51 protein-coding genes (2 of these 51 only partly in view) are annotated in these 57,671 nt (G+C 43.6%); 17 read left to right on the plus strand and 34 right to left on the minus strand.

Annotation, left to right across the window (positions count from 1 at the left end; all coding sequences use genetic code 11):
• Window positions 1–692: the 5' portion of an aromatic ring-hydroxylating oxygenase subunit alpha gene (locus tag AY607_RS01355; RefSeq protein ID WP_064096814.1), read on the minus strand. 364 nt of this gene lie to the left of the window's left edge; only the first 692 of its 1,056 coding nucleotides appear in the window; the start codon lies at window positions 690–692; its stop codon lies off the left edge, out of view.
• A 279-nt stretch (window positions 693–971) separates the two neighbouring features.
• Here AY607_RS01355 and AY607_RS01360 point away from each other — a divergent pair, with 279 nt between their 5' ends.
• Complete coding sequence (locus tag AY607_RS01360; protein ID WP_064101524.1) at window positions 972–1,895, plus strand: LysR family transcriptional regulator; 924 nt, start codon at window positions 972–974, stop codon at window positions 1,893–1,895.
• A gap of 76 nt (window positions 1,896–1,971) precedes the next feature.
• Here the strand turns inward: AY607_RS01360 and hpxO are convergent, their stop codons facing one another.
• Window positions 1,972–3,129, minus strand: a complete 1,158-nt coding sequence (hpxO, locus tag AY607_RS01365; RefSeq protein ID WP_064101525.1) for an FAD-dependent urate hydroxylase HpxO — start codon at window positions 3,127–3,129, stop codon at window positions 1,972–1,974.
• Between the two features lie 211 nt (window positions 3,130–3,340).
• Between hpxO and alc the strand changes: the two genes are divergently transcribed.
• Entirely contained in the window at window positions 3,341–4,345 is a 1,005-nt protein-coding gene (alc, locus tag AY607_RS01370) for an allantoicase (RefSeq protein WP_064101526.1), read from the plus strand.
• A gap of 12 nt (window positions 4,346–4,357) precedes the next feature.
• Window positions 4,358–4,855 carry an ureidoglycolate lyase gene (locus AY607_RS01375; protein ID WP_064101527.1) on the plus strand — a complete coding sequence of 166 codons (498 nt, stop codon included), beginning with the start codon at window positions 4,358–4,360 and terminating at the stop codon, window positions 4,853–4,855.
• 56 nt (window positions 4,856–4,911) lie between these two features.
• Here AY607_RS01375 and AY607_RS01380 read toward each other — a convergent pair whose 3' ends face one another.
• From AY607_RS01380 to puuE, 5 genes are all read right to left on the minus strand, one after another.
• Window positions 4,912–5,625, minus strand: a complete 714-nt coding sequence (locus tag AY607_RS01380) for an outer membrane protein OmpK (RefSeq protein WP_064101528.1) — start codon at window positions 5,623–5,625, stop codon at window positions 4,912–4,914.
• Window positions 5,626–5,751: 126 nt separating this feature from the next.
• Window positions 5,752–7,110 (minus strand): nucleobase:cation symporter-2 family protein, encoded by a 1,359-nt coding sequence (locus tag AY607_RS01385; protein WP_064101529.1) that lies wholly within the window; start codon window positions 7,108–7,110, stop codon window positions 5,752–5,754.
• 29 nt (window positions 7,111–7,139) lie between these two features.
• The gene (gene uraH, locus AY607_RS01390; protein ID WP_064101530.1) at window positions 7,140–7,460 is read right to left on the minus strand and encodes a hydroxyisourate hydrolase; all 321 of its coding nucleotides are present in this window, start codon (window positions 7,458–7,460) and stop codon (window positions 7,140–7,142) included.
• Complete coding sequence (uraD, locus tag AY607_RS01395; protein WP_064101531.1) at window positions 7,457–7,960, minus strand: 2-oxo-4-hydroxy-4-carboxy-5-ureidoimidazoline decarboxylase; 504 nt, start codon at window positions 7,958–7,960, stop codon at window positions 7,457–7,459. Before uraD ends, uraH begins: the two co-directional genes overlap by 4 nt.
• Before the next feature lie 142 nt (window positions 7,961–8,102).
• On the minus strand, window positions 8,103–9,065 hold the full coding sequence (puuE, locus tag AY607_RS01400; protein ID WP_064101532.1) for an allantoinase PuuE: 963 nt from the start codon (window positions 9,063–9,065) through the stop codon (window positions 8,103–8,105).
• Window positions 9,066–9,374: 309 nt separating this feature from the next.
• Between puuE and AY607_RS01405 the strand changes: the two genes are divergently transcribed.
• The 4 genes from AY607_RS01405 to AY607_RS01420 all read left to right on the plus strand — a co-directional run bounded on the left by AY607_RS01405 (window position 9,375) and on the right by AY607_RS01420 (window position 13,718).
• Complete coding sequence (locus AY607_RS01405) at window positions 9,375–10,424, plus strand: aromatic ring-hydroxylating oxygenase subunit alpha (RefSeq protein ID WP_064101533.1); 1,050 nt, start codon at window positions 9,375–9,377, stop codon at window positions 10,422–10,424.
• A 1,010-nt stretch (window positions 10,425–11,434) separates the two neighbouring features.
• Window positions 11,435–11,935: an Hsp20 family protein gene (locus tag AY607_RS01410; RefSeq protein ID WP_064101534.1), complete on the plus strand. Its 501-nt coding sequence runs from the start codon at window positions 11,435–11,437 to the stop codon at window positions 11,933–11,935.
• Window positions 11,936–12,606: 671 nt separating this feature from the next.
• Entirely contained in the window at window positions 12,607–12,993 is a 387-nt protein-coding gene (locus AY607_RS01415; RefSeq protein WP_064101535.1) for a diacylglycerol kinase, read from the plus strand.
• A 38-nt stretch (window positions 12,994–13,031) separates the two neighbouring features.
• Window positions 13,032–13,718, plus strand: coding sequence for a phosphatase PAP2 family protein (locus tag AY607_RS01420; RefSeq protein WP_064096802.1), 687 nt, complete (start codon window positions 13,032–13,034; stop codon window positions 13,716–13,718).
• A gap of 50 nt (window positions 13,719–13,768) precedes the next feature.
• On the opposite strand, the gene AY607_RS01425 is transcribed toward AY607_RS01420, so the two are convergent.
• The 5 genes from AY607_RS01425 to AY607_RS01445 all read right to left on the minus strand — a co-directional run bounded on the left by AY607_RS01425 (window position 13,769) and on the right by AY607_RS01445 (window position 19,836).
• Window positions 13,769–15,088 (minus strand): ATP-binding protein, encoded by a 1,320-nt coding sequence (locus AY607_RS01425; RefSeq protein WP_064101563.1) that lies wholly within the window; start codon window positions 15,086–15,088, stop codon window positions 13,769–13,771.
• A gap of 5 nt (window positions 15,089–15,093) precedes the next feature.
• Complete coding sequence (locus AY607_RS01430) at window positions 15,094–15,765, minus strand: response regulator transcription factor (protein ID WP_064096801.1); 672 nt, start codon at window positions 15,763–15,765, stop codon at window positions 15,094–15,096.
• A gap of 1 nt (window position 15,766) precedes the next feature.
• A complete protein-coding gene (locus AY607_RS01435) occupies window positions 15,767–17,452 on the minus strand; it encodes a phosphoethanolamine transferase (RefSeq protein WP_064096800.1) in 1,686 nt (561 codons plus the stop codon).
• Between the two features lie 267 nt (window positions 17,453–17,719).
• Complete coding sequence (locus AY607_RS01440; protein WP_064096799.1) at window positions 17,720–18,772, minus strand: NAD(P)-dependent alcohol dehydrogenase; 1,053 nt, start codon at window positions 18,770–18,772, stop codon at window positions 17,720–17,722.
• A gap of 290 nt (window positions 18,773–19,062) precedes the next feature.
• On the minus strand, window positions 19,063–19,836 hold the full coding sequence (locus AY607_RS01445; RefSeq protein ID WP_064096798.1) for a glucose 1-dehydrogenase: 774 nt from the start codon (window positions 19,834–19,836) through the stop codon (window positions 19,063–19,065).
• Window positions 19,837–20,497: 661 nt separating this feature from the next.
• Between AY607_RS01445 and AY607_RS01450 the strand changes: the two genes are divergently transcribed.
• Together AY607_RS01450 and AY607_RS15000 are read left to right on the plus strand one after the other, a co-directional pair.
• Window positions 20,498–21,367, plus strand: coding sequence for an SDR family oxidoreductase (locus AY607_RS01450; RefSeq protein ID WP_064101564.1), 870 nt, complete (start codon window positions 20,498–20,500; stop codon window positions 21,365–21,367).
• Window positions 21,368–21,535: 168 nt separating this feature from the next.
• Window positions 21,536–21,706, plus strand: a complete 171-nt coding sequence (locus AY607_RS15000; RefSeq protein ID WP_005251766.1) for a hypothetical protein — start codon at window positions 21,536–21,538, stop codon at window positions 21,704–21,706.
• Between the two features lie 85 nt (window positions 21,707–21,791).
• Here AY607_RS15000 and AY607_RS01455 read toward each other — a convergent pair whose 3' ends face one another.
• The 6 genes from AY607_RS01455 to AY607_RS01480 form a co-directional block, all read right to left on the minus strand.
• A complete protein-coding gene (locus AY607_RS01455; protein WP_064101536.1) occupies window positions 21,792–22,853 on the minus strand; it encodes an enoyl-CoA hydratase/isomerase family protein in 1,062 nt (353 codons plus the stop codon).
• 25 nt (window positions 22,854–22,878) lie between these two features.
• Window positions 22,879–23,652 (minus strand): enoyl-CoA hydratase, encoded by a 774-nt coding sequence (locus tag AY607_RS01460; RefSeq protein ID WP_064096796.1) that lies wholly within the window; start codon window positions 23,650–23,652, stop codon window positions 22,879–22,881.
• A gap of 19 nt (window positions 23,653–23,671) precedes the next feature.
• On the minus strand, window positions 23,672–24,799 hold the full coding sequence (locus AY607_RS01465; RefSeq protein ID WP_064096795.1) for an acyl-CoA dehydrogenase family protein: 1,128 nt from the start codon (window positions 24,797–24,799) through the stop codon (window positions 23,672–23,674).
• A 58-nt stretch (window positions 24,800–24,857) separates the two neighbouring features.
• The gene (locus tag AY607_RS01470; protein ID WP_064101537.1) at window positions 24,858–26,507 is read right to left on the minus strand and encodes an AMP-binding protein; all 1,650 of its coding nucleotides are present in this window, start codon (window positions 26,505–26,507) and stop codon (window positions 24,858–24,860) included.
• 88 nt (window positions 26,508–26,595) lie between these two features.
• Window positions 26,596–27,486: a 3-hydroxyisobutyrate dehydrogenase gene (gene mmsB, locus AY607_RS01475; RefSeq protein ID WP_064096793.1), complete on the minus strand. Its 891-nt coding sequence runs from the start codon at window positions 27,484–27,486 to the stop codon at window positions 26,596–26,598.
• A gap of 11 nt (window positions 27,487–27,497) precedes the next feature.
• Window positions 27,498–29,027 (minus strand): CoA-acylating methylmalonate-semialdehyde dehydrogenase, encoded by a 1,530-nt coding sequence (locus AY607_RS01480; protein WP_064101538.1) that lies wholly within the window; start codon window positions 29,025–29,027, stop codon window positions 27,498–27,500.
• Window positions 29,028–29,204: 177 nt separating this feature from the next.
• Here AY607_RS01480 and AY607_RS01485 point away from each other — a divergent pair, with 177 nt between their 5' ends.
• Entirely contained in the window at window positions 29,205–30,089 is an 885-nt protein-coding gene (locus AY607_RS01485; protein WP_064101539.1) for a LysR family transcriptional regulator, read from the plus strand.
• Between the two features lie 169 nt (window positions 30,090–30,258).
• Window positions 30,259–30,936, plus strand: coding sequence for a type 1 glutamine amidotransferase domain-containing protein (locus AY607_RS01490; RefSeq protein ID WP_064101540.1), 678 nt, complete (start codon window positions 30,259–30,261; stop codon window positions 30,934–30,936).
• 110 nt (window positions 30,937–31,046) lie between these two features.
• Here the strand turns inward: AY607_RS01490 and aliA are convergent, their stop codons facing one another.
• The 4 genes from aliA to badH form a co-directional block, all read right to left on the minus strand.
• Window positions 31,047–32,714, minus strand: a complete 1,668-nt coding sequence (gene aliA / locus AY607_RS01495) for a cyclohexanecarboxylate-CoA ligase (RefSeq protein ID WP_064101541.1) — start codon at window positions 32,712–32,714, stop codon at window positions 31,047–31,049.
• A gap of 48 nt (window positions 32,715–32,762) precedes the next feature.
• Complete coding sequence (aliB, locus tag AY607_RS01500; RefSeq protein ID WP_064101542.1) at window positions 32,763–33,920, minus strand: cyclohexanecarboxyl-CoA dehydrogenase; 1,158 nt, start codon at window positions 33,918–33,920, stop codon at window positions 32,763–32,765.
• Between the two features lie 12 nt (window positions 33,921–33,932).
• Window positions 33,933–34,715, minus strand: a complete 783-nt coding sequence (gene badI / locus AY607_RS01505) for a 2-ketocyclohexanecarboxyl-CoA hydrolase (RefSeq protein ID WP_064101543.1) — start codon at window positions 34,713–34,715, stop codon at window positions 33,933–33,935.
• Window positions 34,716–34,790: 75 nt separating this feature from the next.
• Window positions 34,791–35,555, minus strand: a complete 765-nt coding sequence (gene badH / locus AY607_RS01510) for a 2-hydroxycyclohexanecarboxyl-CoA dehydrogenase (RefSeq protein WP_064101544.1) — start codon at window positions 35,553–35,555, stop codon at window positions 34,791–34,793.
• A 503-nt stretch (window positions 35,556–36,058) separates the two neighbouring features.
• Between badH and AY607_RS01515 the strand changes: the two genes are divergently transcribed.
• Window positions 36,059–36,550 carry a MarR family winged helix-turn-helix transcriptional regulator gene (locus tag AY607_RS01515; RefSeq protein WP_064101545.1) on the plus strand — a complete coding sequence of 164 codons (492 nt, stop codon included), beginning with the start codon at window positions 36,059–36,061 and terminating at the stop codon, window positions 36,548–36,550.
• A 76-nt stretch (window positions 36,551–36,626) separates the two neighbouring features.
• Here AY607_RS01515 and AY607_RS01520 read toward each other — a convergent pair whose 3' ends face one another.
• The gene (locus tag AY607_RS01520; protein WP_064101546.1) at window positions 36,627–37,898 is read right to left on the minus strand and encodes an MFS transporter; all 1,272 of its coding nucleotides are present in this window, start codon (window positions 37,896–37,898) and stop codon (window positions 36,627–36,629) included.
• A 358-nt stretch (window positions 37,899–38,256) separates the two neighbouring features.
• Here AY607_RS01520 and AY607_RS01525 point away from each other — a divergent pair, with 358 nt between their 5' ends.
• Entirely contained in the window at window positions 38,257–39,480 is a 1,224-nt protein-coding gene (locus AY607_RS01525; RefSeq protein WP_064101547.1) for a CaiB/BaiF CoA transferase family protein, read from the plus strand.
• Window positions 39,481–39,550: 70 nt separating this feature from the next.
• Here the strand turns inward: AY607_RS01525 and AY607_RS01530 are convergent, their stop codons facing one another.
• From AY607_RS01530 to AY607_RS01565, 8 genes are all read right to left on the minus strand, one after another.
• The gene (locus tag AY607_RS01530) at window positions 39,551–41,233 is read right to left on the minus strand and encodes an AMP-binding protein (RefSeq protein WP_064101548.1); all 1,683 of its coding nucleotides are present in this window, start codon (window positions 41,231–41,233) and stop codon (window positions 39,551–39,553) included.
• A 76-nt stretch (window positions 41,234–41,309) separates the two neighbouring features.
• Entirely contained in the window at window positions 41,310–42,806 is a 1,497-nt protein-coding gene (locus AY607_RS01535; RefSeq protein ID WP_064101549.1) for a flavin-containing monooxygenase, read from the minus strand.
• A 12-nt stretch (window positions 42,807–42,818) separates the two neighbouring features.
• Window positions 42,819–43,658, minus strand: coding sequence for an alpha/beta fold hydrolase (locus AY607_RS01540; RefSeq protein WP_064101550.1), 840 nt, complete (start codon window positions 43,656–43,658; stop codon window positions 42,819–42,821).
• 129 nt (window positions 43,659–43,787) lie between these two features.
• Window positions 43,788–45,587: an acyl-CoA dehydrogenase C-terminal domain-containing protein gene (locus AY607_RS01545; protein ID WP_064101551.1), complete on the minus strand. Its 1,800-nt coding sequence runs from the start codon at window positions 45,585–45,587 to the stop codon at window positions 43,788–43,790.
• Between the two features lie 212 nt (window positions 45,588–45,799).
• Window positions 45,800–46,780, minus strand: coding sequence for an NAD(P)H-dependent flavin oxidoreductase (locus AY607_RS01550; protein WP_064096779.1), 981 nt, complete (start codon window positions 46,778–46,780; stop codon window positions 45,800–45,802).
• A gap of 11 nt (window positions 46,781–46,791) precedes the next feature.
• Complete coding sequence (locus tag AY607_RS01555) at window positions 46,792–47,580, minus strand: enoyl-CoA hydratase-related protein (RefSeq protein ID WP_081408782.1); 789 nt, start codon at window positions 47,578–47,580, stop codon at window positions 46,792–46,794.
• A 36-nt stretch (window positions 47,581–47,616) separates the two neighbouring features.
• On the minus strand, window positions 47,617–48,540 hold the full coding sequence (locus tag AY607_RS01560) for a 2-hydroxyacid dehydrogenase (RefSeq protein ID WP_064096777.1): 924 nt from the start codon (window positions 48,538–48,540) through the stop codon (window positions 47,617–47,619).
• A complete protein-coding gene (locus AY607_RS01565) occupies window positions 48,537–49,292 on the minus strand; it encodes a class II aldolase/adducin family protein (RefSeq protein ID WP_064101553.1) in 756 nt (251 codons plus the stop codon). Before AY607_RS01565 ends, AY607_RS01560 begins: the two co-directional genes overlap by 4 nt.
• 110 nt (window positions 49,293–49,402) lie before the next feature.
• Here AY607_RS01565 and AY607_RS01570 point away from each other — a divergent pair, with 110 nt between their 5' ends.
• On the plus strand, window positions 49,403–49,840 hold the full coding sequence (locus tag AY607_RS01570; RefSeq protein WP_064101554.1) for a PaaI family thioesterase: 438 nt from the start codon (window positions 49,403–49,405) through the stop codon (window positions 49,838–49,840).
• Window positions 49,841–49,954: 114 nt separating this feature from the next.
• On the opposite strand, the gene AY607_RS01575 is transcribed toward AY607_RS01570, so the two are convergent.
• The 3 genes from AY607_RS01575 to AY607_RS01585 are packed head-to-tail and all read right to left on the minus strand — an operon-like array spanning window position 49,955 to window position 53,494.
• Window positions 49,955–51,172 carry a 3-oxoadipyl-CoA thiolase gene (locus AY607_RS01575; RefSeq protein WP_064101555.1) on the minus strand — a complete coding sequence of 406 codons (1,218 nt, stop codon included), beginning with the start codon at window positions 51,170–51,172 and terminating at the stop codon, window positions 49,955–49,957.
• Window positions 51,173–51,197: 25 nt separating this feature from the next.
• Window positions 51,198–52,718, minus strand: a complete 1,521-nt coding sequence (locus AY607_RS01580) for a 3-hydroxyacyl-CoA dehydrogenase (protein WP_064101556.1) — start codon at window positions 52,716–52,718, stop codon at window positions 51,198–51,200.
• A gap of 2 nt (window positions 52,719–52,720) precedes the next feature.
• Window positions 52,721–53,494 (minus strand): enoyl-CoA hydratase, encoded by a 774-nt coding sequence (locus AY607_RS01585; protein ID WP_005096905.1) that lies wholly within the window; start codon window positions 53,492–53,494, stop codon window positions 52,721–52,723.
• Between the two features lie 454 nt (window positions 53,495–53,948).
• On the opposite strand from AY607_RS01585, the gene AY607_RS01590 reads away from it, so the two are divergent.
• The 3 genes from AY607_RS01590 to AY607_RS01600 form a co-directional block, all read left to right on the plus strand.
• A complete protein-coding gene (locus AY607_RS01590) occupies window positions 53,949–55,247 on the plus strand; it encodes an MFS transporter (protein ID WP_064096774.1) in 1,299 nt (432 codons plus the stop codon).
• 114 nt (window positions 55,248–55,361) lie between these two features.
• On the plus strand, window positions 55,362–56,627 hold the full coding sequence (locus AY607_RS01595; RefSeq protein WP_064096773.1) for a DcaP family trimeric outer membrane transporter: 1,266 nt from the start codon (window positions 55,362–55,364) through the stop codon (window positions 56,625–56,627).
• 17 nt (window positions 56,628–56,644) lie between these two features.
• Window positions 56,645–57,671: the 5' portion of an MFS transporter gene (locus AY607_RS01600; protein WP_064096772.1), read on the plus strand. It continues 173 nt past the right edge of the window; the window shows 1,027 of its 1,200 coding nt (coding positions 1–1,027); it begins with the start codon at window positions 56,645–56,647; its stop codon lies beyond the right edge, outside the window.

Here is a 57,671-nt window from a genome sequence, read left to right on the forward strand (position 1 = left end):
GCCAAATCTTGCATACCATGTGGGTAGTTGCTGACACTGCTGACATATTCGGTATGCAGGCCGTAATCTGTACGTTCTGTCGTGTATTTGGGTACAACCTGATTTTCAGGGTCTGCGAAAGAGCCCTGATGAACCCAGGCAAAATGTGCAACATCAATAAAGCCTTCCAGTTGACGGCCACTCGAACCGGCAATATCCACAAACGGCGGTAAAATTGCCTGATGATCTGGCATCTCCCAGGTATCTAAAACAGGAAAATTGGCTTTTGCTTCGTCACGGCCAAAAATACTGGTCCAGATCAAGCCATATTTTTGCACTACAGGAAATTTGGTCAGAGAAAAACGCTCAGAAATGTTGGTCAGCTCGGGTTGTGCAGGAATTTTGATACATTTACCCTGGCCATTGTAGTGTAGACCATGATAAGGACAGATCAGGTTTTCACCCGAAACCCAGCCTTTGGTTAAAGGTACACCCCGGTGTGGACAGAGATCACGAACCAGATGAATATCACCACTTTCTGTTTTGTACAATGCCAGTTTGACATCAAGCAGGGTCACTTGTTGCGGTTGGATAGAAACGTCCTGAATTCGTGCAACCGGATACCAGTGACGAGCCAGAATATCCCAGTCCTGATCATCAAACTGGCTATAGCAGGGTTTGTTGAATAAATTAATGACTGGAATTGCGTTCATATCAAACCTATATTCTTACTGTGGATGGTCTCTTTTTACAGGCCTTGAACATTGCATGCCTGTGTGATTTTGGCTTTGCTTATGATTGAAATTACTTAATTTATTGTCATTCTGTCTATTAGAATGATTCGTACTATTCATTCTTAAAATTAGAACACATCAACCATGTACAAATGTACTTGCCGATTAAAGCAGCCTTCTTTGGCATAAAACTCGCATAAACACGGTTATCTCAAATATTGATATAAATAAACGGTGGTTCTTCGCTTGACTAAATTAATGAATACGCCTTTTTCCCGATTTTCAGAATATTTTATCGCGGTGGCGAAAACGGGAAGTTTACGCAAGGCCGCAGATCAATTATTCATTTCCGTGTCTGCAGTACATCGGCAAATTGCCTTGGCTGAAGAAGAACTGGGAATTGTGTTATTTGAGCGCTTGCCCAATGGTTTAAAACTGACACTGGCGGGCGAATTGCTCTATGCCGATGTTATAAAATGGCAAAAAGAATTCCAGCAAACCCGGATTCGCTTTGATGAAATTCAGGGGCTTACGCGTGGGACCATCGAATTTGGTTTAATTTCTGCCTTAAATGATGGTTTTGTCATGCAGTCCGTGCAATATATGTATGAACATTATCCCTGGATTAATTTTAATATCCGGGTCGCAGACAGTGAAATTGTAGCCAAAAAAGTGATTGAGGCAGAACTGGATTTTGGCCTGATCCTGAATCCAAAATCCCATCAACATATTGAAGTCCTCCATTTTCTGGAGCTGCCTTTAGGTTTTGTAATGGGTAAATCACATCCTCTTGCTCAAGCAGAAAAGATTTATTTTTCCGATACCTTGAACGACAACCATTTTATTCCGGCCGACCCCCTGATTATTCATGATTATGTACAGGCATTATATAAACATCATCAATTTATACCTGCACGTAAAACGGAATCGAATGATATCCACCTGATGAATACTCTTATTCAGGCGAATTCCGGGATTGGAATTTTTAGTTATCTCGATGTTTTACCCTATGTAGAGCGAGATGAAGTGGTCTTTAAACCTATTTCTGAAAAAGGGCTGCATCCGCTGACCATTGCCCTCTGTGTGGCGCCTAAACGCCAGATTTCACGCGTTTCCCAGTTGATGATCAAACATATTATTGAACAAATGGAAGCTTTAAAAAGCAAGGTGCAGCAACTGTAGTATTTTCATACTTAAATAACGAAAACCGCGATGGCTAAAATCGCGGTTTCTCAATATGTGATGCTATTAATGAGGCTTAATCCAATGGATTGCCCACAATATTGCTAATAATGCCTTTCATAATATGTGGGCCTTGCTCTTTCCGTAGGTCTGCATACCAGTCTTTGGTAATTTGTTCATCTTTCATATGCGTGACATCACAACGCTTACGTGCACGTAGCAGCAATTCATTGGCGCGTTCATTGCGTTTATTCTGATAACGTTTCAGGGCATCTTCCAGACCTAGCGTATTAATTTGTAAGGCACGTGCGAGATAGACTGCATCTTCCATTGCCTGGCAACCTCCCTGCCCGATATCCGGTGTGGTGCTATGTGCCGCATCCCCTAAGATTACCACACGGCCCTTATAAAACTGGGTAAAAGGCTCAATATCATGGATTTCGACGCGATTGGTTTTCTGCTCATCAATACTGTCAATCAGGCATTGAACCTGTGGGCACCAGCCAGAAAAATACTGTTTTAATAGGGTCTTATATTCCGAACGCTGATTTTCCAGACCTGCGGGCAATGGCACATCAAAGAAGAAATAAAAGCGCTGCTCTGCCACAGGCATCAGTGAAGCACGTTTGCCTTCACCGACAAAAGTGGTCCACTGCTGTGCGGGCGCTAAATCTTCAGAGATCTCAACCAGTCCGTTCCAGTTCACATAGCCGGCATAACGGCGTTCAACCTGTTTGCCCAATACATACTGACGCGTCATGGAATGGGTACCATCTGCGCCAATTAAGAGTTCTGCAGAAGCAGTGCTGCCATCCTGAAAACCGATTTCGACGTGTTGCCCCTTATCCTCAATAGACACCATTTTTTTACCGAGCTGAATATCCTGCCGGCCAAACGCATCCATTAACATATTTTGTAATTCAGCACGCGATACCGGATATGGACGTTGACCGACTTCTTCAATTAACGGCGCCAGACTAAACTGCGTCATGACCTCACCATTCAAACCATCGATATAGGCTAAGTCATTCATCTGGCCACCTAACTTTGCCACCTGCTCAGTTAGACCTAAATAATTCAAACACTTCACCCCGTTTGACCACAAGGAAATTGCAGCACCGACAGGTAAAATCTGTTCTGCCTGCTCATAGATGGTGACCCGATGTCCGAACTTTTTTAGTGCAATTCCTGTGGTTAATCCGCCCATGCCTGCCCCAATAATTGCAATTTCCATCTATTTCTCCTGGCTATTTCACCTTCATTGCCAGCTAAAATGCTAAAAACGTGCCATCCTTGAAAAAAATGCACTAAAAAAATTGCGAAAGTTGGCATACGCTGTGCTTTTAAATTCCTTCAATGTCCTGTTTTTATAAATACAGAATCAAATCTGAGTTTATAAAAGTGCATATTCATGTGACGTATAACAATGATGATGGAAATTTAAGATGGCGACCTTATTAGCTCCAATTTTTGATCTGCCTGCTCCAGTACAGCAGTTAACTAACCTTGCAGATGCGCGAATTGGCGCAGAAATTCTTGAATGTTCAGATGAGTTTTTTGCTGAAGCGAAACGCATGTTGCAGTTTGAGGCACCGGTCTTTATCGAAGACAAGTTTGATGAGCATGGCAAATGGATGGATGGCTGGGAAACCCGTCGCAAGCGCCACGCGGGCTATGATTGGGCCATCATTAAACTTGCTGTTACAGGTCAAATCCAGGCACTGGATATTGATACGACTTTTTTTAGCGGCAATTATCCGGCCTCTGCTGCTGTGCAAGCATGTTATGCGCCAGATGGAAATCTTGATCAGGCAGAATGGATCAGCATTCTGGAAAATAATGTCCTGGGACCCAGTCAACATCATATTTTTCAGATTTCAGCTAAACAGATATTTACCCATGTCCGTTTGAATATTTATCCTGACGGTGGGATTGCACGTTTTAAGGTCTATGGCCAGGTAAAAATCGATCTGCAAGATCGTGATCAAGTGCTGGATGTCTTGGCACTCGAACATGGTGGCCGTGTCGTTGCCTATAGCGATGCGCATTTTGGACATCCACGCAATCTGATTAATCCGGGGCGTGGCATTAACATGGGCGATGGCTGGGAAACCAAACGGCGTCGTGCCCCAGGTTTTGACTGGTGCATTTTGGCTTTAGGATCGAGTGCCCGAATCGAGAAAATTGAAATTGATACCGCCCATTTTAAAGGTAACTTCCCTGCCGAGGTTTCTATTCAAGCCATCTATGTTGAGGATGCAACCGATGAGCAACTCATTCCACAAAGCATGTTCTGGCCTTTTTTGTTAGAAGCCCAGTCCATGCAAATGGATCATATTCATCATTACATCAATAAAATTTTACAGCACGAAAAAATTTCCCATATTCGTGTCAACATGATTCCGGACGGTGGCATCAGTCGGATTCGACTCTGGGGTAAATTGGCTTGAAGGATGAATGATATGTCTATGCAAAGTATAAAAATACAGTCTTTAAGCACTGAAAGTTTTCTGCCTTTTGGAGAAGTCATTGCCTGTCAGGGTAATCATTATTTTCATATCAATGAGCAGCAGACTGAGCGTTATCATGCTTTGGCTGAAGTAGAAAGTGATACCAAGGTCGGAATGAGTATTTTTAGAAATATACAAGCCACGACAATTCCTTTTCATATCTCAATGCTGGAAAGGCATCCTTTAGGATCACAGGCTTTTATTCCAATGCATGGCCAGCAATTTTTAATCGTTGTAGCGCCTGAACTTGATCATACACAGCCCGATATTAGTCAGATTCAGGCATTTATCAGTGATGGTTCGCAAGGCGTGAATTATCGTGCCGGAACCTGGCATCATCCTTTATTGACGCTTGAAGCCCCCAGTGAGTTTGTGGTGGTGGAGCGTATAGGTAGCGGATCAAACTGTGATGTTCATCCTTTCCCTAAAAGCATCCAGATCGTATTTTAAGTATATTAAAAAAGCCCTTTTTATCAGGGCTTTTACTTATTTCTTCATCACTTTGTCTAGAAGTGATATTTCACCAAAGCACTGACATTATTTTCATCAGCATTCGGGATTCCGAATTTATTGTTCCAGACAGAATGTTCAACCCCCAGATACAGGTTAGTTTCTGGCGAAATGTGTTTGCCGACATTCCATTTCCATTGTGTCGTCCAGTTCATTTCGCTTTTATGATCATCTTCTGCTGTTGACCAATCCAGGAAGCCATCCACCAGGAATTCTTCAGTACCCAGTTTGAATGGCACGGCATAGGTGAGTGTCAACTGGTAATCATCCTCAATACTCTCATTATTAGCTCGATAAAGATGAATGCCAGCATAACGGAAATATGGAATATCCAGATCGAAACCTACCCCATACAGGAAATTATCAAAACCCTCTCCACCTTCCCAGGTTGTTGCAATCAATACGTCTTTAACCGGACCAAAGGCAAGCTTCTGGCCTGATACTTCACCCAAACTTAATCGTGGTGAAAACTCAAAATAACTGGATTTAACATCATCTGTACCATGCATGCGGTCAATGAAGAAAAATACATCTGCATATTTTACTTTTGCCACATACTCAAAGGTGGCAGTCGCCTGTTTTTCATCGACCACCTCATAGTTTTCCCCATAAAGTCCGGTGACACTGAAGTCTTGCCAGACCGGTTTTGCCTGTGCGGATGCCGCACCTAATACAAGTAATGTTGCAGCAGTAAGTTGAGTGAATTTCATAAATAAGGGTCCCCAGTGGAATGAAAAAATCACGTTCTGAATTAAGCAAGAACAAAGCCAACTTTTTTAATTTTTGATAAAAAAACAGCCCATTTTCCTGGCTGCTTTCACTCTGGTTTAAATTTTCTAATGTGGAAGCTTTGCCACAATTTCTGTAGTCGCTGTACTTTTATTTTTAAATAGGTTCAGATGATTGAACAAAAGGTTGAGTAAAATGGCCATTAAGCAGGTTGAACTGATCCCCGAATGAAATAAGGTTTGCACCCATTTTGGAAAGTTGGCATAAAAGGAATGATCAATAATTGGAATCATGCCTGCTGCAATAGCCGTCGCGACAATAATGAGATTTTTTTGCTCGTTATAATCAATTTTAGCCAAGGTACGAATTCCGCTCGCAGCAACGGTTCCAAAAAGCACCAGACCCGCACCGCCCAGTACAGGTACAGGAATGGCAGCAATCAAACGCCCCATAATTGGCAGTAAACCCAGTACGACTAAAATCATGCCACCCGCAGCGACCACAAAGCGGCTTTTAATTCCGGTAATAGCCACCAAGCCGACATTTTGCGCAAAAGCACTTTGCATGAAGGAACCAAAAACCGGTGCCACCGCACTCGATAACATATCGGCACGCAAGCCATTCGAGATACGATCCGCATCCACTTGGGTACCTACAATCTCACCCACTGCAATGATATCTGCTGTGGTTTCGGTCATAATCACGAGAGTAACGATGAGCATGGAAATAATGGCAGTGAGCTCAAAAGTCGGTAGCCCAAAGGCGAAGAAGCTGGGTACCTGAATCCATGTTCCATTCGCAACTTTAGAGAAATCACCAAAACCAAATAAATAGGCCACTACTGAACCAAAAACAATTGCCAGAAGAATAGACAAGCGACGAATCGCAGCATGTCGGCTCAGATTCAGGCAGATGACAAAAGCCAATGTCATCAGTGCCAGACCAATATTTTCGACACTTCCCCATTCTGGTGCCTTGGGATTGCCGCCCATCATCCATCGGACTGCTACAGGTAATAAAGACAAACCAATGATAGTAATGACGCAGCCGGTCACTACAGGAGGAAAGAAACGGATAATTTTGGAAAAATAAGGTGCCAGAAAAAAACCGATCAATGAGGCGACAATGACTGCACCGTAGACGGCTTGCAAACCACCGCCTGTAGTCACAATCGCCACCATCGTCGCAACCCCGGCAAAAGAAACTCCCTGCACCAAAGGTAATTTCGCGCCAATATATTTCACCCCAACGGTTTGCAAAATTGTAGCTAAACCACCCACAAATAGCGCCGCTGCAATCAATAATCCAATTTGATAGGCTTCTAGGCCGGCTGCCGTTCCCACGATTAAAGGTGGTGCAATAATTCCACCATACATGGTCAGTACGTGTTGCAAACCATAAGCTGCACTTTTTCCCGCACCTAAATATTCATGTTCAGGTGATATTGTTTTACTTTGTTCTGTCATTTTTCTCACCTCAAAGTCAAAATATAAAATCAGCTTCCGCGATATGTGGAGTACGCGAATGGGCTGATCAGTAAAGGAATATGAAAATGCTGGGATGCATCTTTTATATAAAAATGAATGACTGCTTTAGGAAAAAAAGTTTCTAATCCCAAACCTTCAAAATAGGCAGATGTAAAAAACTCAAGACTATAGATACCTGTGTTTAAATCGACCATGCCAAAATCACTGACGCGGCCGTCTGTATTGGTTTTTGCTTCCCTGATCAGGCGACCGTCTTCTGAAAATAGTCGAACGACCACGTCTGTTGCAGGTTTTCCCAGATGCGTATCCAGAATATGTGTGCTAATCATGCATGAAGCTCCTGAGCCAGTCGTGACAAGGCAATTTCTGCCAGTTGTTGATGCACAATACATTTCTCAATCTCTGGATCATTCAGCAAGCGAGATGTCAGGGCGTGAAGAACGTCTTCACTGCTCAATCCAGCGGCTTTGATCAGAAAGATAAACCCATATTTTTTTTCATAGGCAAGATTGCCTTTAAGCAGTGCAAGCCGGGTATCATCATCTGCGGCAATGCCGGATTGTTCATGATGGGAAAAGTCTTTTTCTATTTCACTTAATTCAGCTTGTGCTTTTTTCTCGCCTATACGGGGATGATTATCCAGCGCAGCTTTAATCTCATCCCAGTTCCAGGTCGCTGCTTGTTGTTGCGCTGCACTCAAAACCTCCTCAAGCGATGCATAAGGACGCTTTGCGACAAGCTCGGTTGACCAACTGGGTATTTGCACGCAGTGCTTTAAAAAGATCATCGCCTCTTCTGTTGATGCTTGATTAAATTCAAAGAGTTGCACTATTCAATCGCCTGATTATCTGGAATGATTATTTAAGGCAAGTTTTGCAATAATAGTGCCAAAGCTGAGTTTTCATGATTTTCATAAAGTACATGACTCAAAAAAGAGCATTTAAACTGATATTTCCAAACATATTTTATGATTATGGCGCATGATGGTTATACCAGTGCTCGGCAATATCCCCACGGCGGCAAATCCAGACCTTGTCATGATTTTGAATGTAGTCCAAGAACCTTTGTAGTGCTTTAAAACGTCCCGGCCGTCCTAAAATACGGCAGTGCATGCCAATCGACAGCATTTTTGGCGCAGTTTCACCTTCGGCATAGAGCACATCAAAAGCATCTTTGAGATATTGATAAAACTGTTTCCCGCTATTAAAACCGCCAGGTGAACTGAATTTCATGTCATTGCTATCCAGGCTATAAGGAATAATCAAATGCGGACGTGTTTCCCCTGCCTGATTGGTCAAGGTGCTCCAAAATGGCAAGTCATCTCCATAATAATCAGCGTCATATTTGATTTGAGGAAATTCAGCCAGGAGTTGACGGGTATTCGGACTGTCCCGACCGGTATACCAGCCGATCGGTGCTTCACCAAACAGGTTTTCCAAGACACTGATTGCCTGATCCATATACTGACGTTCGAGTTCAATTGGCATGTCCTGATAATGTAGCCAGCGCTGCCCATGTGAAACGACATCATAATGAGCGGCTTTAATCGCCTCGACTACATAAGGATTACGTATTAAGGCCATACCGACTCCAAAGATGGTCATCGGCAAACCACGTTTCTGGAACTCCTGATGAATGCGCCAGAAACCTGCACGTGAACCATATTCGTACATCGAATCCATCGACATATGTTTATCTGGAAAGCTGGCAGCACCAATGATTTCAGATAAAAACTGTTCTGACCCTGTATCGCCATGTTCAATGTGGTTTTCACCACCTTCTTCATAATTCAGTACAAACTGTACCGCGACACGCGCGCCGTTTGGCCATTGCACTTTTGGTGGTTCGCCATGATAACCAATCAGGTCACGCGAATAAGGTGCACTGCGAATGCTGTCAATAAGTTCTTGTCCGCGTAAGTAGCTAGTCGTCACATCAATTCCTTGTCGATTCTAGTAAATGATCAATGGTCTATACGCGTGATAAGCAATTTATGCGCCAAAGTAGAGCATTGAAACTGAGAGCACGCTTTTTAAAAAAATATTTTCAGCGAGATTTAAGCTTAGAAATATCCCACCTCAATATTTGCGTGGTTGAATATAAAAAAACTGGAAAGATGTTTATTTGTTTTCAATCGCCGGTCAGTGTTCTGATTTACGCAATCCTATGTCCTGTTAATTGAAATTTCATAGAACACATTGCTGTTTTATAGTCCAGCTAAAGGTCACGAAACAGAATCCATTATGAATACAAATATCGCCACGTTTAGTCCCGACTTACCAGTCCATATGACATTCGAGGAACATGACTGGCACCTCTTGGCTCAGTACTGGTATCCGATTGCACTTGCGCGTGATATTACAGATCAGCCAACAAGTAGCATGCTGCTTGATATGCCGCTGGTGATTTATAAAATGAACGATGAACTGGTGGTGGCGAAAGATGCATGTCCGCATCGCGGTGTACCTTTAAGCTTGGGGAAAAATGACGGCCAGGGCGTGGTGTGTCGTTATCACGGTTTACGTTTTGGCAGTGCAGGTAAATGCAACCGTATTCCTGCACATCCTCAGCATAAAATATCGGAGCGTTTCCATCTGAAAACTTATGCTGCGGTAGAAAAATATGGTCTGATCTGGTGTTCGTTAAGCGCTACAAAAGATGCAGAACCTCATATTCCTCATATGCCTTTTTGGGATGATGCTGAGTATCAGCAACTGGTCTGCCCTCAGATAGACATTCAATGTTTTGCAGGAAGACAGCTCGAAGGTTTTATTGATGTAGCACATTTTGCCTGGGTGCATCCCGATACTTTTGGCGATCCGGACGATGTAGAAGTTCCTGAGTATAGTACGACAGAAACGGAGGTCGGTTTTAACGCAGATTACGTCAGCAGTGTAGGACGTTATCCGATCGGAATCGAGCAACGCGGTCAGGAAGATTTTAAATGGTTACGCCATTTCGAAGTGAGCCTACCCTTTACTGCAACCCTTACGATTCATTTTCCGAATGATGCCAAGCAGGTCATCATGAATTCGGCTTCACCGATGACTGCACGTTCAACACGACTTTTTGCACCTATTTGCCGCAATTATGATAAAGATTTGCCGATTGAAGATGTCTATGCATTCAATATGAAAATCTTTGAAGAAGATCGTATCATTGTGGAAAACCAGAAACCTGAATATTTACCTTTGGACTTATCTTTAGAAGCGCATTTTCCGGCAGATCGGAGTTCAAGCATGTATCGAAAACTGTTACGCAAACAGGGATTTAGTCCTTTATTTGCAATGTAGAAACTTAAGTACAAGAGAAGCGACTTGAGACAGATTTCTTAATATGTCTCTTTTTCCTCTATAACCCTCCACAGTACTTTTCCGGGATTGGCCTGTGTCATAAGTGCCTTATCTGACTTTAGCGGATTGAATTGTTTCCGAGCATAATATGTGTTCCGAACTAAAAAAACTATGAGCGTTGCTTGCTGAACAGACAGTAACTGAGTTTCCAACCACTCCTTGTTAAGTGAGCCAGTAATTGCTGTATTAATATAGCCACGTTCACTTCACTCTTATGAGCTAGACCAATTTCACCAACTTCCCCATCATTTTTGGATTAAGTCGTTCCGATTCGTATGTATAAAAAGATATTGCAAAAAAATGAGGATATTTTTCCTCCCTCATCAGTGCTTTGGTTTACTCGCTAAGAATGCAGATTTAAAAGAAAAGTATTGCTTTAATTACATCTTATAGTATGTAGAGTAATATAAATTATAAAATAAAAACCAAGAAACTCAAGTTGTGATTTTTTAAATATAAAAAATTAATTTAATAATAATTATAACGATAAAAAATTTGTTTATTTTAAAATTAATATTATTTATTAATTAAAATTTTAGATAAAAATTCTGATTTATTTTTAGATGTTAATATTTTAAAATTCATAATCCTTTTTTTAAAACAAATAAATACGAGTGTATTAGAAAAGATTGTTTCTTATAAAAATGAAATAATATTTTTAAGTTATTGATAATATTAGGAGAATAGAATTCTTTAGTATTTTTATAAAATATTTATTTAAGATTAAAGCTATTGATTTAAATGAATAAAATTAACAAAATTTTTTTAAATAAGATTTATTACAAAATTATGTTTTATTAAACATTAAAATTATTGAGTATAAATATTATTACCCTATATTAATTAAAGGCAATCTAATATTTTTAGATGTTGCTTTCTATCTGTATTTATTAAATCTATGAATATCAGTATAAAAATACTGGTTCTAATATTTTTTTGGAGAACTTTTAATGAGCAATTCAAATCTTTCACCACTATTACGCAGAAGCATGGGTTTTGATCGTTTCAATGATTTATTCGACTATGCCCTGCAAACAGTTACGCCTAATTATCCCTATTATAATGTTGAAAAGGTAGGAGAAAATGATTATCGCATTTCTGTTGCTACGGCAGGATTCAATGAAGATCAGCTTCAAATTAATGTAGAAAATCAATTATTGGTTATAACTGGGAATGTTGAAGAAGAAAGCTCAGAATCTACGGTTGAATTTTTACATAAAGGAATCTCTAAGCGGTCATTCAAACTATCGCTGCGTTTAGATGATAATATGGAAGTACAACAGGCCAATTATGAAAATGGTTTACTAACCATAGACTTGAAACGCAACATTGATGAAGAAAATATGTCACGTCAAATTCCAATTGGGCGTAAGTCTAATGAACAAAAGATGTTAGATGACTCTAAAGCAGACTCTAACTCGGAATCTCAATCACAGTCTAAAGCGGAATAACTTAAAATTTTCGGTTCCTGGTATAGCCTCGGACTCATCTGTCAAGAAAAGCATAACTCTCTAATTCTTTATTTTAATTCTTTTTATGTTCAAGAATTAGAGAGTTAAATCTTCCCTACCTCTGATTTTTTATAATTATTTATTGTTATTATGAGACTGATTAGATCACTTTTTAACAAGATAATCACCCCTAAATTTCATAAATCCGATCACTGACTTATAAGAAAGTGTGATTAATATCACTCAATTGATCACAACAACAAGTCGTTCAATTTGGCTGTCAATTCTTAAACTCTAGCTCCCACTGGTCTAGACTTCATGGCACATTGATTTATTCAAGTTTACGGTGTCCGCACGTAAAACTGTTTTGAGCAGGCTAGGCCGGGCTTTATGCTAGCTGTTTATTGCCAATTTTTTTACTCTTAATTTATTTAAGCTAAAAAAAAGCAGGTGCCTAAAAGAATTGGCGACCTGCTACTCTAGGGGAACTATATCAACACGACATCTCACTTCAGTCTTAATATAAAAGTCCAAGCTTAAAAATCGCTTAATTTCGCGAAAAAAATGTAAACACCATGTATAAAAATTCTATAAGGCCTTGGATTTTTTAAGAGAGTTTTAAGCTTAGAAATTTATGCTTTACTTCATCTCTGATTGACCGAATCTGTTCTATGTCTTCCTACCGATCACCTTATAAAGGCACCTCGGGAATCCTGCGTATTTTGAATGCAGCACGTTATTCCCTGGCTGGTTTTAAAACAGCCTTTCAAAATGAGGCTGCCTTCCGGCAAATCCTGCTCATCAACCTTATTTTGATTCCATTAAGCTTTTGGATTTCGGTTAGTCCAGCTGAGCAAGCGCTCATGGTGGTTGTTTGTCTATTGGCGCTGATCATTGAACTGATTAACTCAGCCATAGAGGCTGTGGTAGACCGTATTTCCATGGAACGGCATGAGCTGTCTAAAAATGCCAAGGACATGGGCAGTGCGGCCCAGTTTGTAGCACTCAGTCTAATTACAGTGACTTGGGGCATCATTTTGGCTGGTCATTCGATTTGACCACTGCGCCTGCTACTGCCTGAAATGGACCATTAAAAATGATCACTGATCGTTCCCGGTTCTTATTGACCCAAACCTTACTTTTGATATTCAGTTTTTTGGTTCTTTTAAACTTCTTTGATATTGGAGGAGTGCTTGATTTACAGCTTATCTATCCCTTTATCGATGATCAGGGGCACTTCCCCCTTCGACAACACTGGGCATTGGCAGAACTTAATCACCGTTATGTTAAAGACATGCTAATTCTGGTATATATCCTATTATTTCTGGGCTGGCAGGTATCACTAAAATGGCAGAACTGGCATACACGCCGCTGGGAATTTGGCTATTTCTTTAGCATGGTGGCAGTGACCACAGCCTCGATCGGAATTTTAAAATCCCAGTCGGCCCATGCCTGTCCCTGGAATATGGTTATTCCCACTTATGATGGTATTTTATGGGATTTTAGTGCTACTGCTGGCCACTGTTTTCCTGGGGGGCATGCCTCTAGCGGTTTTGCCTTGGTGGCTGGCTATTTTGTTTATCGTATGTCTAATCCCAAGCGGGCTTATTTCTTTCTGATCGCTGCAGTAATTTTAGGATTAGCCATGGGCTGGGCACAAATGATGCGTGGAGCGCATTTCCTGAGTCATAACCTTTGGACTGGCTGGATTATCTGGTGCCTGAATGTTATCGGCTATGCGCTGTTTAGCCACAAATTAGAGATAGAAGAAACTGTTCTTTAGCATGTTAAATCAAACAGCCTCAACGCCAAAATAATCCGAAGCCTATCTCATTAGGCTTCGGCTAAAGGAAAATTGACCTGTACACAAAGGCCACCCAGATTGAGACTTCGGGAAAATTCGAGCGTTCCACCCAGGCGTTCGGTGGCTTTATCTACAATAGACAAACCCAAACCACTGCCAATTTCTGCATGATTATGTATCCGGTAGAAGCGTTGCCGAATCTGATTGAATTGAGCCGTATCAATCCCGGTTCCGCTATCTTCGATCTGTAAAACTGCCTGCTGGCCTTGCTGGAAAATCGATACGTTAATTACGCCATCCTTCGGACTATATTTAATCGCATTATCGATCAGGTTATAAATAATTGAATGCAAGGCCGAAGCTTGGCCTTGAATCAACAGTTCCTGCTGCTGCTCCACCCCTAAATCTATCTCTTTCTGCAGTGCCAACTGAATCAGTTCTTCGATACAAGTGACAGTCATCTGATTCAGTGACAGCAATTGAACCGGCTCACTTAAACCTTCGCTTACATCCTGTTTGGCGAGACTTAATAACTGGTTAACCAGATGCTGCATGCGCAAAATGCCTTGGCTCAAGTTATGGATAGACTTACTTTGCGGAAATTGCTGTAGCAAAATTTGTAGCTGTAAATTCAAGGCCGTGAGTGGCGTACGTAACTCATGTGCGGAGTCCGCCACAAATTGACGTTGTTCCTGTTGGGCCAGGGAAATTCGACCGAACAGGTGGTTCATTTCCTGAATGGTCGGTTCCAGCTCCAGAGGATAATCTTTCATTGCAATCGGCTTTAAGTCTTGTGCCTTGCGGCTGGCCAATTCAGTTTTAAAATCATTAAGAGGCTGAAAATTTTTCCGGATCATCCAGCCTAAACCGAATAATGCAAAAGGTAAAAAAAGCACATAGGGAAGAAACATATTGGCTGCCAGTTCCAGCGCCAGTTCCTGCCGGACATTTTGCTGCTGGCTCACCTGAATCTGTAGTTGTTTACCAGGAATAATATAAGTTAACCAAGTTCCATACGGCGTTTGATGCTTGTAGAAACCTGCTTTCCTGACCGGTGCAACCAGAACATTGTGCGGATGCAAGGAAGTGGCTGTATCTGTATAGGACCAGATATCTACAAATAAATCTTCTTCACCGTACTGTTTTGCCAGATCGATTTGACTCTGCAGGGGCTGCGGATGATTTTCTGCAATGCGCTCTGCCAGACTTTGCATCTGTTTATCCAGTACTTCATTAATTTCTTCGAGTGCAATCCGGTATGCTGCAAAGATCAGCACACAGCCTAATACCAGGCTAAATAATGAAATATAAATAACCAGACGTTTTTGCAAGGAATAACGTTTTTGCATGGCGCTCATCCTAAGCGATACCCTAGCCCACGTATGGTGCGGATGAAGTCTTTTCCTAGCTTTGCCCGCAGATGATGAATATAGACCTCTACCGTATTACTGCTGACATCACTATCAAAATCATAAAGCTTGTCTTCTAAATCGTTTTTAGAAAAAATTTTGCTAGGATGCATGAGGAGTGCAGTGAGAATAGACCATTCTCGATTAGACAACTCGATCGGTTCACCATTAAAGCATGCGATGTGCTGTTCCAGGTCCAGTTCCAGCCCACTGTGTGATAATTTCTTATTTATATCTGTCACAGTATTTTTGAAGCCAGTACGTCGCATTAAGGCATGAATACGGGCCAGCAGTTCGTCAAACTCATAGGGTTTAATCAAGTAATCATCTGCTCCCTGATTCAGCCCATCTACCCGGTTTTGTAATTGATCCCGAGCCGAGATAATCAGTACCGGTAAATTTGGAAACTTCTGCCGGATATTCTTTAGCACCAGCATGCCATCCATCATCGGCAAGCCTAAATCGAGCAGGACAATATCATAGACCTGCTGCTGTAACTGTTTTAAACCCTCAATCCCATTATTGACCCAGTACACCTCAAACTGATGCAGTTTAAGCAATGTTTCAGTCGACTCGGCAATCATAAAGTCATCTTCAATAATCAGTATTTTATGCATTTCAAGCTCTGTTTTTTAATGATGATGAGCATTGTGCAAGCATATCATTTTTAGCTTCAATCACTTGCGTTTTTATATCCAGCATACTTAATAAGCTGGGGAAAAGATGGTCGTGACTGCGTGCCTGTCCGGTCTGTGTTTTTAAACAGCTTAGCTGCCGGGCATTGTACTGTTGCCAGGTATCGGAAAACCACATCAGCATTGGGATATGGGTTTGCTGAGTGGGCGCCATGCTATAAGGAGCACCATGCAGGTATAAACCATGCTCTCCGGTGGATTCTCCATGATCAGACAGGTACCAGAAACCGGTCTGATATTGAGTCTGCTGCTTTAAAGTTTCAATGATCTGGGCAAGAACATGGTCTGTATATACAATCGAATTATCATAGCTATTCTTTAATTCTTCTGTACTACAGCCCTGAATAGCATTGGTATTACAGGTCGGTTGAAATGGCTGATATGGCGCTTTGGAACGCTTGTAATATGCGGGGCCATGACTACCCATCTGATGCAGTACAATTAATTGTGGGGTCGGGTTGTTTTTATCCAGATGTGCCAGATAATCTTTCAGGCTATCCACTAGGATTTCATCAAAACATTCACCACCGGCATCACACCACTTCTGTTTCAGTTGTGCCGGAATCTGGTATTTTTGTACCCGGTCACAGGCACCTTTACAGCCCGAATTATTATCAATCCAGGTCACCTGATAACCGGCCCGCTGCGCAATATCCAGCAGACCTTCTCGGTGGCTGGCTAGCTGTTCATCATAGGTTTTACGTGACATGCCCGAAAACATACAAGGGACTGAAACGGCTGTTGCAGTTCCACAGGAGCTGACCTGATTGAAATTAATTACCGATAACTTGCTCAGTTCAGGATTGGTATTGCGCGCATAGCCATTTAAAGCGAAACTCTCAGCACGTGCAGTTTCTCCCACAACTAGCACCATCAATTTAGGATGATCCTGCATTTGGGCCTGCTGTAACAGATGTGCATCTTCGCCGAAAACCACCAAAGGCAAATTTGCTTTAGGTGCTTTCTTTTTATAATAAGACAAAGTAGACGCAATGCTGTTTTGTGGCGAAAGCATGCCTTTCAGATCGCGATGTTCTCGGAAGATCGCTGCATAATCGACATAAAAACAGTATAACAATCCCAGAATCAAGCCAGCTGAGAGCACACTGCTCAGGCTCTTATGTACTAGCTGATGTCCAAGCGATGCAGGCTTAATTTTCAGCATCCACACAACGCAGAGGGGAAAAATCACAAACACCAATGTCCAGATGACTAATCGCATTGACCAGAGATCTCGAACTTCACGGGCATCGGTTTGCAGCATATTCTGGATCTGGTCAGGCGTGATAACGACCCCTAGACTATTGACAAAATAAGCACTAAAACCACCTAAAATAATCAGGACACTGGCCAGTATTTTGGCATTCCATTTCCAGTTCAGCCACTGTAATATCAGATTGTAAAACGCAATAATGATCAGTGCCGTGGCAGCCAGTAACAGACCTGCTTTTAGATTGGTATAAGGCGTAAATTCATGGATTTTCTGATAGAAAGCAAAGTTTAGGATCAATCCCAACCAAATAGCCAGCAACACGTTAAAACCTAAAAGACTGATCGACTTTTTCGGTTGTTGACTAAAAAAAGAAGAATGGGAAAATAGCTTCAGCATAATCCATGGCTCAAAGACTTTAAGATGTTTCAGCTTATAATTTGAATCTTAAAAATGGCTTAAAGAGATGTATATAGACAATATATTTTTTGATTGCTTAATAGTCCGTCACTATTAATCTACCTGTTTTATATGCTTCAGGAATAAAAAGAGCATCCAATTATTTTTGGATGTCTTTTCAAACTATCCTATATACACGTAAGGATTACAAGTCAAACCTTGATAAGGTTGTTCGCACATAAGAGGATATAGAGCAGAAAACCAGAATTAATTTTCGACTAAAGTTTTTATATCGATCACAAAACGGTATTTCACATCACTCTTTAACATGCGTTCAAAAGCTTCATTGATATTGCGCATTTCAATCATTTCCACATCAGCAACAATATTATGCTCCCCACAGAAATCCAGTAACTCCTGAGTTTCCTTAATGCCACCAATTACTGAACCGGCAATTGATCTTCTTCCCATAATCAGTGGAACTGAATTTGCACTAATCTCTCCTAGATATCCCACCAGAACAATGGTTCCATCTAAGGTTAATGTTGGAATATATGACTCCAAGTCATGGTTGTAAGGTACCGTATCTATAATTAAATCAAACTGATTCGCGACGGAATTCATTTGAGCTTCATCTGTTGATAGCACTACCTGATGGGCACCTAATTTTTTTGCATCCCCCTCTTTATTGACTGAACGGGTAAATAAGGTCACATCTGCGCCCAAGGCATTGGCCAGCTTAATTGCCATATGTCCCAAACCACCTAAGCCCACAACCGCTACTTTACTGCCCTTGCCAATATTCCAGTGACGTAAAGGTGACCAGGTGGTAATGCCTGCACACAGAAGTGGAGGCACAGCTTTAGTATCCAGATTTTCAGGTACTTTCAATACAAAATCTTCACTACAAACAATTATTTGTGAGTAACCGCCATAAGTAGGCTGCTGGTCATAACGATCCAGGCTGCCATAGGTCTGAATATTTCCTTGTTCACAATACTGTTCTAATCCTGAATGACAGGCTGAACAGGTACGACATGAATCGACCATACAGCCAATTCCTACCAGATCACCCTCTTTATATTTTTTAGCTCCAGAACCCGTCGATATGATGCGTCCTACTATTTCATGACCTGGAACTATGGGATAAAAACTAAATCCCCAGTCATTTCTAACCTGATGTAAATCGGAATGACAGACACCACAATATTCAATTTTGATCACCACATCATCTTCACGTGGCGTTCGGCGTTCAAACTTAAAAGGTACTAAAGGGCTTTGTGATGAATGTGCGGCATATCCCAATACTTCGGTGTTCATATTTTTTTCTCGTATATTGTGGTCAGGATAAAATCTGATAAATAAATATTTATCCTGAAGTATTAATTTTGAATAGTCGCTAAAATTTCAATAAAAAATCAAGGACTGGTATTATTAAAATAGTATAAAAATCAAAAAGTTTATGTCTGATCTGATGGCTTTGAAATATAGACTGAATTTTCATTAAAAATGATCAATCAGTCCGTTTATCTTAAGCCTGAAAATAACATCTCAGCCAATCTTTATAAAATAAATCATTAAAATACTATAATAATTTTATATTTTAAAAATTAGTCAAGAGTTTGCTCTCCCCCACCATTTACAAACAATGTTTGCCCAGAAACCCAGGAAGACATTGGAGAAGCAAAAAATAATACTGCGTTTGCAATATCTTCAGCTTCACCCAGTCGTTGTAAAGGAGTATGAGCTAACATTTTTTTTTCAATTTCCGGCGTAAGTACTTTTGCTAATGCAGCAGTACGTACTGCTCCTGGCCCAACGGCATTAATTCTGACGATAGGCCCAAAATCATGGGCCAAGTTAGCGCCCATATGATTAAGGGCAGCTTTTGAAGAGGCATAGCCACTCATGGCTGGGCTTTTATTAATGGAACTCATTGAGGTAATATTGACGATTGAGCCATATCCGGCTTCATTCATATAAGGAACAACCAGTTGGCAAAGTCGCCAGGCTGCAAATACATTTAATTTGAAGTCTCTGATAAAGTCGTCAACTGTAATTTTTGAAGGTGATTCCCGGCCACCACCTCCACCGCCCGCATTATTTACTAATATATGGATAGCTCCAAAAGTATTTCGGGTGGTTTCTACGGCGTTTACGAGGTCATCATCTTCCAGAATATTACAGGCTACACACTGGACTTCACCTCCTGTTTTTTCATGGATTTCTTGAGCAGCCTGTTTAGCCTTCTCCTGATTTAAATCCGCAATCATGACTTTAGCTCCCGCCTGAGCAAGAGTAAGAGCACAGGCATGGCCAATCCCTGCCGCCCCTCCCGTAACCAAAGCCACTTTTCCTGTTAAATCTATTAGAGAGTTTTGCATGAGATACCTCGTATTAATACATTGTCATATAACTTTATGAGGTTAAGATTTTTCCCTATCATAAATTTTCAGCACTCTAAAAGTAATATATTTACTTTAGAATTTATTTTTAATTGTAATAGTAGGTGTAATTGTAATTTTTACTTATAAATATCAATTTTATTCATAAAAATAATATCAATTTAATACACGACTATTATTTATTTTTAAGATTATTATTCTTTAGGATTCTTCTATTTTAAAATATTCCATCTTATTAAAATAATTAGTATAACTTTCATTTAAATATCAAAGAAAATTATTATGGAAAATGTATTTTATTCAGTCTGGTTTCAATAAAGACTTTTATTTTTGCACTTTTTATTATCTATGCAACGCATAAGAGATAAGCTACAGAGGATTACCCATAAGAAGTCGATCATGATTTGCCTGAAGTTGTACGGGCAATGGATCGACATCAAATAAAACGTATCTCCTCTCATAATATTTATATATCTTTATTTAATGTAATTAAGTTATTAGACCAATGATAATCTGGATGAATAATTGATAAATCTCGAATACATTCTGTTATGAAATGTTGAATACAATCTTATTTTTTCCAAAAGCCACTAATATATTTTGTTCTCATATGGCTAAAATCATTGGAATTGGAAAAGATATGAATCATTATCCTGAAAGCCCAGCTTCAAGTGAAAAACAAGACCATCAGCCGGGTGCACAAAATGAAATGAATCCTGCACCGGAAGTGATAAAACCGCAATATAAAGGCAGCGAAAAACTAAAAGGCAAGGTTGCCTTGATTACCGGTGGTGATAGCGGGATTGGCCGCTCTGTATCGGTCCTATTTGCCCGTGAAGGTGCTGATATCGCTATTTGTTATCTGGATGAAGATCGCGATGCGCTGGACACTAAAACAATGGTGGAAAATGAAGGGCGACGATGCCTGCTAATTAAATGTGACTTACAGGATCAAGAAGAAATCAGAAAAATGGTTGAACAGGCCCTACAGGAATTTAAAACCATTAATATTCTGGTCAATAATGCAGGGGTTCAGTATCCGCAAGAAAGTATTACCGATATTTCACCTGAACAATTATTTAAAACTTTCAACGTGAATATTCTATCCATGTTTTATCTGACTCAGGCAGTGATTCCGCATATGCAAGCCGGTGATAGCATCATCAATACAACCAGTATCACCAGTTATCATGGACATGACCAGTTAATTGACTATGCAAGTACGAAAGGTGCTATTACATCCTTTACCCGTAGCTTATCTACCAATTTGTTGAAAAATAAAACAGGAATTCGGGTTAATGGTGTAGCACCTGGCCCAATCTGGACACCGTTAATTCCAAGCAGCTTTGACGAAGAGCAACTTGAGGATTTCGGTAAACAGACCCCAATGGGCCGTATGGGACAGCCAAGTGAAGTAGCACCGGCGTATTTATTCCTGGCCAGTGAAGAAGCCAGTTATATTTCAGGTCAGGTGATTCATGTGAATGGCGGCAGTATTATTAACGGCTAATCAGGCAAAGAAGATAGCGGTTCTAGCTGACCGTTATCTTCATCTCCTTGATTTCAGGCCCATCTATTCTTACGAAATCTTTTATAAAATAAGTCAAACGAATACTTACCTTTATAGAAACCAGCCCTTGTTATAGTAATTTCAGTCAAACCTGAGGAGGATATCGAGATGCCTAGAGGTGACAAATCAGCCTATACCGATAAGCAGAAACGGCAGGCTGAACATATTGAAGAAAGCGAAAAAGAGCGCGGGCGTTCTGAAGAAGAAGCCGAACGTATCGCTTGGTCGACGGTCAATAAACAAGACGGCGGCGGCAAGAAAAAGAAAACGTCTCATTAAGCAAAATTCATATTCATAACGCTGTAATGGGACACATCTAAAGACTCTCTATAATTAAATTATAGAGAGTCTTTTAGCATCAGCTTTAAGTAATGTTTTCAATATGCTGCTGAGTCCATGCTGGCCAGAGCTTTTCCAGTGTTTGCTCAAATTCTGCATTCTCAGTTCGCCACTGCGGATTTTTGTCCTTATCAATAATCAGCGCACGAACCCCTTCAATAAAGTCGCCCTGCTCTAACCAGACATCTTGCAAGTCGCGTTCTAACTGCATGCATTTTTCTAGCGACAAATTCTGTCCGGCTTGCTGTAACTTCAAGCTGGTTTGCTTGGCCATGACCGGACGCTGCTGCAAAATTTCCAGCATTTTACTAGCCCATTCCTGATCGGTTGAATTACTTGTATGAGCAAGACTCTGTTCAATCTCCTCGAGGTATTGATAGCCAAAATGCTGATTAATATGCTCTATACTTTTTTGTAGCTCGCTTTCTACAGGATGCGTAATATAGGAACTAATGATCTTTTGAATCTCAATCGGGTTTAATACCGGCGCTGCAATCAATGCCGCTTCCAATTCAGCAAAACGCTCACTCGGCACATGATAATCCACCAGATCCAGATACAGCGCATCACTGCTACTGATCTGTTCCCCGGTCAATGCCATATAGACACCGACTTCATCTAGTCGGGACAGAAAATGGGTTGCACCGACATCAGGGAAAAAACCAATCGCCGTTTCTGGCATGGCAAAACGTGATTTTTCACTGGCGACCTTGATATGACAGGCCTCAGCCAGTCCAAAGCCGCCTCCCAGTACATAGCCATCCATCATCACGATCACGGCCTTTGGGAAATTACGCAAGGTGCTCAGCATCTTATATTCAGTGGCAAAAAAATCCTGATACCGGGTATTGCCGGCCTGATAGCTGTCATACAGATAACGGATGTCTCCTCCGGCACAGAACGCCTTGGGACTGTTGGAATTGATCAGGATGGCTTGCACTTCTGGCTCATGGCGCCACTGATTGAGTTGCGCCTGAATGCCCTGGATCATTGGCAAGGTTAAGGCATTTAAATGGCTGGTGCGGTCCAGGCTGATGATGCCCAGACCTCCTGCGACCCGAATCGCTAAATTATTTTCATCACTCATTATTTTTGTTCCTGGTATGAATTTCTTATTGATGGGTAAATTTGGCTGGCCGTTTTTCCACAAAGGCTTGCATGCCTTCCTTTTGATCGGAACCTGCAAAAATGGAATGGAATACCCGGCGTTCAAAGCGCAGGCCTTCAGCCAGGCTCACTTCAAAGGCCCGATTAATTGATTCTTTAATCATCATCACGGCAGTAAGCGACTTTTCAGCAATTTTTTCGGCAGCTTGCAGGGTTTGTTCCAGCAATTCTTCCTTGGCAAATACCCGAGCCACCAAACCACTTTGTTCCGCTTCCTGCGCCCCCATCTGCCGTGCCGTCAGGCACATTTCCATGGCTTTGGCCTTACCAATCGCCAAGGTTAAACGCTGGGTACCGCCAATGCCCGGCAACACGCCTAAGGTGACTTCAGGCAAACCAAATTTTGCATTGTCGGCGCAGTAAATAAAGTCGCACATCAATGCCAGCTCACAACCACCACCCAAGGCATAGCCACTCACTGCGGCAATTAAAGGTTTACGGCGCTGGGCAATTCGATCGGCCAGACTGAAAAAATCATCCAGATAAATTTGTGGAAAATTCAGATCTGCCATTTCCTTAATATCGGCACCGGCAGCAAAAGCTTTTTCCGAACCGGCAATCACAATACAGCCAATTGCCGGATCTTTTTCCAGTTGATCCAGTGCCTGATTCATTTCAAAAATCAGCTGGTTATTCAGTGCATTTAATGCTTGCGGACGGTTTAAAGTAATCAGCCCGACACCATTACGTTGTTCTAATAAAATCGTTTGCCACTGCATGAAATAAGTCCTTTTAAAATTAGAGGCTGCGTGCAATCACCAGGCGCTGAATATCGCTGGTGCCTTCATAAATCTGACAAATCCGCGCATCGCGATAAATCCGCTCAATCGGAAAATCTTTAAGATAACCGTAGCCGCCAAAAATCTGCAGCGCTCTGGAACAGACCCGTTCTGCCATTTCTGAAGCAAATAGCTTGGCCATGGAGGCTTCGGTTAAACAGGCTTCACCGGCTTCTTTTTTGCGTGCTGCAAAATGCACCAGTTGCCGTGCCGCTTCAATTTCAGTCGCCATACTGGCCAGCCTGAAGGAAATCGCCTGCTGTTCAAAAATCGGTTTGCCAAAAGCCACGCGGTCATGCGCATAGGCCGTTGCTTCTTCCAATGCGGCACGCGCCAAACCCACAGCCTGTGCCGCAATGCCGATCCGTCCACCTTCCAGATTGGCCAAGGCAATTTTTAAACCTTCACCTTCGGCACCGAGTCTTAAACTTTCATGAATGCGGACATCGGTTAAGGCAATCTGACAGGTATCCGAAGCATGCAGGCCCAGTTTTTCTTCGACCCGGATCACTTCATAGCCAAGTGTGTCTCGCGGCACTAAAAATGCACTCATGCCTTTTTTGCCCGCAGCTGGATCAGTCACAGCAAACACAATAATCATCCCGGCATTGTGGCCTGAGGTAATGAACTGTTTGGCGCCATTCAGAATGTAATGATCGCCCTCCTTGACCGCTCGGGTTTTAATCGCGGCAGCATCCGATCCTGTATGCGGTTCGGTCAGCGCAAAGGCCCCAATCATTTCACCTTGAGCCAAAGGCTTTAAAAATTGCTGCTTTTGCTCTTCTGTGCCGAACTTGAAAATCGGCACACAACCCACCGAGTTATGTACGCTCATAATCGCGGATGTTGCACCATCGGCCGCAGCGACTTCTTCTAAGGCCAGAACATAAGCCAGTGTACCTGTACCCGAGCCGCCCCATTCCTCGGGAATCAGCATACCTAAAAAACCCAGCTCTCCCATTTGGGCCAATGCATCTTTGGGAAAGATACCTTTTTGATCCCACTCGCCGGCAAAGGGTTTAATCTGTTCCTGGGCGAAGCTTTTGGCCATATCCTGAATCAGTTGTTGCTCTTCCGTTAGTTGCATCGATGCTTCCTTCAATCTCTTTATTTAATCTTCTTATTCAATCTGTTGGCTTTGGCTGTTATGCAGTCTTGGCTTGCTGCTTGTTGATTTCCTGATTGCGCAGTAAAAAGCGTTGAATTTTACCGCTTGGGGTTTTTGGCAATTCGGTCACAAATTCAATCAAGCGCGGATAGGCATGCGCAGACAAACGCTTTTTCACAAATTGACCCAGCTCTTCTTCCAGATGGGTCGAAGCTGAAAAATTATTCGCCAGAATCACAAAGGCTTTAATCACTTCGGTACGCTCGGGATCAGGCACACCAATGACTGCTGCTTCAATCACGGCATCATGTTCTAGCAAGGCACTTTCCACATCAAATGGGCCGACCCTATAACCTGACGTTGTAATGACATCATCACTACGCCCGACAAAGCTCATACTGCCATCAGCATGAATCTCTGCGGTATCCCCAGTTAAATAATACTGTCCGACAAATGGAGATTTACGGCTTTCTTCATAACCAGAGAACCACATCATCGGCGATTGGCTGATATCCACTGCCAGGATGCCCGGGACGTCAGCTGCTAATTCATGCCCCTGTTCATCGACAACGGTAATCCGGTAACCCGGGCTGGCAAAGCCTGCCGAACCTGAACGGACCGGATGTTCCAGGGCATGATGATTACACACCACCATCCCGACTTCAGTCTGGCCATAATGGTCATAAATCGGCACATCCAGTACCTCTTTAAACCAGCGGATCACTTCCGGATTTAACGGTTCACCGGCACTGCTGACGACCCGTAACTGGCCGCGCAGTTTTGCCATTTGAGCAGGATCGGCTGCCATCATCATGCGGTAAGCGGTCGGTGCACCAGCCAGATTGGTAATGCCATATTCCTTAACAATGTCGCAGACACTTTCCGCATTAAAACCACCTTCATAAAACAAGGTCGAGTGTCCAAGTATTAAGGGGCCAGTAATCGCGTAATACAACCCGTAGGCCCAGCCGGGATCGGCAATATTCCAGAAAGCATCTTCAGGAGTTAGACCAATGGCATTTTGCATATAGCTTGCAAAAGCAATCAGCGCTTTTAACGGGACTTTAAGAGGTTTCGCTGGTCCAGTAGTACCGGAGGTAAACATCAATAAAAAAGGATCATTAACATTCAGGATTTCCAGCTCACAAGCTTCAGCCTGACGGTTTAATACCGTCCAGAAGCTTAGGTCGTGTGGATAGCGTTCTGCCTCGGTTTCGGCATGCACCGTCACAATCGGTGGACAGTTGCTGATCTCGGATAATTTGTCCCGATTCGCCAGATCAGTCACCACCAGCTTACTTTGCGCCAGCTGAATGCGATGCTCAATGGCTTTGGGACCAAAGGCAGTAAATAACGGTTGATAGACCGCACCAATCCGCCAGGTCGCTAAAATGATAATGATCAGCTCCGGGGTACGCGGTAATAATCCGGAAACACGATCACCTTTACCAATGCCTTGAGACTTAAGAAAATTGGCAAACTGGCTGGAATATTTTTTGAGTTCGGCAAAGCTATATTGTTCTTTTCTGCCATCTTTACCATGCCAGTACAAGGCAATGGCATCGGAATTGGCATGACGGTCGCAACACTCATAACAGGCATTCACTGCCTGCATTGAACCGGAGAGAAACTGGCTTGCAACCGTATTTAAATCAAAGTCTTGAACCGTTGTTTGATAATCTAACATGTTAAACCTCAGCCTGAATTTATCGTTATTAATGACAAGGTGTGTAGTTATTGAAGCGAATCCTTGCTCCATCTGAATATTTTAGGTTTTAAGCAGGTGGCATGGTGTATTGATGCATGATGCTGGAGAAGTCCAGATGGGCATCACCTTCCTGACACAGTTGTTGATAGAGTTTCTGTACCATGCTGCCCAGAACCACCGGTTGATCCACCTGTTGCGCTGCATCGACCGCCAAACCTAAATCTTTGAGCATCAATTGTGCGGCAAAACCGTCGGTATAACCCCGCGATGACGGTGCATTGGCACAGATATCTGGCCATGGATTATAAATTTCAGAACTCCAGCAACGTCCAGTGGAACTGTTAATCACGCCAGCCAAGGCCTGTGGATCAATACCCAGTTTGGCTCCGAGCGCCATTCCTTCTGCAACAGCAGTCATGGAAATGCCCAGAATCAGGTTATTACAGATTTTTGCTACCTGTCCTGTTCCCACCGCCCCACAATGCACCAGATTTTTACCCATACAACCGAGAACCGGTTTGACGGCCTCAAAGGTGGCATCATCTGCACCGACCATAAAGGTTAAAGTGCCATCTTTGGCACCTAAAGTGCCGCCGGATACCGGCGCATCACAGACGCGAATCTGTTTGGACTGAGCTGCTGCAGCAATGTCCTGAATGGTTTGCGGGTCAATGGTGCTGCTGTCGATACACAAACTGCCCGATTGAAGTACCTCTAAAATACCATTTTCACCTAAATAGACTTCACGCACATGCTTGGCTGCGGGCAACATACTGACCACGATCTCCGCCTGCTTCGCGGCAGCTTGTGGACTGTCGCAGACTACACCGCCCGCTTCTGAAAAATGCTGTAAAGCCACTGCACTTAAGTCATAACCAAAAACCTGATGACCCGCCTTGAGCAGATTCTGCGCCATCGGACCACCCATGTTGCCTAAACCGATAAATGCAATCTTCATACTGATGCTCCTTAACGCAGACTGATTGTGGTATTCACACCACTATTTTCCTGATCATCTTCAAACCAGCGGCTGGTGATGGTTTTGGTCTGGGTATAGAACTGCACCGCCTGTTTGCCATAAGGACCTAGATCCCCCAGTTTTGAACCGCGTGAACCGGTAAAACTGAAGAAAGGCACAGGTACAGGAATTGGAATGTTAATGCCCACCTGACCGATATCAATCTGGTTCTGGAAGGTACGTGCCGTATTGCCATTTTGGGTAAACAGTCCAACGCCATTACCAAACGGATTGGCATTAATCAGTGCAATCGCCTGTTCCAAAGTATCGACATGCATGATCGCCAGTACCGGACCAAATACTTCTTCTTTATAAATGCGCATATCGGTCGTGACCTGATTAAAAATCGTTGGTCCGACAAAATTACCCTGTTCATAGCCTGGAACCTGCACATCACGGCCATCCAGCAGCATTTCAGCACCCTGTTCAACACCACTGTTAATTAAATCGATGACACGCGATTTGGCACGGGTTGAAATCACTGGTCCAACATCGGTATTCGGTTCATGCCCGGCATTTACCTTTAAGGTTTTGGTTTTATTGACCAGTTCATCGACCCAGTGCTTGGTCTCACCGACCATTACCGCCACGGAAAGTGCCATACAACGTTGACCTGCTGCGCCAAAAGCTGCACCGACCAAGGCATTTAAGGTTTGTTCTTTATTCGCATCTGGCATCACCACCACATGGTTTTTGGCGCCCATCATCGACTGCACACGTTTTCCGTGCTGGCCCGCGAGGTTATAGACATGCGTGCCGACTGCGGTCGAACCGACAAAAGAAATCGCTTTGATATCGCGATGGGTACACAATTGATCGACCACTTCTTTGCCGCCATGCACCACATTGAGCACACCCGCCGGTACACCTGCCTGAATCGCCAGTTCAACCAGCATCATGGTCGACAATGGATCCTGTTCAGAAGGCTTTAAGACAAAGGTATTGCCGCAGACAATCGCCATTGGGAACATCCAGAGTGGAATCATCGCCGGGAAGTTAAACGGCGTAATCCCTGCACAGACACCCAGTGGTTGCTGCAAGGTATAGGTATCGACACCGCGTGCCACGCCCTCAATATACTCACCCATCTGTAATGAACCGATTGAACAGGCATGCTCGACCACTTCCAGACCGCGCTGGATATCGCCTTCAGCATCGGCCAGGGTTTTGCCCTGTTCTGCAGTTAAGACCTGGGCAATACTTTTTAAATTGGTTCGAATCAGATCCTGCAGCTTCAGCATAATCCGCATACGTGCCTGAATCGGGGTTTGGCGCCAGCTAGCAAAGGCATTTTGTGCGGCAGCAATCGCAGCATTGACTTCTTCAGCAGTAGCAAAAGGCACCTGGCCCAAGACTTCCTGCGTCGCTGGATTGACAATATCTTTCCAATGACTGGTTTTTGATTCGACAAATTCACCATTAATCAGGAGTTTTGCGGTGGTGAATCCGGTGCTTTGCTGGGGATGAGAAATAGCGTTCATGATCGCTCCGTGCTGGTTTGTTATTGTCGTTGTGTGAGCCTTTAATGGCTTTTATTTAACGTATAATTTTTGCGCTGTTTTAGCAGACTAACAAAGAACACTTTGACCACCAATAGAAATTGATGCACGATGGTTGTGCAAATATGCACAGGGATTTAACAGGATGTTAAATAGAAAATGAAAGTAGATTGGGATCATTTACGCTTTTTTCTGGTTTTGGCACGTGCTAAAACGCTCACCAATGCCGCACGCTTGATCGGAGTGGAACACAGTACCGTAGCAAGGCGGATTCAAGCCCTCGAAAATACCCTAGGTACGCAACTATTCAAGCGTGAAGCGACAGGTTATGAACTGACTGCGGAAGGGCTGGCACTGGTGCCACGGGTCGAACAGATGGAACAGTCCTTTATCCAGATTGACAAGCGCCATAATCCCTTGCAGGGACGGGTCAGAATTGGTGCACCAGAAGGTTTTGGTACAGCATTTTTAGCTCGTCTTTTGGCAGAATTCTCCCAACATTATCCTTTGCTGACCATTGACCTGATTCCGGTGCCGAAGGCGATTAAACTTTCACATCGAGAAGCCGATATTGTGATTGCGATTGACCGGCCCAAATCTGGACCTTATATCATTACCCGACTGACCAATTACTGCCTGAAACTGTATGGCAGTCAGCATTATTTACAGCAAAATCCGGAAATTAAAAAACTGGAAGACCTCCAGCAGCACCGTTTTGTCGATTATATTGATGATCTGGTCTATAGCACTGCACTCTATTCGCTAGAGCGTCTTCCACTGCAAGTCAGTGCCTGTTTTCGCAGTAACAGCATTCTGGCGCAGGAAATTGCCGTGCGTGCAGGCGCTGGACTGGCCATTTTGCCGAAATTTCTGGTCAATGATAAAAGTGAACTGAAAGAGGTGCTGGGTCATCAGCTCAGTTTTACCCACACTTTCTGGATGCTAACGCTGGTCGATCTGCAACATGAACCAAAAATAAAACTGGTCTGGGATTTCCTGCGCAAGCAGGCTGATCTTCAGCAAGACCTGTTAATGGGCAGATGAATATTAAATACAACTGTGCTGTATATAGAGTCACCTCTTTAAGTTAAATCAACTGAATTAACAACGTATCGATACAGCAAATGAACGTATCACAACACTCCTGACCTTTGTGACTTGTTAAATTAACAGTCGATTATTCACGATGTTTAACGAGATACAGGAAAATAATATGAAAATCTTGATGGTACTGACTTCACATGACCAGCTGGGTGATACTGGCAAAAAAACCGGCTTCTGGCTGGAAGAACTGGCTGCACCCTATTACACCTTTGTTGATGCAGGCGCAGAGGTAGTTTTGGCATCTCCTGCAGGTGGTCAGCCACCACTAGATCCGAAAAGTAATGAGCCGGATGCGCAAACCGAAACCACCAAACGCTTTGAAGCAGATGAAGTGGCCATGCAGGCTCTTGCCAATACACATAAGTTGAGTGAAGTCTTAAATCAGGATTTTGATGCCGTGTTCTATCCGGGTGGTCATGGACCACTATGGGATCTGGCCAAAGACCAGAATTCCATTTCTTTAATTGAGCAAACCTTGCAGGCAGATAAACCTGTTGCGCTGGTCTGTCATGCACCAGGTGTACTGCGTGATGTGAAAGATGCCGAAGGCCGTTCGATTGTAGAAGGCAAGACAGTCACCGGTTTTAGTAATACCGAAGAAGACGGCGTGGGTTTGACAGACATTGTTCCGTTTTTAGTTGAAGACATGCTGAAAGAAAAAGGTGGGAAATATTCTAAAACTGAGGACTGGCAGGTATACGTGCAACAAGATGGTCTGCTCATTACTGGACAAAACCCCGCCTCTTCTGCTGCAACGGCTGAAGCTTTATTAAAATTATTAAAGTAGACATGATTCTAAAGTTTGTATTAAACCTTTAGAATCATTTTCTTTGAACAAGAAAAACCCTGAATAAGGCAATATTATTCAGGGTTTAATTTATCTATTTATTCCCAGATTTAGTTCGCTTCAACTGCCGTTGAGGCAATATGCTGAGCCAGTAATTCTCTGAGTTTAAATTTCTGGATTTTCCCGGATGGCGTCATCGGAATTTCAGCCCAGATCTCCAAACGTTCTGGAAGATATTGCATAGTCAGATTATGGGTTTTCAGGAACTCTACCAGTTCATTGAAGCTCAAAGGTTGAGCCGGATCTTTCAGCTTGATGATTGCACAGGCACGCTCGCCCATTCGCTCATCTGCATAAGCCACTAAAGCCACTGTTGCAATATTCGGATGTTTATACAGCAATGATTCAATTTCTGCGACCGGAATATTTTCCCCGCCCCGAATAATCACATCTTTCTTACGTCCACAAATCCGGATATAGCCCTGCTCGTCCTGATAGGCAATATCGCCAGTATCGAACCAACCTTCGGCATCTGTATCATTTAAATGGGGGCGTTTTAGATATCCGCCAAAATTTGAACAGGTACGGATCATCAAACGACCGGATTCATTCAGGGCTTTGCTCTGACCTTTTTTATCCACGATCTTGATTTCTACACCTGGTAAAGCGATGCCATCAGTATTGAAAGAGCGCTCATCTTCATCTTTAGGTCGGGTTAGCGTCACCGCACCACATTCAGTCATACCCCAGGCTGATATGACTTTAACACCCAGAATTTCCCGGGCTTTTTGCACCAATGGACCTGGAATGGGTGCGCCGGCACACAGGAAAATTTTCAGTGAATCAACCTTGTCATGCTGTTCCGCCACGGTATTGGACAGGTCATTCAAGAATGGGGTCGAGGCCATGGTGAAATTCACCTGATGCTGATGAATCAAATCTACGGCTTTGGCTACGTCCCAGACATCCTGTAACACCACTTTGGTATTCAGCTGAATTGGCATCATCAGGCCATACATAAAACCGGTCTGGTGCGCCATAGGTGACGCCATTAACACCACATCATTTTCAGTTAAATGTAGCCGCTTCGCATAAGGCACAATATTGGAAAATAAAGTATTGGCGGTATGCATCACCCCTTTCGGTTCACCGGTCGTGCCTGAGGTAAAGATCAGTTGGGTAATGTCATCCGGGCCAGATTCCAGTCCATCCAGCGCAGCAACTGCTGAAGCATCTTGTTCCAGTCCATGATTGAGCAACAGGCGATCAAAATTATTTTCGCCTTCACCATTGACCACCACTACATGCTTCAAGCTTTCCAGTTTGTTTTGCAGCTGATTGGCCAGCTGTTCATGATTAAAATTGCGGAACATTTTCGGTACAACAAAAACTTTGGATTCACCATGTTTGAGCATGAATTCCAGTTCACGTTCACGGAAGATCGGCATAAGCGGATTGAGCACGGCACCGATATGGCTACAAGCCAGGTAAAGCAAGGTAAGTTCCCACCAGTTCGGTAGCTGGCAAGACACCACGTCATTTTTTGCTACACCCAGCTGTTTCAGACCCAGCGCAATGTTATTGGTCATGTCCCAAAGCTGCTGATAGCTGAAAGTCTGTTCAGTTTGATTCTCAACCTTAACGCTTACCAACGCTATTTTGTCCGGATTCTTTTCTACGGCACTGCGTAAAAAATCGAGTATTGTCTGGTTTAACCAGTGTCCCTGTTTAAGCATAGCCTCTTTTCTGGCCGGGATCAGAACCGCATCGAAATCCATTCGCTTACTCCTCATTATAATTTTAGTTCAGGCCTGTGCTTATTTTCCTTAAGCTGGTACAGCCTTACGTCCTGCCTTATGCCGCGCAATAATCGTTTTCATGATTTGTGCTGTTCCATCACCGATCTGGAAACCGAGTACATCCCGCATCCGCTGTTCCATCACACCGCGATCGTAACCGGCATGACCAAAAGTCAACAGACATTGATGAATTACATCATAGGCCAGTTTTGGCCCCCACCATTTACACATGCCTGCTTCAGAGGTATGGGGCAGATGATTGTCTTTCAGCCATAAGGTTTGCAGGCAAAGTAAGCGTGCAGCTTCAACCTGAGTTTCGTATTCAGCGAGTGGATGCGAAACTCCCTGAAAAGCAGTCAATGGCTGACCAAAAGCTTCGCGTTGCGCGGCATATTCCCAGGCTTCATCCAGACTCACCCGGGCAACGGCCAAAACCTGTAAACCGATCAGAGCACGAGAAAAATCAAAGCCCTGCATCACCTGCACAAAACCTTTGTTTTCATCCCCTAGACGGTGATTGACTGGCACACGAACATTGTCAAAAAAGATTGAACCGCGACCGATCGCGCGCTGACCATGACAGTCAAAACGTGTGGTACAGATGCCCGGTAAATTCATCGGAACCAAGAGCGCTGTCACGCCATGCGCACCATCTTCATTGGCGCCAGTGCGGCCAAAAACCACCGAAGCATCTGCCTGATCGGCCGCAGAAATCGAAGTTTTTTCACCATTAATGACATATTCATCGCCATCACGTTCAATCTTTAAACGTAAATTCGCTGCATCTGAACCACCACGCGGCTCGGTCAAAGCTATTGAAAAGATAGCCTCGCCTGCAGTGAGTTTTTTCAGCCAAGGCTCAACTACTTCAGGCTGACCATGTTCGGCCAGAATCTGCCCATTTAGGGAAGCAAGCAGGTTGATATAGGAGAAACTTAAATCTGCCTTGGCAATCGCTTCATGGATAATTCCGGCAGCCAGTCTGCCCATGCCCTGACCGCCGTACTGTTCCGGAAGTTCAGGTGCAATAAAGCCCATTTCGCCCATCTTTTTGACCAGATCACGGTCAAAGACTCGGCTTTGATCACGTTCCAGAAAACCGGGAGCAATATATTTCTGGGCAAATTTTTCTGCCGTTTCTGCCAGAAACTCGAGTTCTTCAGTGATATAAGGATTCTTTTTCATGGATCAGTCTCCTTATTTGGCATATTTACGGAATTCAGGCTGACGTTTTTCTTTCAGTGCATTGACTCCCTCACGAGACTCTTCAGTATCATAATAAAGTTTCAGCGCATACATCCCCATGCCCGCAATACCTGCCTGATGCGCGGTATCCATATTGAAACTGCGTTTGGCAATTGCAATGGCAGTCGGACTACGCTGACAGATTTCTTCAGCCCAGGCCTGCACTTCGGCATCCAGTTGATCGGCCGGTACGCATTTATTCGCCAAACCCATTTCCACAGCTTCCTGACCAGAATAACGGCGGCACATATACCAGATTTCACGGGCTTTCTTTTCACCGACGACGCGTGCTAAAAACGCCGTGCCATAGCCCGGATCAACCGATCCCATTTTCGGACCAACCTGGCCAAAAATCGCTTTATCTGAACAGATGGTCAGGTCACAAATAGTTGCCAGCACATTGCCACCACCAATGGCATAGCCTTGTACGCGTGCAATTACCGGTTTAGGTACATCACGGATGGCGGTATGCAATTCTTCCATCGGCAAGCCAATCATTCCACGGCCATCATAATTGCCATCATGCGCGGACTGGTCACCACCTGTACAGAAAGCTTTCTCACCCGCGCCTGCCAGTACAATTGCGCCTACGTTACGGTCATAACCTGCTTTATTCAATGCCTTGATCAGTTCGTCACAGGTGGTACCACGGAAAGCATTCATTTTTTCTGGACGGTTAATTGTGATCCAGGCAACACCGTTTTTAACTTCATATAAGATATCTTCAAAATTCATTTTCTTTACATCCTGTACTGTTTTTATCTATCTGGTTGAACTGTGATTGTTATGAGATTTAATGATGATGTCCGTTTAACCGTTCATGGTTAAACCGCCAGAGACACTGAGTACCTGCCCGGTAATAAAGCTAGCATCATCACTCAAGAAAAAGGCAATGGCAGAAGCCAAATCATCCGGTTGACCCAAGCGACCCAGTGGAATGGCACGAATAAAGGCTTCACGTAATTTTTCCGGATTTGATGCGCCTTCAGTCACGCCTGCAAGCAAAGCCGTATCGGTGGGTCCCGGGCAAATCACATTAATTTTGATGTTATGACGTGAATGCTCACGTGCCAGCGTTTTAGAGAAAGATAACAAGCCGCCTTTACAGGCCGCATAGACTGCTTCACCTGAAGAACCGACCCGGGCTGCGTCAGAAGCAATATTGACAATGCTGCCGGAATTGCGTTCCACCATGCCTTTCAGCACTGCAAAATGCATATTCAGCATACCGACCAGATTAATCTGGATCAGTTTTTCCCATTCCTGCGGATTGGTTTTAACAAAAGGTTTAAAAATATCCCAGCCGGCATTGTTGACCAGTCCATCAATTGGACCGAGTTCAGTTTCAGTTTTTTGAACCGCCTGCTCAACCACATCACTTTGGGTAATATCACACTGAATTGCCAGTGCCTGACCGTATTGATTGATTTTATTCGCCAGCTTTTCAGCCGCTTCCAGATTCATATCAAAAATGGCGACTTTGGCGCCTTCCTCTGCCAGACGTCGGCAGGTGGCTGAACCAATTCCGCCTGCTCCGCCTGTCACAATCACAACCTTGTCTTTTAATCCTTTCATTGCTCATCCTTACGCTATTTTGTTGTCGAATTTAATCGGCTGTTGTTTTAATTCAGTGTGTTTTATCTAAAATAGAAAGAGATTGAATTTATGTCAACATATTTACATAAAATAATATTTATAAATTATTATTTATATATTTATCATTAACTTAATATTTTTATTTATTCAATGTATTGACCTATATTGGTTTTTGGCTTTAGATTAATTTGAATCCGACTTCACTCTAGGGCCAAATTATGTCTTTTGCATGACAGATAATTTATTCCTTTAAAATTAGGAAGAAAACCTTAGAGATTTGACGAGTGAGCGCAATGGAAGTGAGGAGAAAAAGAGAGATTTCCAAACCATAAAACTGATTGACTCAGAATTTAAATAGGAAAATTTCTGCAAAAACACTATGATTTTTAAAACAAATTATAATAGAAACTGGTTTGTGCGAAAAAGCGATAGGCTATACTCTGCGCGGCTCGGCTATTTCAGTTTTGAGGATGTCCAATATTGTGAGTGATACTTTGTCAAAAAAATATGATCAATCCTTATACTCTGCTCATAACCGGCTTTTTTTCCGGCTGTTTCAGGTGGGCAATAGCCTGGACCGAAAATGCCTCAATGAGCTGAAAATATCCCCAGTGCATTGGGCAGTACTGGGTGCTTTGTCCCGTCCAAAAGTTAAATCAGGAATGTCTTTTTCTGATCTGACTGAATATCTCGGGGTGAGCCGGCAAAACCTGGACGCAGTATTAAAACGGCTGGAACGTGATGGTCTGGTGGAGCGGGTCATTAGTGAACAGGACCGCCGCGCTAAAATTGTTGCGCTGACGGCTGAAGGCTTGGAAACATGGGACAACTTGCAAGCTGATTTCTTTGATTTTTATGGTCAGGCCTTAAATAAACTGGCCTTTGATGATGTGGTTACCCTGATTCATCTGCTCAATAAAGTAAATGATGGTTTGAAAAGTATTCATCTGCATAAAGAAGCAGATCAGGAGTAAACAAATAGAAATTCAGCTTTAATTGAAGAGTATAAAAAAAAGAGCCTGTATTCAGGCTCTTTTTTTGAAGTTGAAATTATGCTTTTTGTGGATCGTATTGACGGTCTTTGATGAATATCCCAGACACTGCCCCACACAAGAAATAAGCTCCACCCATAATCAGGAAGCCTAGGCCAATTGAACCACCGCTAGCTGCCGCGCCAATAATTGCAGGGGCAAACATGGCGCCGATACGACCTGCATTATAAGCACCGCCTACCGCAGTACCACGAATCGAGGTGGCGAAGCTTTCTGTCATATAAGTGGCATTAATCGCATATGGAATACCATACAGGAATCCAAAGAAAATTAGCAGATAGGCAATGTTATCTGGCGTATTGAATAGCACAATCACGGGCAGGAAAATCGCCGTTCCGATGGCACCAAAAGAAAAGACAGCGCGTCTACCCAGACGGTCTGCGGCAAAGCCCGCCAAAATTTTGCCGAAAATCATCGCCACATAAGTACCAATCATATAGCCGGCCATGAATTTAAAATTCATGTGCAATTCAGATTCCAGATATGCCGGCATCCAGTTGTTTACCCCATAATAGCCAAATTGCAGAAAACCGGCCGTAAAGATCCACAAAATAAACATTCTGCGATTCGCAGGATCCGCGAAAATCTCTTTGACTGTGCTTTTTTTGGCAGGTTGCTGTGCTGTGATTTCAGCTGGGGCATATAGAAGCTGCAAACGTGCACGCTGCCAGGATTCTGGCTCAGGAACCAGTTTCTGGATAAAAATCGCCATAACCGAGGGAATAATGGCAATAAAAAATAGGGTTCGCCAGCCATATTCCGGAATGATCCAGCCTGCTAGTACAGTGGCCACAATATAACCGACGGTCCATCCTGCCTGTAAGGTCCCTAAAACTGTGGTGCGATATTCAGTTGGAACATATTCAGCCATGAGCGTATTGGCTGCAATATATAAAGAGCCTATGCCGAAAGCAGACAGAAAGCGTAAAACAGCAAATTGTTCAAAGTTCTGTGCAAAGCCTAAGGCTGCGGTCAATATGGAAAATACCAGAATCGAAATGACTACGGTACGTACACGGCCCAGACGGTCACAGGCCCAGCCACCTATAAAGCCACCAATCGCCATACCTGCCAAGGTGAAACTGCCTAGTGTACCGGCCTGTAAATTACTTAAACCAAATTCTGCTTTCAGACTGTTTAAGCTGAAAGATAGCAGCAACATGTCCGCGCCATCTACCAGTAAAGCCAGAAAAGCGAAAATAAAAGCAATTTGCTGGGTTCGTTTGGTCGTCGGTTTAATCTTTTCTAATTCTCTAGCTAAATCCGTCATATTTAAATCTCTGTTTTCCTATCCTTAGGTTTTCATGATCTTTTTATATTTAAAGCTATTCCGCTAATGAATATGCTTTAAGGCTAATCCGTTTTTTATTCACTTGATTGACTCCTTTTTTAATCCTGTCTGGGAGATCCCTTTTTCCTTTTTATCAGTTAGCTCTTATTCCTCGTTCATGCTTATATTTGCATCAGGCTAAAGAAAATAAGATGAATATTCAATCATTTTAGATGTTTTATTTTGTTATACGAAATTTATTATCATAAAGTTGATTGTTCTTTCATTTTCATATAGCTTTAAAAAGAGGGATAAGAACGATATGTCATTTGAATAGGATCGAACAGGGAGCGTAATAATGGGTGCCTTAACAGGATTTCGTGTACTGGATTTAAGCCGGATTTTGGCTGGGCCCTGGTGTAGCCAGATTCTGGCTGATCTGGGTGCAGAAGTGATCAAGATTGAAAAACCGGATCATGGGGATGATACCCGTATCTGGGGACCACCCTGGCTTAAAAACAATCAGCAACAAGATACCCAGGAATCGGCTTATTACCTGTCAGCCAACCGTGGCAAGTACTCGGTTGCAATCGATTTATCTACACCTGAAGGTCAACGTATTATCAAAAAACTTGCTGAACAGAGTGATGTAGTCATTGAAAACTATAAAGCCGGTTCTTTGAAACGATATGGGCTGGATTATGAAAGTCTGAGTGAGCTAAATCCGCGACTGGTATATTGTTCTATTACTGGTTTTGGCCAAAACGGTCCGCGTGCGCAAGAGCCGGGCTATGATTTTATCGTTCAGGGAATGGGCGGCATGATGAGTGTCACTGGCGAACGTGATGACCTGCCCGGTGGTGGCCCGCAAAAAGCAGGTCTGGCCTTTGCCGATTTGACCACCGGCTTATATGCCGCAATTGCCATTCAGGCGGCTTTGTTGTCCCGTGAGAAAACCGGTGAAGGTCAATATATTGATATGGCGCTGTTAGATACCCAGGTTGCTTCCCTCTCTGTTCTGGCCATGAATTATCTCACCTCAGGCAAAGTCCCCGGTCGCTTCGGAAATGCACATGCCAATATTGTGCCCTATCAGGTGTTTAAAGCCCAGGAAGGTGAATTTATTATTGCCTGTGGCAACGATCTGCAATTCCAAGCTTTGTGTCAGGCCGTTGGTTTGGCTAAGGTGGCAGAAGATCCTCGCTTCTTGAAAAATTCAGGACGTGTTACACATCGTGAAGAACTGACCACAGTTCTACAGGCTCATTTCTATACTCGACCGGCAAAAACCTGGGTGGATCTGATTCATGCGGTTAAAGTACCGGTAGGAATGATCAATGACCTGAAACAGACTTTGCAAGAAGAACAGGTATTGACACGCGATATGGTGATTCAGATGCCGCATACCTTACGTGAAGATTACACCTCAATCGGTTCACCAATTAAACTCTCCAAGACACCGGTAGAATATAAAAAGGCCCCACCTTGTCTGGGTGAAGATACCGATGCCATTTTGAGTCAATATTTAAGCCCTGTTGAAATGGAAGAACTGAAAATCAAAAAAGTCATCCAGCAGCGATAAGCCTGCAAGCAGTAAAAAAGGAATCTTTCGATTCCTTTTTTATTTTAAATCTAATGGACTAGATCATTCCTTAACAGGCTTTGGCACTCGACTGAACAGTACGAGGCAGCTCGCGACGCAGAATTTTTCCTACTGCAGACTTTGGTAATCCAGCCACAAACTCAATGTATTTCGGCAATTTATAACTGGTCAGTTGCTGCCTCAGATAAGTCATGACTTCATCTTGGGTCAGATTTTCATCCTGTTTCACAATAAATGCCTTGGGTACCTGTCCAGATTTTTCATCATCAATACCAATCACTGCACATTCCAGTATTTTAGGATGTCTGGACAGTACGCCTTCCAGCTCATTGGGATAAACATTAAATCCGGATACCAGAATCATGTCTTTTTTTCGGTCCAGAATGGTGATATAGCCTTGTTCGTCCATACAACCGATATCACCTGTCAGGAAGAATCCATCTTTGGTAAATACCTGTGCTGTTGCTTCGGATTGCTGCCAGTATCCTTTCATCACCTGTGGACCACGTATGGCGATTTCTCCAGCCTGATTAAGCTCTACAGGTTTTCCTTCATCATTCAGAATCAGAATTTCAGTCCCTGCCAATGGCAAGCCAATCGTGCCACTAAATCGCCGGCTTAAAGGCGGGTTAAAAGTTGCAGTCGGTGATGTTTCAGAAAGTCCATAACCCTCATAAATCTGGCAGCCTGTGACCTCATGCCATAACTCAGCCGTATTTTTCAGAATAGATGCCCCTCCGCCGGTTGTGGTTTTCAGGCGTGAGTGATCGAGTTCACGAAAACGTGAATGATGCGCCAAGGCATTAAACATGGTATTCACCCCGGGGAAAACAGTGGGTGGATGTTTCTGGTATTGATCCGCCAAAGCATCCAGATCTCTCGGATTTGGAATCAAGACATTGGCGAAACCACGGCTTAAACCATAACTGAACAGGCAGATGGTAAATCCATAAATGTGATACAGCGGCAAGGCACAGAATACATATTCATTTTCAGTGGCATAACGGTCACCAAAATGGCTGATAAAAACGGTACTGTTCTGGGCGATATTGAATAAAATATTGCGATGGCTCAGTTCTGCACCTTTAGAAACACCTGTGGTTCCTCCCGTGTATTGCAGAATGACCGTATCTTCCTGATGCTGTACAGGCAGTTCAAAATCAATAATCTTTACCTGATTTATTGCCTGTCTAAAGTCAGAAAACTGTTTATCCGGATATTGTGCTGCCTGACTATAAATAGCACTTGGCTGCTCTTGAATAAAATCCAGCGGATGCGTCGAAATGACATATTTGAGTTGACGACATTCCTCTAATGCTGTTAATTGCTCCAAAGTCTGTCCCAGGATAATCAAGGCTTCTGCACCTGAATCCTGTAGCTGATGATAGAGCTCGCGCTGGGTGTACATGGGATTGACATTGACCAGCACATAACCGGCACGAATAATGGCAAAGGTCGCAATTGGATACTGAATAATATTGGGTAACATCACGGCAATACGGCTGCCAGCAGTCAGCCCAAGACTCTGTAAATAGCTTGCCAGTTTCTGGCTATACATATCGATATCGTGATAGCTGAATTTACGATCCAGATAAATAAATGCGGTTTTATCCTGAAATTTCACCAAATTCTCAGCAATTGTCGTGCTCAGCGTTTTCTCAGGATCTGGCCGGGTAAACTCCGGATTGATATTCCACTTTTTATATTCTTCCATCCATGGCTGACTGCTCATGACTATACTCCTGTCCTGGATTTACAATTATTTTGTATTATTTAAACCATAAGAGTTTGATTTTAATTAAATATTTTTAAACCACTTTCTGCTGTCTCGATTCAACATACTTGTAGTGATAACCGCTACGAATAAAATGCTGATTTTTATCCCTAAATGAATGAGCATAATCAGGCCAGACCAAAGTCAGCTTGCGACTGACCGGGTCCAGATACCAGCTTTTACAGCTTTCCGATAACCAGACACTACCTTGGGAAAGCTGCTGTAGCTCCTGCATATAGCTATTTTCAGCTTCTTGATCTGCTTCAAAGACCTGAATCTGTTGCTGCTCAAAAAACTGCAAGGCATCCAGCACCAGATCAAACTGGGTTTCCAGAAAATAAAGTGCTGAATTATGTCCACTGCCTGTATTTGGCCCATTCAGGATGAACAGGTTTGGAAAGTTGTGTACGGTCGTTGACTGATAACCCTGCATACCACTGGACCATTGCTGCTCCAGGCTTAAACCCTGTTTACCTACCACCTTCGCGGCATAAGGTGGACGTGCCGCTTCAAATCCGGTGGCAAATACGATGATATCTGCAAAAAATTTATTTCCAGCCTGGCTTAATACACCGTCTTTCGTAACTTCTGCCAATGCTGAATCTTCAAGTGTGACATGCGGTTTTAAAAAGGTTGGATAATAATCATTAGAAAGCAATAAGCGCTTACAACCAGGTTCATAATTCGGCGTGAGTTTGTGCTGTAATTCAGGATCTGAAATCTGATGTTTTAAGAATTGCAGGCAGTTTTTCTTGACCCGCTCAAACTGGCTTTTCAGATTACGGCGCTGGGCAAAATTGTATTCATTGCCCCAAAACAAGGAATGTCTTAAGGCTGACATACTGTCCGGATCTTTGCGGAAAAGCTGTTTTTCTGACTCAGAATAAGGTCGGTCTGGTCGGGGCAAAATATATGGTGCACTACGTTGCAAGACGGTCAGGTTTTTTGCTGTTTTGGCAATTTCCGGCACAAGCTGAACGGCTGAAGCCCCTGAACCCACCACAACGACATGCTGGTTCTCCAAACTTATCTGATGATTCCAGCGTGCTGAATGCATGACCTGGCCTTCAAATTCTTCCAGCCCCGGAATTTGCGGGAGATGCTCATCTGCCAGATGTCCGGTTGCGGTAATTAAGATCTCAGCCTGATACAAACCTTTAGAGGTGTGAATTTCCCAGATACGTTCTTTAGCATTCCAACTGGCTCTTTCCAATTGGGTGTGAAAATCAATATGGGGCCGGATTTTTTCCTGATCACAGCATTGAATTAAATATCGCTGAATTTCTGCCCCTTGCGGAAACACACGTGACCAGTCCGGATTTTTAATAAAAGAGAAAGAATATAAGTGGGAAGGTACATCACAGGCGACCCCGGGATAGGTATTGTCACGCCAGGTGCCGCCCACTTCTGCTGCACGTTCAATGATTTTAAAATCGTGGATGCCCTGCTGTTTAAGGCGGATTGCCATTCCCAAACCACCAAAACCACTGCCTACAATTAGAATCTTGCTGCGCTGTCCTTGAGCTTGCATTATTTATCTCCTTTAAGGCATATAAGGCTGGATTTTTTGATTCACCGGATATTGTTCTGGATGCTGGCTAAACTGGTTGACCAGTTGCACCACTTCGGCTGGTGCTTCGATATAGAGCGCATGTCCTGAAGAAATTTCGATATAGCGACTGTTCGAAATTGAAGCAAACAGCAGTTTTGCTTGGGCTACAGGCACCATGCGGTCTTCACGACAGGCAACGACTAGAGTTTCTGCACAGATGTCAGATAAAGCTGACGTAATATCAATGCGATAATTCAGTTCCCGCTGTTTGGCTGCATCCTGGGAAGGTTTAACAAAGCGTGCCAGATCCAACACCTGCTGTTCGCTTCGTGCAGACAGATAATCATCGCTATACAGGCAATAATTGACAAAATGCGGCAAGGCAGCAGATTGATCATTAAATAACTGTTGCCAGATCGTGGTACGCAGTTGTTGGACTGAACTGGTTTTTGCCCAACCGGCTAACAGGATCAAACGCGCTACGCGCTGTTTTAAACTGGCTGCTACTTGTGCAGCAATCACAGCACCGAGTGAATAGCCTACCACTGTAATGGTTTCATCTTCTGCAACTGCATGCTGAATCAGTGCTTCAACCTGTTGGCTAAAATGGGTCACCGCCAGATCGGCGTTATCTGGGGTATGCAAATCAATGGATAAAACCCGCTGATGAATACCCAACATCGGAAAAATATAGCTGAAATGCTTGTCGGTATTTCCACCGGTGCCATGAATCAGAATAATGGTGGGAAATGCAGAACGCTGTCCGACTTCATGAAAAGTAAGCTGCAGATCAGCATAGGGACACTGTCGAGTAATCATGTCTAAATCCATATAGACTCCTGATCTTGTTGTTTTATGGTTTATTCAACACCCGAGAATAAATCTAAATATTTGAATTGGGTTAGGATGCAAAAATTATTAAAAAAAGACCCACGACACGAGTATCGTGGGTCAAAAGGTTTAATCGAATTTGAACTCTTCAGGCTCAAGTAAAAACAGGCTTTCACCACCCGCCTGAATATTGGCAAGGTGGGTTGAGGTTCTTGGCAAAATACGTGCAAAGAAGAATTGTGCAGTTTTGATCTTGGCTGCATAGAACGGATCAGTATTGCCTTCTTCAATTTTCTGTTGCGCAGTAATTGCCATTTTCAGCCACAGATAAGCGGACACGACATAACCAGAGAAATATAGGTAGTCAACTGATGCTGCCCCAATTTCATTGGCAGACTGCTGAGCCTGTGCCTGAATGGTTCTGGTTAATTCCAGCCATTGTTCAGTCAACTGGCTGACTTGTGCAACTTGCTGGCTAAACTGGGCATATTGTTGCTCTTTTATAAAGCCCTGAATTTCATCAGTCAATGCGGTCAGCAGACCCAGTTTTGAACTCAGCACTTTACGCGCCAGTAAATCAATAGACTGAATTTCAGTGGTTCCTTCATAAAGGCTGGCAATACGGGCATCACGGGCAATCTGTTCCATGCCATGTTCAGCAATATAACCGTGACCACCGAAAACCTGCATACCATGTTTAGCCGCTTCTATGCCGGTTTCAGTCATTAATGCTTTGGCAATTGGGGTTAATAATGCCAGACGATCCTCTGCTGCTTTCTTCTCTTCAGGATTATCCGTTGCTTCAGCAATATCGGCATAGGTCGCCAGATAATATGCCAGTGCACGTGAACCTTCTGCAAACACCTTTTGAGTCAGCAGCATGTTACGTACTGCGGGATGCACGATAATCGGATCTGCAGGCTGGCCTGGCGCTTTTGCACCTTCAAGTGAACGCATCGCCAGACGGTCTTTGGCATAAGCCAATGCCCCCTGATAAGAAGATTCTGCTGCTGCCAAGCCTTGAATGGCTGTACCGATACGTGCCGAGTTCATAAAGGTAAACATGCAATTCAGGCCGCGATTTTCAGGCCCAATCAGGAAACCTTTGGCATTATCAAAATTCAGCACACAGGTCGCATTGCCGTGAATGCCCATCTTGTGTTCAATGGCGCTACACACCACACCATTACGGGAAGCTACATTGCCAGCTTCATCCAGATTGTATTTAGGAACAATAAACAGTGAAATACCCTTGGTTCCCGCAGGTGCATCTGGCAAACGTGCCAGTACGATATGCACGATATTTTCAGCCAGATCATGTTCACCGGCTGAGATAAAGATTTTCTCACCACTGAGGCTGTAACTGCCGTCTTCATTTGGCACTGCTTTGGTACGGATTAAACCTAGGTCAGAACCGGCATGAGATTCAGTCAAACACATGGTTCCAGTCCAGCGGCCTGCAATTAAAGGTACCAGGAATTTCTGTTTCTGTTCATCGCTACCGTGGTGCTCTAAAGTACGCATGGCACCATGGGACAGGCCTGGGTACATGCCCCAAGACCAGTTGGTTGCAGTAATAATTTCAGAAATAGCAATCCGGTATAAAGTTGGGAAGCCCTGACCGCCATATTGTTCATCACCGGTTAAAGAGGTAAAGCCAAGTTCTACATATTTGTCATAAGCCGCTTTAAACCCATCTGGAGTAGTTACGACACCATCCTGCAAACGGCAACCCTGCTGGTCGCCTATCGCATTAATCGGTAGAAGTTCGTTTTGGCAAAAGTCCGCAGCAACTTCCAGATATTGCTCCATAATATCCATAGAAACCTTGTCAGCGAATTTTGCATAGCCCTGATATTTCTGTTCAACGTTTAACAGGTCTTTTAGGACAAACTTCATGTCTTTTAATGGCGCAATATAATTTCTCATCGTAATTCCCTTGTATGAGTTCTAATTTGTATATTTATGACAATTAATTTCATAATACGAAATTATGTTTTAAATCCACTATAATATAATTTAAAGAATAAAATCTAGTCATTCGATGAAATTTCCCATTTAAAAATAAAAATTATACAGGATGAAAAAAAAGCCATTCATGATGGAATGGCTTTTCTATTCAGCGACTGCCCTAAAGTTGATTAACGTGGAAAAAATTGAGCTAAACGTTGCTGAACAATTTGCTCTGCTTCCTGCATGATATTATCGATCAGCGCCTGACAAGTCGGAATGTCATGAATCAATCCCATCACTTGGCCTGCAGTCAGTACGCCTGCATCAATATCGCCATTTTCTAAAGCAAGCTTGCCTTTTAGGCCACTGACATAGGGACGAATCTGTTCAAATTCCAGATCTGGATCTTCACTCATTTTAACCACTAGATCAGATACTGCATTTTTGGCAACACGGGCAGTATTCCTGAACTGTCGATACAGCAGATGTGTCGCCCTTTCATCATTATCGACATAGAACTGCTTGATGTTTGGATGGATCGGCGCTTCCTGAGTGGCACAAAAGCGTGTACCCATATTGATGCCTTCAGCACCTAAAGCCAAAGCTGCGACCAGACCACGGCCATCAGCAAAACCGCCACTGGCCACAATCGGCACAGTGAGCTGATCAGCAGCGGCAGGAATTAAAATCAGGCCAGGAATATCGTCTTCACCCGGATGGCCCGCACATTCAAAACCATCAATCGAAATAACATCCGCACCAATTCTTTGTGCTGAAAGCGCATGACGAACGGAAGTACATTTATGAATGACAATAATGCCATGTTGCTTAAATGCCTCAATATGTTCATGAGGCTTGTTGCCTGCTGTTTCTACGATCTTGATACCGCTTTCAATGATCGCCTGTCGGTATTCTGCATATGGCGGCGGATTTACAGCGGGCAATAAAGTCAGATTGACTGCAAAAGGCTGATCGGTCATTTCTCGGCAGCGTGCAATTTCCTTGACCAGGGCTTCAGGCGTCGGTTGAGTCAATGCCGTTAATGTTCCCAAGCCACCAGCATTAGATACAGCACTGGCCATTTCTGCGGTACCAACCCACATCATGCCGCCTTGAATAATCGGATAGCGAATGCCTAAAAGCTCGGTAATACGCGTTTGAATTTTCATGAATGCTCTCCTTAGCATCCGGTAAATTGTGCAGGGCGTTTTTCGATAAAAGCCTGGACACCTTCTTTGTAGTCCTGACTGCTCAGAGCCAGATATTGCAGGTTTTGTTCTAACTCCAGTTGCTGGTCTATGTTATTTTCAGCACTGCGTTGCAAGGCCTGTTTGGTTAAAGCCAGCGCATAAGTCGGCTGTTGAGCTAATCGCTGTGCAATGTCATCGATATAAATATCAAATTCTGTATCTGGAAGCATTTTCCAGATCATGCCCATTTTAGCGGCCTCTTTGGCATGCACCGGTTCCCCCAGAAAAGTGAGTGCCATGGCACGTGCATAACCGATTAAACGTGGCAACATCCAGGTGCCACCGGCATCAGGAATCAAGCCAATTTTAGAAAAGGCCTGAATAAATCGGGCACTTTCCTTGGCAATGACCAGATCACAGGCCAGCGCGATATTGGCACCTGCACCGGCAGCCACACCATTCACTGCTGCGATTACCGGTTTGGGACTCTGGCGGATCAGGTTAATCAAGGGATTATAGTATTTGGCCAGTGAGCCTTGCGGTGGCAAAGGCACATTGCCGAGCTGTCCAGCACGTTCTTTTAAATCCTGTCCCGCTGAAAACGCCCGGCCATTACCGCGAATCACAATCACCCGAATATCCGGATCTGTATTCCAGTTTTTCAGCACCTGCTGCACTTCCTCATGCATTTGCCGGTTAAAACTGTTGAGTGAATCCGGGCGGTTAAAGCTTAAGGTTGCGACGCCTTGCTGAACCTGAGTTTGAATCGTTTCCCACATCATCAATTTCCTTATTTTTTGCCTGTATCCCTACAATTAATAGCCTTTATTGACATCTACCTGATGGCATAAATCCAGCCCGAGATTTAAGCGTCGGTCATTTTCCAGAATCTGTTCCACCACCACAGACATGGGCGCATGTGAGGCGACATGTGGTGTAACAACGATCTTTTCATGCTGCCAGAATGGATGTTCAGCAGCTAATGGCTCCTCTTCAAATACGTCGACAATTGCACCACGTAACTGGCCGGAATCCAGTGCATTGAGTAGATCCTGCTCGATTAAATGCTGCCCACGCCCCACCTGAATAAGAGCAGCTTGGTCGGGTAATTTTTTAAATAGCTGTTCAGATAAGATGCCAGTATTGTCTGCAGTTAAAGGCATTAAATTAATCAAAATCTGGCTATGGGCCAAAAACTCGGAAAGCTGTTCTTGGCCTACATAGCTTTTGACCTGAGCAATCTCTTTTGGGGAATTGGACCATCCAGACACCTGATAGCCCATGTCGGCAAAACGTTTTGCCACATAACCACCCATATGGCCAAGGCCCATAATCCCGATCTGGATATGATGACTATAACTTTGACGATACTGTTTCCATAGCTGCTGCTTTTGCTGCTGGATCATGCGGTCAAAATAACGCTGAAAATACAGCACACCCCAAAGCAGATAATCAAACATGCCCTTTTGATGATGTGGATCCAGTACCCGGCAGACTGACTGGTCAGCTCTAATCTCGTTTAAATTTAAATGTTCGACTCCTGCAGCAATCGAATGAATCAGACCAAGTTCTGGAAGTTGCCGGAGTTTTTCCAGATCTGGAAACCACGAAGCTGCTGTGGTCGCCTGTTCAGCTTCCGGGCTGTCCAGTGTACAAAAACTGCCCTCAGGCGCATATTTCTGAAAAGACTTCACCAGAATGGCTTCAATATTCGGCACAGTACTGGATATCACAATCATGATGCATACTCCGTATATTGATGCTCAATCAGGGATAACGCAGCCTGCCAGGCACGCTGTAAAATCGGTTCAACTAAAGGACTGGCGAACTGCTTGGCAGTTTTAATTCGTACATCTTCACTTGGATAATGCAGTTCGGCACCGCCACTTAAGGCCTTCACCTGCGCCTGACAGGCACGCTCCAGAAAATAGATTTCATGAAAAGCCCGTGCAATCGTTTCGCCAGCCGTTAAAAGTCCGTGATTGCGTAAAATCATGGCGCGATGGCCGCCTAGGTCCTCAATCAGGCGTTCCTGTTCATCTGTTGACAATGCAACGCCCTCATATTCGTGATAGGCCACCTGCTGATAAAATTTCAACGCATGCTGGGAAATGGGAAGAAGTCCGTGTTTCTGTGCAGAAACTGCTATGCCATCTGCGGTATGCGTATGAATGACACAGTTCAGATGAGCATGTGCTTCATGAATTGCGGAGTGGATGACGAAGCCCGCCATATTCACCGGCTTGTCCTGTTCATAGCTTTCTACGACCTGCCCTTCATGATTAATCTTCACCAGCGTTGAAGCACACATTTTTTCAAAAGCGACACCATACTGATTAATCAGAAAACAGTCAGGTTGATCGGGAACTCTTAAACTGATGTGAGTATCGATCAGGTCCGTCATCCGGTAATGCGCGATAATGCGATAAAGCGCTGCGAGTTCACAACGTGCCTGCCATTCAGCATCTGTGACGAGATTTTTTATTGTCATCATTCCATCCTGGAAAAATATAGCATTTCGATCATTATCTGTTATATCATAATTCTAGAAAAACAGAATATTATTTCATAAAGCGAAATAAATCGTTACAAGGAGTGGATATGCCCACATCACAATTAAACGGACTTGAATATCTCACCGCAATTAAAAATGGGGAAATTCCCAGCTCAGCCATGAGTGAAATTATTCCCATGCGTCTGACCTTGGTGCGCGAAAACTATGTGGAATATGAGGTGCGTCCTGATCAGCGCCATTACAATTTACAGGGTGGAATTCATGGCGGCTTTTGTGCAACGGTTCTAGATAGTGCCACTGGCGCTGCCGTGCATACGACATTAGATGCAGGTGTCAGTTTCTCGACCATTGACCTGAATGTCAAAATGCTGAAAGCGATGAAAAGCGGCGAAACTTATACAGCTATTGGTGAAGTCATCCGGATCGGGCGTAATGTACTGACCTCAGAAGGCCGAATTATCGATAAAGAAGGTAAAGTTTATGCATTTGGTTCAGCGACTTTATTAGTCACTGCCCGTAAGTAAATCATTACACTGATGTAATCAATCCCTGCATGTGCAGGGATTTTTATTTTGAAAGAAAAATCCCAATAAAAAAATGCCATGCATATCACATATACATGGTATTTAGGTGATGACTTAAGATGTTGCAGCTTCAGGGTTTTCAATCACCATCGCCAGGCCTTGACCCAGACCAATACACAGACTGATCACGGCATATTTTTTACCGGTACGCTGTAACTGACGTGCAACGGTTAAAGCTAAACGCGCACCCGAACAGCCCAGTGGATGACCAATGGCAATCGCACCACCATTTGGATTGACACGCGGATCATCCAAAGCGACATCCAGACCTTTCAGGCAAGATAATACCTGACTGGCAAAGGCTTCATTAATCTCGATGATATCCATATCGTCTAGCGTCAAACCCGCACGCTGTACTGCCTTTTTAATCGCTTCAATTGGGCCTGCTCCCATGATGCGTGGCTCAATGCCAGCGGCTGCAGAAGACAGGATACGAGCGAGAGGTTTTAAGCCATACAGTTCCTGCACTTTTTCACTGCCGATAATCAGTGCTGCAGCGCCGTCATTGATACCTGATGCATTACCCGCTGTTACTACACCACCTTCGAAAAGCGGTTTTAACTTGGATAAAGCTTCAAATGTTGAAGAAGCACGTGGATGCTCATCCTCAGTAATTTGTTTAGGCGGCAATTTGCGTCCTTGAGAAACTTCAATCGGGGTAATTTCACCTTCAAAGAAACCTGCTTCTTTCGCTGCCTGATATTTTGCCTGTGATGCAGCAGCAAAGGTATCAGCCTGTTCACGGCTAATACCGAATTCTTCAGCCACGTTATCACCTGTTTCAGGCATGCTGTGCGCGCCAAACTGATCCGTAAATTTACGGTTCGGGAAACGGGTACCAATCGTGGTGTCATAAATTTTGGCATCACGTGAATAAGCACTCTCTGCTTTACCCATTACAAAAGGTGCGCGGGTCATGCTTTCTACGCCACCGGCAATGTACAACTCGCCTTCACCTGCAGTAATGGCACGTGCCGAATCAATCACAGCACCGAGACCTGATGCACATAAGCGGTTTACCGTCTGACCCGGAACTGTTACCGGCATACCTGCTAACAATGCTGCAAAACGTGCCACATTACGGCTGTCTTCACCGGCCTGATTGGTACTACCAAAAATTACATCCTCTACATCTGCTGCCGGAATACCGGTTTTTTCCAGCAGGTTTTTAATTACGGTCGCTGCCAGATCATCTGGGCGTACGCTTGATAGACTTCCTGCATGGCGACCGATTGGTGAACGTAAACCATCATAAATATATGCATTTAACATGAGTGTTATTCCTTTAACTTTTTAATTAATTTGTTGTATGAACAAGAGGCAGACCAAGCTGAACACGGCGACGCAACCAAGGACTTGGACGGTAACGCTGGTCACGGGTAATCGCAGTCATACGGTCTAATATTTTCAGGATTTTTTCAGCACCCAGTACATCCCCCCATTCAATAGGGCCATATGGATAGCCAAGGCCTAGTCTCACTGCGATATTGATATCTTCTACCGTTGCAACGCCTTGCTGGGCAATATCACAGCCGAGATTCACAATCATTGCCAAAGCACGTTGAGCCACAAAGCCGACGCTTTCCTGAATTACGCTGACGGTCATACCATCCAGATTGAAAATCGATTGGGCTGCTTTTATTAGCTCAGGTTGGGTGACAAAAGTTGGCATCAAGGTACGGTGTTTATTCAGACCATATAGCAGATCGATACACACCACTTGCTGAGGTGCCACATGATAACGAACAGCGGCTGATGTTGCATCTTCACCATAAGTGGCAATCAGGATTAAAGCCTCTGCTGAAGGTATCTCAGTTTGCTCAATCTGAATGTTGAACTGTTGCAGATATTGCTCAAGTGCCTGACGGTCTTCACTATATTCTGTGCCTAGCCAGACTGCTGGATATTGATCGAGTTTTTCAACCAATGCTGGAGCCACATCACCTACTTTGCTGCCCGAGGTGTAATCATAAAAACCTTTACCGGTTTTACGACCTAACTGCTTGGCAATAAAACGCTGACGGGTAATCACGCTTGGACGGTAACGTGCTTCTTCATAATACTGGTGATAAATCGATTCACTCACCGGATGCGAGACATCCATACCGGTCAGATCACCTAATTCAAACGGCCCCATCTTGAAACCGATTCCGTCACGGTAGATCCTGTCAATATCATAAAATGGTGTGACATTTTCATTCAGAATTGCATAGGCTTCGCTACCAAAGGCACGGCCGGCATGGTTAATGATAAACCCTGGCGTATCTTTAGCTTTGACCGGACGATGACCCATTTTTGTCGAGAGCTGGGTTAATGCTTCAATAATGTCAGCACGGGTGTTAAAGCCTTCAATCACTTCGACCACTTTCATCAGTGGTACCGGATTAAAGAAGTGATAACCGGCAACACGTTCTGGCTGCTTACAGTTGGCGGCGATTGCGCTAATCGACAATGAAGATGTATTGGATGCCAGAATCGCTTCTGGTTTTATAATTCCTTCCAGTTGCTGCATCAATTTTTGCTTGATTTCCAGATTTTCAATAATCGCTTCAACAATTAAGTCACAATCTTTCAGGTCTTCTAGCTGCTGCGCAGTCGACAGATGAGCAATATCTTCAGCGGCTTTTTCATGGCTGAATTTACCTTTATCTGCCAAGGTATTTAATGTTTTGGCCAGTTTGTCCTGTGCCTGTTCGGCTGCCCCTTCTTTGGCATCAAACAGTACAACATCATGACCAGACTGAATCGCGATCTGGGCAATACCTGCACCCATCGTGCCTACACCAATAATGCCAATTTTTTGAATCTGAATACTCATGCTTATCGTCCCTGATAATTCGGTTTACGTTTTTCGATAAAGGCCTGCATGCCTTCTTTTTGATCTTCTGAAGAAAACAGCATCTGGAAAGACTTACGTTCCAGGGTAAGTCCGGCATTGAGCGGCACATCTTCGGCCAATAAAGCCACTTCCTTGATTTGCTCCAAGGCAATTGGTGGCATTTTTGCCAGCCCTTCTGCCATCTTGATGGCAGTTGCAAGGGTTTCACTGTCTTCAGTCACCTGGGACACCAGGCCAATTTGATAGGCTTCCGGTGCAGGTACCAGACAACCGGTCATGATCATGCGCATGGCATGAAATTTGCCAACTGCACGGAATAAGCGCTGGGTACCACCTGCACCCGGCATGACACCCACTTTTACTTCAGGCTGACCAAACTGGGCACTTTTCCCGGCAATAATAATGTCTGCATGCATGGCCAGTTCACAGCCACCACCCAGTGCATAACCGTTTACAGCTGCAATCACCGGTTTGGAACATTGTGCAATCGCCTGCCAGTAACGTTCAGTCCGACGCTGCATCATCTGGATGGTTTCTGCATTGGCCAGTTCTTTCAGGTCTGCGCCTGCTGCAAAATCTGTTTCACCACCGGTAAGAATAATGGCACGGACATTTTCATCATCATTCAGTTGCAGAAAAGCCGCCGCAAGTTTCTGGCGAACTTCTGTATTCAAGGCATTTTTCGCTTCTGGTCGATGAATTTTAACCATCGCTACATGTGCTGAAACTTGTTCTACTTGAACTACCTGTTCCATTAAAATCTCCATTTATTTTGTATAGCGAAATTTTATTTTATATAAAACTAAGGTTTCTCAAGCTATAAATCAAGGATTTTTAACCCCAGAATTCAAAAAAGTTATTTTTAAATAAAAATAGAGTAAAAACTCTTGTTCAATTTCTCATTTTATGATTAATTAATTTCGCAATACGGAATTAATTATTTTAAATGCAATCTGGTTATTCATTTCAATGAATAATCACCATAAGGCAGAACTTAGAAGTAATTTACGAAATCAAATTTTCCAGTAATGAGATGATTTTGATTTAGCGTAAAGCGTGAAAAATCGAATGTAGCCTGATAATAAATGCAGCGGCTGTTGTGTGTAGAGCAAGTCTGTTAAATCAGGAAAACTATGTTTCCGTGAGGAAGAAAAATGGATTTAGCGGTAGCAGAGGAAATGCTACTTTGAATATATAGAGGATATAAGAATGACAAGCGATACCATCGTAACAGGAGACAATAAAACCGATGTCTCCTCCACGGATACCATCAAACAGGCACCAAAACGTCTATGGATGACGGCTTTTGTCTTTGCTTTTCTGATTTTGCTCTGTGACGGTGCAGATATCGGGATTCTGGCTTTTAGTCTGACCAGTCTTAAAGCGGAATGGGGCCTAACTTCTGTACAGGCGGGGGCCTTGGGAAGTTATTCTCTTTTAGGTATGGGGATTGGAGGCTTTATTGGTGGATGGGCATGCGACAAATTTGGACGTGTCCGCGTCATTGTACTGGCAACCATCGCCTTCTCGATCTTGTCTGCCTACTCAGGTTTTGCGCAGTCTTATACTGAATTTGCAATGTTACGTACTCTGTCCTGCTTAGGTCTGGGCTGCTTGTATATTGCCTGTAATACCTTGATGTCTGAATATGTGCCTACCAAATACCGTACCACAGTGCTGGCAACATTGATGACCGGCTTCACTCTGGGTTCTCTGGTGATTACCATGCTTTCAGGCTGGATTATTCCTGAGTTCGGCTGGCGTATGCTGTATTGGATTACGATTGCACCTTTAGCACTCGGTATCCTCATGCACTTTATGGTGCCTGAACCAGAATCGTGGAAACGTGTTCGGGAAATGAAAAGAACTGGCCAGATCGTGGATAATAATGCGAAAAAAGGCAATCCATATATCACCATTTTAAAAGATAAAACCCACGGCAGAATGTTTATCTTATGGTCATTCAGCTCAGGTTTTCTCTTATTCGGTTATTTCGGTGTAAGTAACTGGCTGCCAAGTTATCTGGAAGCTGAATTAGGTATCAAATTCAAGGAAATGGCGATCTATATGATTGGTACTTTCTTGACCATGATATTCGCCAAAATCATTGCGGGCTATGTTGCTGACAAGATCGGCCGTCGTATCGTGTTTGCTTTCGGCACCATGGGAACTGCGCTGTTCATTCCGGTCGTGGTCTACATGCACACTCCAGATAACATCGGTGTACTGATGCTGATCTTTGGTTTCCTGTACGGCATTCCATATGCCATTAATGCAACCTATTTAACTGAAAGCTTCCCGACTGCAGTTCGTGGAACAGCCGTGGGTGGTGCATTCAATATTGGCCGGATCGGTGCCATTTTTGCCCCGATTACCATTGGCTATCTGGCCATGCATGGCTCAATTGGAACTGGCTTGATGGTGATGGGCGCTGCCTACTTCTTCTGCGGCTTAATTCCGGCCCTGTTTATTAAAGACCGTTTATACGATCCGCAAAAAGCAGAATAAATACTCTCCGGAAGACAGTACAACTTGCTGTCTTCCTCTTTCTCCAATTATTGACCACACGTATAGAAAGGTTTCCTTTCATTCAGGATTAAAAGTTTCTTTAGGGATTAAGAAATGAAAAAATTAGTTTTAGCTACATTGTGCGGTATTGCATCAGGAACTGTACTTTCAGCAGAAGTATCGGAAGATCGTATCCAGTTTCTAGAAGCACAGCTCAAACAGATTCAGTCCGAACTGGAACAGCAAAAACAATCGCAGCTTGCTTTGAAAGTACAGCAGGAACAGTCTAAAGTAGCAGAATCCAAAAGTTTAAGTAGCATGATGGACAATGTTGATGTGTATGGAATGATCCGTCTGGATGGCGCGATTGATTTTAAGAGTACGCCAGAAACCCGTGGCCGTACCATTAACCAGATCAATAAAGTGCCTTTTACTGAACCTGATTCAGTCCGTTCCGATTTCACTGCAGCCGCCAGCCGTATTGGTTTTCTGGCCAAAGATCTGGGAGGTAATCCGAATATTTCCGCACGTCTGGAAGCTGATTTCTGGACCAACAATGGCAAAGGTGATGGTGGCCTCCGTATCCGTCATGCATATTTTAAATATTATAACTGGACTTTTGGTCAGGCCTGGTCACTCATGTCTACGCCGGAAATTAGCACCGATGCGGTAGACTACAGTTTATTGCTCGGTGGTTCGATCTTACGTACTCCCCAGGTCAGTTATGCGTTTAAGCTTGATCCGGAAAATACCTGGAATGTCGGCTTGGAATATATGGCCGGTGGTGATCGCTCCTCTGCCTTACCTGCCTTAACCACCAAATTTGTACATCAATCCGGTCCGCTACATCTGTTAGCTCAAGGCTTTATCAATGAAAAGCAGGCGCAAACCGCGACAGGTGATATCGAGAAAGTTGGCTGGGGGGTTGGTGCTGGTGGACGTTATCGTTTTGATGATAGAAACTCTATTCAGGGCAATTATTTCCATATAGTAGGCGATCAGCGTATTGCTGCCTTTTTAATTCAAGGTTCTACGGTTGACGGTGCAGCTTGGGGTGGCGACTATTCGGTTGATACAGCCAATAATGAACTTTTACTGAATGAGTTTAACAGTTTGAATATCGGATTTACGCATAAATTCACACCGAAATGGCGTAGCAGTATTGCAGCCAGTGTGGTCGATTTTGATGATTCTAGCGATTATGCTAAAGCCAATCCGGAAGCCAATAAGCGCTTAACCGACTATGTGGCTAACGTGATCTATTCTCCTGTTCCAAAGATTAATCTGGGTGCAGAATATCATCATGGCAAGCGTGAAACCTTTGACAATAAGGAAGCAGATATTTCGCGTATCAACCTCTCTGCCAACTATAGTTTTTAAGGCCTCAGGAGACAAGGATGTCAGCCCAAGGGCAAATTTCACGCCGTTTCATGTTCATGATGGCAATGACCTGCGCACTTTGCGCAGGTTGTAATTATTTTAACCAGCCCTTGATTTATTCTATTGCAGAGGATCTGCAGATCAGTGTAGCCCAGTCTGGCTGGACTGTAGTATTGACCCAGATTGGCTATGCCACCGGGTTATTTTTGTTTGTCCCTCTGGGGGATTTGTTCGAAAAACGGCTGTACATCTGCAGTTTAATGTTCTGTACCGGACTGGCACTTATTGGGCTTTCAGCCAGTACCAATCTGCATATGTTGTATGGCTTTACTCTGCTCGCCTCTTTTTGTTCGATTACCACCCAGATTCTGATTCCTTTTGCCGCCAGCCTGTCGCAACGTGATAAAAGTGCCGAAGTCGTTGGCCTGCTCATGAGTGGTGTTCTGGTGGGTATTCTGTTTGCCCGTACCGTAGCCGGACTGATTTCTACTTTATGGTCCTGGCATGCGGTATACCTATTTAGTGGTTGTGCAATTCTTCTGCTAAGTCTGGCGATGTGGTTCCAGTTGCCGAGCACCAAGAGCCAGTTGCAGATGAATATATTGCAAATTTATCGCTCACTATTTACCTTTGCCCGAACAGAACCCATGCTGATCCGGCGTAGTATGATCGGAGGTTTGGGTTTTGGCATGCTGAGTATTATCTTTACTACCATGACTTTTATTCTGGCTGAAGCACCGTATCATTTTAATGATTTCCAGATTGGTCTCATGGGTATTGTGGGTGTGGTCGGCATCTGGTCCTCTCAGTGGACTGGTAAAATGATTGGCAGACATCGGGAAAAATGGATTGCGCACCTGGCCACATGTGGACTGATTCTGGCCTGGATTCCCTTATTCTTTGCCCAGAACTATTTATGGATTTATATCCTGGGCTTGATTCTGGCTTATTTTGGAATTTCCTGTTTGCATGTCTTGAACCAGAATCTGGTCTATCGAATTTCAATGCAGGCACGCTCGCGGATTAATGCCATCTATATGACCT

This window comes from Acinetobacter sp. SFA (assembly GCF_001647535.1).
Classification (GTDB): Bacteria; Pseudomonadota; Gammaproteobacteria; order Pseudomonadales; family Moraxellaceae; genus Acinetobacter; species Acinetobacter pecorum.

Excerpts from the sequence above, each read along its gene's own strand:
- AY607_RS01450 (WP_064101564.1), top strand. The coding sequence starts at position 20,498 with ATGAATCATTATCCTGAAAGCCCAGCTTCAAGTGAAAAACAAGACCAT.
- AY607_RS01465 (WP_064096795.1), bottom strand. The coding sequence starts at position 24,799 with ATGCAACTAACGGAAGAGCAACAACTGATTCAGGATATGGCCAAAAGC.
- AY607_RS01380 (WP_064101528.1), bottom strand. The coding sequence starts at position 5,625 with ATGAAATTCACTCAACTTACTGCTGCAACATTACTTGTATTAGGTGCG.
- uraH (WP_064101530.1), bottom strand. The coding sequence starts at position 7,460 with ATGATTAGCACACATATTCTGGATACGCATCTGGGAAAACCTGCAACA.
- AY607_RS01415 (WP_064101535.1), top strand. The coding sequence starts at position 12,607 with ATGTCTTCCTACCGATCACCTTATAAAGGCACCTCGGGAATCCTGCGT.
- AY607_RS01570 (WP_064101554.1), top strand. The coding sequence starts at position 49,403 with ATGCCCACATCACAATTAAACGGACTTGAATATCTCACCGCAATTAAA.
- AY607_RS01585 (WP_005096905.1), bottom strand. The coding sequence starts at position 53,494 with ATGGAACAGGTAGTTCAAGTAGAACAAGTTTCAGCACATGTAGCGATG.
- AY607_RS01580 (WP_064101556.1), bottom strand. The coding sequence starts at position 52,718 with ATGAGTATTCAGATTCAAAAAATTGGCATTATTGGTGTAGGCACGATG.
- AY607_RS01530 (WP_064101548.1), bottom strand. The coding sequence starts at position 41,233 with ATGAGCAGTCAGCCATGGATGGAAGAATATAAAAAGTGGAATATCAAT.
- AY607_RS01445 (WP_064096798.1), bottom strand. The coding sequence starts at position 19,836 with ATGCAAAACTCTCTAATAGATTTAACAGGAAAAGTGGCTTTGGTTACG.
- AY607_RS15000 (WP_005251766.1), top strand. The coding sequence starts at position 21,536 with ATGCCTAGAGGTGACAAATCAGCCTATACCGATAAGCAGAAACGGCAG.
- AY607_RS01470 (WP_064101537.1), bottom strand. The coding sequence starts at position 26,507 with ATGTTAGATTATCAAACAACGGTTCAAGACTTTGATTTAAATACGGTT.
- AY607_RS01435 (WP_064096800.1), bottom strand. The coding sequence starts at position 17,452 with ATGCTGAAGCTATTTTCCCATTCTTCTTTTTTTAGTCAACAACCGAAA.
- AY607_RS01385 (WP_064101529.1), bottom strand. The coding sequence starts at position 7,110 with ATGACAGAACAAAGTAAAACAATATCACCTGAACATGAATATTTAGGT.
- AY607_RS01480 (WP_064101538.1), bottom strand. The coding sequence starts at position 29,027 with ATGAACGCTATTTCTCATCCCCAGCAAAGCACCGGATTCACCACCGCA.
- AY607_RS01360 (WP_064101524.1), top strand. The coding sequence starts at position 972 with ATGAATACGCCTTTTTCCCGATTTTCAGAATATTTTATCGCGGTGGCG.
- AY607_RS01490 (WP_064101540.1), top strand. The coding sequence starts at position 30,259 with ATGAAAATCTTGATGGTACTGACTTCACATGACCAGCTGGGTGATACT.
- AY607_RS01440 (WP_064096799.1), bottom strand. The coding sequence starts at position 18,772 with ATGAACACCGAAGTATTGGGATATGCCGCACATTCATCACAAAGCCCT.
- aliA (WP_064101541.1), bottom strand. The coding sequence starts at position 32,714 with ATGGATTTCGATGCGGTTCTGATCCCGGCCAGAAAAGAGGCTATGCTT.
- alc (WP_064101526.1), top strand. The coding sequence starts at position 3,341 with ATGGCGACCTTATTAGCTCCAATTTTTGATCTGCCTGCTCCAGTACAG.
- AY607_RS01560 (WP_064096777.1), bottom strand. The coding sequence starts at position 48,540 with ATGATTGTGATATCCAGTACTGTGCCGAATATTGAAGCCATTCTGGTG.
- AY607_RS01485 (WP_064101539.1), top strand. The coding sequence starts at position 29,205 with ATGAAAGTAGATTGGGATCATTTACGCTTTTTTCTGGTTTTGGCACGT.
- AY607_RS01575 (WP_064101555.1), bottom strand. The coding sequence starts at position 51,172 with ATGTTAAATGCATATATTTATGATGGTTTACGTTCACCAATCGGTCGC.
- hpxO (WP_064101525.1), bottom strand. The coding sequence starts at position 3,129 with ATGGAAATTGCAATTATTGGGGCAGGCATGGGCGGATTAACCACAGGA.
- AY607_RS01590 (WP_064096774.1), top strand. The coding sequence starts at position 53,949 with ATGACAAGCGATACCATCGTAACAGGAGACAATAAAACCGATGTCTCC.
- AY607_RS01565 (WP_064101553.1), bottom strand. The coding sequence starts at position 49,292 with ATGACAATAAAAAATCTCGTCACAGATGCTGAATGGCAGGCACGTTGT.
- mmsB (WP_064096793.1), bottom strand. The coding sequence starts at position 27,486 with ATGAAGATTGCATTTATCGGTTTAGGCAACATGGGTGGTCCGATGGCG.
- badI (WP_064101543.1), bottom strand. The coding sequence starts at position 34,715 with ATGAATTTTGAAGATATCTTATATGAAGTTAAAAACGGTGTTGCCTGG.
- AY607_RS01460 (WP_064096796.1), bottom strand. The coding sequence starts at position 23,652 with ATGCAGTGGCAAACGATTTTATTAGAACAACGTAATGGTGTCGGGCTG.
- AY607_RS01410 (WP_064101534.1), top strand. The coding sequence starts at position 11,435 with ATGAGCAATTCAAATCTTTCACCACTATTACGCAGAAGCATGGGTTTT.
- AY607_RS01595 (WP_064096773.1), top strand. The coding sequence starts at position 55,362 with ATGAAAAAATTAGTTTTAGCTACATTGTGCGGTATTGCATCAGGAACT.
- AY607_RS01420 (WP_064096802.1), top strand. The coding sequence starts at position 13,032 with ATGATCACTGATCGTTCCCGGTTCTTATTGACCCAAACCTTACTTTTG.
- AY607_RS01425 (WP_064101563.1), bottom strand. The coding sequence starts at position 15,088 with ATGCAAAAACGTTATTCCTTGCAAAAACGTCTGGTTATTTATATTTCA.
- AY607_RS01555 (WP_081408782.1), bottom strand. The coding sequence starts at position 47,580 with ATGTGGGAAACGATTCAAACTCAGGTTCAGCAAGGCGTCGCAACCTTA.
- badH (WP_064101544.1), bottom strand. The coding sequence starts at position 35,555 with ATGAAAGGATTAAAAGACAAGGTTGTGATTGTGACAGGCGGAGCAGGC.
- AY607_RS01525 (WP_064101547.1), top strand. The coding sequence starts at position 38,257 with ATGGGTGCCTTAACAGGATTTCGTGTACTGGATTTAAGCCGGATTTTG.
- aliB (WP_064101542.1), bottom strand. The coding sequence starts at position 33,920 with ATGAAAAAGAATCCTTATATCACTGAAGAACTCGAGTTTCTGGCAGAA.
- AY607_RS01545 (WP_064101551.1), bottom strand. The coding sequence starts at position 45,587 with ATGAGAAATTATATTGCGCCATTAAAAGACATGAAGTTTGTCCTAAAA.
- AY607_RS01535 (WP_064101549.1), bottom strand. The coding sequence starts at position 42,806 with ATGCAAGCTCAAGGACAGCGCAGCAAGATTCTAATTGTAGGCAGTGGT.
- AY607_RS01540 (WP_064101550.1), bottom strand. The coding sequence starts at position 43,658 with ATGGATTTAGACATGATTACTCGACAGTGTCCCTATGCTGATCTGCAG.
- AY607_RS01520 (WP_064101546.1), bottom strand. The coding sequence starts at position 37,898 with ATGACGGATTTAGCTAGAGAATTAGAAAAGATTAAACCGACGACCAAA.
- AY607_RS01455 (WP_064101536.1), bottom strand. The coding sequence starts at position 22,853 with ATGAGTGATGAAAATAATTTAGCGATTCGGGTCGCAGGAGGTCTGGGC.
- AY607_RS01375 (WP_064101527.1), top strand. The coding sequence starts at position 4,358 with ATGTCTATGCAAAGTATAAAAATACAGTCTTTAAGCACTGAAAGTTTT.
- AY607_RS01405 (WP_064101533.1), top strand. The coding sequence starts at position 9,375 with ATGAATACAAATATCGCCACGTTTAGTCCCGACTTACCAGTCCATATG.
- AY607_RS01550 (WP_064096779.1), bottom strand. The coding sequence starts at position 46,780 with ATGAAAATTCAAACGCGTATTACCGAGCTTTTAGGCATTCGCTATCCG.
- AY607_RS01430 (WP_064096801.1), bottom strand. The coding sequence starts at position 15,765 with ATGCATAAAATACTGATTATTGAAGATGACTTTATGATTGCCGAGTCG.